Source organism: Pseudomonas sp. NFACC41-3, assembly GCF_900109505.1.
Lineage (GTDB): Bacteria > Pseudomonadota > Gammaproteobacteria > Pseudomonadales > Pseudomonadaceae > Aquipseudomonas > Aquipseudomonas chlororaphis.
The window spans coordinates 735,265-792,935 of sequence record NZ_FOAE01000004.1 but is presented as its reverse complement, the minus strand read 5'-3'; the positions used below and the strand labels follow the sequence as shown (position 1 = coordinate 792,935).

Annotated in this window: 44 protein-coding genes and 2 pseudogenes (2 of these 46 only partly in view); 30 read left to right on the top strand and 16 right to left on the bottom strand. The window is 63.9% G+C overall.

The genetic code is table 11. The features are described from left to right. The 3 genes in view from recC to recD are tightly spaced (each overlapping or abutting the next) and all read left to right on the top strand, a layout consistent with a single transcriptional unit that may run on beyond the window. Positions 1-2,561: the 3' portion of an exodeoxyribonuclease V subunit gamma gene (gene recC, locus BMY68_RS21710; protein WP_085529761.1), read on the top strand. 892 nt of this gene lie to the left of the window's left edge; 2,561 of the gene's 3,453 nt are visible here — the last part of the coding sequence; its start codon lies beyond the left edge, outside the window; its stop codon occupies positions 2,559-2,561. Beyond that, positions 2,558-6,250: an exodeoxyribonuclease V subunit beta gene (recB, locus tag BMY68_RS21705; protein WP_085529762.1), complete on the top strand. Its 3,693-nt coding sequence runs from the start codon at positions 2,558-2,560 to the stop codon at positions 6,248-6,250. The genes recC and recB overlap by 4 nt, the downstream gene beginning before the upstream one ends. Then, positions 6,247-8,316 carry an exodeoxyribonuclease V subunit alpha gene (gene recD, locus BMY68_RS21700; RefSeq protein ID WP_085529763.1) on the top strand — a complete coding sequence of 690 codons (2,070 nt, stop codon included), beginning with the start codon at positions 6,247-6,249 and terminating at the stop codon, positions 8,314-8,316. Before recB ends, recD begins: the two co-directional genes overlap by 4 nt. 29 nt (positions 8,317-8,345) lie before the next feature. Here recD and BMY68_RS21695 read toward each other — a convergent pair whose 3' ends face one another. The 4 genes and pseudogenes from BMY68_RS21695 to BMY68_RS21680 form a co-directional block, all read right to left on the bottom strand. Next, positions 8,346-9,887 (bottom strand): amino acid ABC transporter permease/ATP-binding protein, encoded by a 1,542-nt coding sequence (locus BMY68_RS21695; protein WP_085529764.1) that lies wholly within the window; start codon positions 9,885-9,887, stop codon positions 8,346-8,348. A 97-nt stretch (positions 9,888-9,984) separates the two neighbouring features. Beyond that, the gene (locus BMY68_RS21690; protein ID WP_007922149.1) at positions 9,985-10,782 is read right to left on the bottom strand and encodes an ABC transporter substrate-binding protein; all 798 of its coding nucleotides are present in this window, start codon (positions 10,780-10,782) and stop codon (positions 9,985-9,987) included. Between the two features lie 43 nt (positions 10,783-10,825). Continuing rightward, complete coding sequence (locus BMY68_RS21685; RefSeq protein WP_085529765.1) at positions 10,826-11,884, bottom strand: isopenicillin N synthase family dioxygenase; 1,059 nt, start codon at positions 11,882-11,884, stop codon at positions 10,826-10,828. A 12-nt stretch (positions 11,885-11,896) separates the two neighbouring features. Then, positions 11,897-12,752: pseudogene (locus BMY68_RS21680) on the bottom strand (TIM barrel protein). A 322-nt stretch (positions 12,753-13,074) separates the two neighbouring features. Between BMY68_RS21680 and BMY68_RS21675 the strand changes: the two are divergent. The 3 genes from BMY68_RS21675 to BMY68_RS21665 are packed head-to-tail and all read left to right on the top strand — an operon-like array spanning position 13,075 to position 15,426. Beyond that, positions 13,075-13,653 carry a regulatory sequestration protein YfiR gene (locus BMY68_RS21675; protein ID WP_085529766.1) on the top strand — a complete coding sequence of 193 codons (579 nt, stop codon included), beginning with the start codon at positions 13,075-13,077 and terminating at the stop codon, positions 13,651-13,653. Next, positions 13,650-14,918 (top strand): diguanylate cyclase DgcN/YfiN, encoded by a 1,269-nt coding sequence (locus tag BMY68_RS21670; protein WP_009042047.1) that lies wholly within the window; start codon positions 13,650-13,652, stop codon positions 14,916-14,918. The genes BMY68_RS21675 and BMY68_RS21670 overlap by 4 nt, the downstream gene beginning before the upstream one ends. A gap of 4 nt (positions 14,919-14,922) precedes the next feature. Then, positions 14,923-15,426: an outer membrane lipoprotein YfiB gene (locus tag BMY68_RS21665; protein ID WP_009042048.1), complete on the top strand. Its 504-nt coding sequence runs from the start codon at positions 14,923-14,925 to the stop codon at positions 15,424-15,426. 575 nt (positions 15,427-16,001) lie between these two features. Here the strand turns inward: BMY68_RS21665 and BMY68_RS21655 are convergent. Both BMY68_RS21655 and BMY68_RS21650 read right to left on the bottom strand, forming a co-directional pair. Beyond that, a complete protein-coding gene (locus tag BMY68_RS21655) occupies positions 16,002-17,156 on the bottom strand; it encodes a polymorphic toxin type 44 domain-containing protein (protein WP_085529767.1) in 1,155 nt (384 codons plus the stop codon). A 147-nt stretch (positions 17,157-17,303) separates the two neighbouring features. Further along, entirely contained in the window at positions 17,304-18,254 is a 951-nt protein-coding gene (locus tag BMY68_RS21650) for a LysR family transcriptional regulator (RefSeq protein ID WP_085529768.1), read from the bottom strand. Positions 18,255-18,407: 153 nt separating this feature from the next. On the opposite strand from BMY68_RS21650, the gene BMY68_RS21645 reads away from it, so the two are divergent. The 3 genes from BMY68_RS21645 to BMY68_RS30165 all read left to right on the top strand — a co-directional run bounded on the left by BMY68_RS21645 (position 18,408) and on the right by BMY68_RS30165 (position 21,765). After that, a complete protein-coding gene (locus BMY68_RS21645; RefSeq protein ID WP_085529769.1) occupies positions 18,408-19,934 on the top strand; it encodes a CoA-acylating methylmalonate-semialdehyde dehydrogenase in 1,527 nt (508 codons plus the stop codon). An 11-nt stretch (positions 19,935-19,945) separates the two neighbouring features. Further along, positions 19,946-20,833, top strand: a complete 888-nt coding sequence (gene mmsB, locus BMY68_RS21640; protein ID WP_085529770.1) for a 3-hydroxyisobutyrate dehydrogenase — start codon at positions 19,946-19,948, stop codon at positions 20,831-20,833. 365 nt (positions 20,834-21,198) lie between these two features. Beyond that, a complete protein-coding gene (locus tag BMY68_RS30165; RefSeq protein WP_223815825.1) occupies positions 21,199-21,765 on the top strand; it encodes a hypothetical protein in 567 nt (188 codons plus the stop codon). Positions 21,766-22,133: 368 nt separating this feature from the next. Here BMY68_RS30165 and BMY68_RS21630 read toward each other — a convergent pair whose 3' ends face one another. Continuing rightward, positions 22,134-22,484 carry a cupin domain-containing protein gene (locus tag BMY68_RS21630; RefSeq protein ID WP_007922165.1) on the bottom strand — a complete coding sequence of 117 codons (351 nt, stop codon included), beginning with the start codon at positions 22,482-22,484 and terminating at the stop codon, positions 22,134-22,136. A 266-nt stretch (positions 22,485-22,750) separates the two neighbouring features. Here BMY68_RS21630 and kynB point away from each other — a divergent pair, with 266 nt between their 5' ends. After that, positions 22,751-23,392 (top strand): arylformamidase, encoded by a 642-nt coding sequence (gene kynB, locus BMY68_RS21625; RefSeq protein WP_085530490.1) that lies wholly within the window; start codon positions 22,751-22,753, stop codon positions 23,390-23,392. Between the two features lie 107 nt (positions 23,393-23,499). Further along, entirely contained in the window at positions 23,500-24,354 is an 855-nt protein-coding gene (kynA, locus tag BMY68_RS21620; protein ID WP_053259555.1) for a tryptophan 2,3-dioxygenase, read from the top strand. A gap of 537 nt (positions 24,355-24,891) precedes the next feature. Here the strand turns inward: kynA and BMY68_RS21615 are convergent. The 4 genes from BMY68_RS21615 to antA all read right to left on the bottom strand — a co-directional run bounded on the left by BMY68_RS21615 (position 24,892) and on the right by antA (position 29,274). Then, a complete protein-coding gene (locus BMY68_RS21615) occupies positions 24,892-26,289 on the bottom strand; it encodes an amino acid permease (protein WP_085529771.1) in 1,398 nt (465 codons plus the stop codon). 73 nt (positions 26,290-26,362) lie between these two features. Continuing rightward, positions 26,363-27,382: an anthranilate 1,2-dioxygenase electron transfer component AntC gene (gene antC / locus BMY68_RS21610; protein WP_009042056.1), complete on the bottom strand. Its 1,020-nt coding sequence runs from the start codon at positions 27,380-27,382 to the stop codon at positions 26,363-26,365. Between the two features lie 12 nt (positions 27,383-27,394). Continuing rightward, positions 27,395-27,886: an anthranilate 1,2-dioxygenase small subunit gene (gene antB, locus BMY68_RS21605; protein ID WP_062823738.1), complete on the bottom strand. Its 492-nt coding sequence runs from the start codon at positions 27,884-27,886 to the stop codon at positions 27,395-27,397. A 2-nt stretch (positions 27,887-27,888) separates the two neighbouring features. Next, positions 27,889-29,274, bottom strand: coding sequence for an anthranilate 1,2-dioxygenase large subunit (gene antA, locus BMY68_RS21600; protein WP_062823737.1), 1,386 nt, complete (start codon positions 29,272-29,274; stop codon positions 27,889-27,891). Positions 29,275-29,811: 537 nt separating this feature from the next. Between antA and BMY68_RS21595 the strand changes: the two genes are divergently transcribed. After that, on the top strand, positions 29,812-30,825 hold the full coding sequence (locus BMY68_RS21595) for an AraC family transcriptional regulator (protein ID WP_085529772.1): 1,014 nt from the start codon (positions 29,812-29,814) through the stop codon (positions 30,823-30,825). A gap of 6 nt (positions 30,826-30,831) precedes the next feature. Here BMY68_RS21595 and BMY68_RS21590 read toward each other — a convergent pair whose 3' ends face one another. Beyond that, complete coding sequence (locus BMY68_RS21590; RefSeq protein ID WP_007927404.1) at positions 30,832-31,305, bottom strand: Lrp/AsnC family transcriptional regulator; 474 nt, start codon at positions 31,303-31,305, stop codon at positions 30,832-30,834. 187 nt (positions 31,306-31,492) lie between these two features. On the opposite strand from BMY68_RS21590, the gene kynU reads away from it, so the two are divergent. The 3 genes from kynU (at position 31,493) to BMY68_RS21575 (ending at position 35,653) form a co-directional block, all read left to right on the top strand. Next, entirely contained in the window at positions 31,493-32,743 is a 1,251-nt protein-coding gene (kynU, locus tag BMY68_RS21585; RefSeq protein WP_085529773.1) for a kynureninase, read from the top strand. Positions 32,744-32,848: 105 nt separating this feature from the next. Next, positions 32,849-34,162, top strand: coding sequence for an OprD family porin (locus BMY68_RS21580; protein ID WP_085529774.1), 1,314 nt, complete (start codon positions 32,849-32,851; stop codon positions 34,160-34,162). 87 nt (positions 34,163-34,249) lie between these two features. Next, positions 34,250-35,653 (top strand): amino acid permease, encoded by a 1,404-nt coding sequence (locus BMY68_RS21575; protein ID WP_085529775.1) that lies wholly within the window; start codon positions 34,250-34,252, stop codon positions 35,651-35,653. Positions 35,654-35,760: 107 nt separating this feature from the next. Here BMY68_RS21575 and BMY68_RS21570 read toward each other — a convergent pair whose 3' ends face one another. Beyond that, on the bottom strand, positions 35,761-36,645 hold the full coding sequence (locus BMY68_RS21570) for a LysR substrate-binding domain-containing protein (RefSeq protein WP_009042063.1): 885 nt from the start codon (positions 36,643-36,645) through the stop codon (positions 35,761-35,763). 201 nt (positions 36,646-36,846) lie between these two features. Between BMY68_RS21570 and BMY68_RS21565 the strand changes: the two genes are divergently transcribed. Further along, positions 36,847-37,611, top strand: a complete 765-nt coding sequence (locus BMY68_RS21565) for a sulfite exporter TauE/SafE family protein (RefSeq protein WP_085529776.1) — start codon at positions 36,847-36,849, stop codon at positions 37,609-37,611. Here the strand turns inward: BMY68_RS21565 and BMY68_RS21560 are convergent. After that, positions 37,601-37,915: a putative quinol monooxygenase gene (locus tag BMY68_RS21560; RefSeq protein WP_016704181.1), complete on the bottom strand. Its 315-nt coding sequence runs from the start codon at positions 37,913-37,915 to the stop codon at positions 37,601-37,603. The two genes, BMY68_RS21565 and BMY68_RS21560, sit on opposite strands and share 11 nt — an antisense overlap. Positions 37,916-38,119: 204 nt before the next feature. On the opposite strand from BMY68_RS21560, the gene BMY68_RS21555 reads away from it, so the two are divergent. The 8 genes from BMY68_RS21555 to BMY68_RS21520 all read left to right on the top strand — a co-directional run bounded on the left by BMY68_RS21555 (position 38,120) and on the right by BMY68_RS21520 (position 47,446). Further along, positions 38,120-38,710 (top strand): NADPH:quinone oxidoreductase MdaB, encoded by a 591-nt coding sequence (locus BMY68_RS21555; RefSeq protein WP_009042066.1) that lies wholly within the window; start codon positions 38,120-38,122, stop codon positions 38,708-38,710. Positions 38,711-38,883: 173 nt separating this feature from the next. Then, positions 38,884-39,795 (top strand): LysR family transcriptional regulator, encoded by a 912-nt coding sequence (locus BMY68_RS21550; RefSeq protein ID WP_009042067.1) that lies wholly within the window; start codon positions 38,884-38,886, stop codon positions 39,793-39,795. A 211-nt stretch (positions 39,796-40,006) separates the two neighbouring features. Then, positions 40,007-40,900 (top strand): NAD-dependent epimerase/dehydratase family protein, encoded by an 894-nt coding sequence (locus BMY68_RS21545; RefSeq protein WP_062823730.1) that lies wholly within the window; start codon positions 40,007-40,009, stop codon positions 40,898-40,900. 376 nt (positions 40,901-41,276) lie between these two features. After that, positions 41,277-42,944, top strand: a complete 1,668-nt coding sequence (gene ggt / locus BMY68_RS21540) for a gamma-glutamyltransferase (RefSeq protein WP_085529777.1) — start codon at positions 41,277-41,279, stop codon at positions 42,942-42,944. Positions 42,945-43,258: 314 nt separating this feature from the next. Further along, complete coding sequence (locus tag BMY68_RS21535; protein WP_085529778.1) at positions 43,259-44,608, top strand: GntT/GntP/DsdX family permease; 1,350 nt, start codon at positions 43,259-43,261, stop codon at positions 44,606-44,608. A gap of 15 nt (positions 44,609-44,623) precedes the next feature. Next, on the top strand, positions 44,624-45,484 hold the full coding sequence (locus tag BMY68_RS21530; protein WP_085529779.1) for a MurR/RpiR family transcriptional regulator: 861 nt from the start codon (positions 44,624-44,626) through the stop codon (positions 45,482-45,484). Position 45,485: 1 nt separating this feature from the next. Further along, positions 45,486-46,946: an N-acyl-D-amino-acid deacylase family protein gene (locus BMY68_RS21525; RefSeq protein ID WP_085529780.1), complete on the top strand. Its 1,461-nt coding sequence runs from the start codon at positions 45,486-45,488 to the stop codon at positions 46,944-46,946. 131 nt (positions 46,947-47,077) lie between these two features. Then, a complete protein-coding gene (locus tag BMY68_RS21520) occupies positions 47,078-47,446 on the top strand; it encodes a glyoxalase superfamily protein (protein ID WP_009042073.1) in 369 nt (122 codons plus the stop codon). A 125-nt stretch (positions 47,447-47,571) separates the two neighbouring features. Here the strand turns inward: BMY68_RS21520 and BMY68_RS21515 are convergent, their stop codons facing one another. Then, positions 47,572-48,591 carry an AraC family transcriptional regulator GliR gene (locus BMY68_RS21515; RefSeq protein ID WP_085529781.1) on the bottom strand — a complete coding sequence of 340 codons (1,020 nt, stop codon included), beginning with the start codon at positions 48,589-48,591 and terminating at the stop codon, positions 47,572-47,574. Positions 48,592-48,842: 251 nt separating this feature from the next. Here BMY68_RS21515 and BMY68_RS21510 point away from each other — a divergent pair, with 251 nt between their 5' ends. From BMY68_RS21510 to BMY68_RS21485, 6 genes and pseudogenes are all read left to right on the top strand, one after another. Further along, complete coding sequence (locus tag BMY68_RS21510; RefSeq protein WP_085529782.1) at positions 48,843-50,438, top strand: FAD-binding oxidoreductase; 1,596 nt, start codon at positions 48,843-48,845, stop codon at positions 50,436-50,438. A gap of 5 nt (positions 50,439-50,443) precedes the next feature. Next, positions 50,444-52,033: a glycerol-3-phosphate dehydrogenase/oxidase gene (locus tag BMY68_RS21505; protein ID WP_085529783.1), complete on the top strand. Its 1,590-nt coding sequence runs from the start codon at positions 50,444-50,446 to the stop codon at positions 52,031-52,033. A gap of 20 nt (positions 52,034-52,053) precedes the next feature. Further along, complete coding sequence (locus tag BMY68_RS21500) at positions 52,054-53,616, top strand: FGGY-family carbohydrate kinase (protein WP_085529784.1); 1,563 nt, start codon at positions 52,054-52,056, stop codon at positions 53,614-53,616. 40 nt (positions 53,617-53,656) lie between these two features. After that, positions 53,657-53,722, top strand: a pseudogene (locus tag BMY68_RS30160) (hypothetical protein); the annotation flags it as partial. A 184-nt stretch (positions 53,723-53,906) separates the two neighbouring features. After that, a complete protein-coding gene (locus BMY68_RS21495; RefSeq protein ID WP_085529785.1) occupies positions 53,907-54,464 on the top strand; it encodes a hypothetical protein in 558 nt (185 codons plus the stop codon). A 941-nt stretch (positions 54,465-55,405) separates the two neighbouring features. Continuing rightward, positions 55,406-55,789, top strand: a complete 384-nt coding sequence (locus BMY68_RS21485; RefSeq protein WP_085529787.1) for a hypothetical protein — start codon at positions 55,406-55,408, stop codon at positions 55,787-55,789. Between the two features lie 245 nt (positions 55,790-56,034). Here the strand turns inward: BMY68_RS21485 and BMY68_RS21480 are convergent, their stop codons facing one another. Beyond that, positions 56,035-57,671 carry the 3' portion of a methyl-accepting chemotaxis protein gene (locus BMY68_RS21480; RefSeq protein ID WP_085529788.1) on the bottom strand. It continues 283 nt past the right edge of the window, so 1,637 of the gene's 1,920 nt are visible here — the last part of the coding sequence; the start codon falls outside the window, past its right edge; it ends in the stop codon at positions 56,035-56,037.

Here is a 57,671-nt window from a genome sequence, read left to right as displayed (position 1 = left end):
CGGTGCTCGACCCGCAGACCCTGCATCAACATGCCCACCCGCTGCTCGCCGCCTGGGGTAAACAGGGCCGTGACTACATCAATCTGCTCGACAGCTATGACGATCCCAACAGCTATCGTTCGGCTTTTCGCGACGGCCGTATCGACCTGTTCAGCGAGAGTCAGCCGCAGACCCTGCTGAATCAGCTGCAGGACGATATCCTCGAATTGCGCCCACTGGAGGAGACCCGCCAGTTATGGCCGGCGGTCGATCTGCAACAGGACAAGTCGATCCGTTTTCACATTGCCCACAGTGCCCAGCGCGAAGTGGAGATCCTCCATGACCAGCTGCTTGCGCGCTTCAGTGAGGACCCTGAATTGCGTCCGCGGGATGTGATCGTGATGGTCCCGGATATCGACAGTTACGCGCCGCATATTCGCGCGGTCTTCGGTCAGTTGGAGCGTGACGATCGACGTTTTATTCCGTTCACCCTGACGGACCAGGGCCAACGTGGCCGCGACCCACTGCTGATTGCCGTGGAGCATCTGCTCAAGCTGCCGGACAGCCGGTTCCCTGTCAGCGAAATCCTCGACCTGCTGGATGTTCCGGCATTACGCGCACGTTTTGGCGTTGATGAGGCCGATCTGCCGACCTTGCATCGCTGGATCGAAGGCGCCGGCATCCGCTGGGGCATGAACGCCGAACAACGGGCCGACCTGGGATTGCCCGAGGAACTGGAGCAGAACAGCTGGCGTTTCGGCCTGCGCCGCATGTTGCTGGGTTACGCCGTGGGACGTTCCGATGCCTGCGAGGGGATCGAGCCTTACGATGAGATCGGTGGCCTGGATGCGGCACTGATCGGGCCGTTGGTGGCCTTGCTCGATGCCCTGGAGATGGCGTATCAGAACCTCACTTTGCCGGCTTCGCCGCCACAGTGGGGCGAGCGCCTGCAAGCACTCACGCAGCAGTTCTTCCTGGCCAGTACCGAGCATGACGACTACCTGCTGAGCCAACTCGAAGACTTGCGCGAAACCTGGCTGGAAACCTGCGAGTCGGTTGGCCTGCATGATGAGCTGCCGCTGACCGTGGTCCGCGAAGCCTGGTTGGCTGGCCTGGACCAGGGCCGCTTGTCCCAGCGTTTCCTGGCCGGTGCGGTGAACTTCTGCACACTGATGCCGATGCGCGCGCTTCCCTTCAAGCTGGTATGCCTGCTGGGGATGAACGACGGCGACTACCCGCGGGCGCAGCCGCCGCTGGATTTCGACCTGATGGGCAGTGACTACCGCCCCGGTGACCGCTCGCGGCGCGAAGACGACCGTTACCTGCTGCTGGAGGCGCTGCTTTCGGCGCGGGATCAGCTGTACGTCAGTTGGGTCGGTCGCAGCATTCGCGACAACAGCGAACGCCCGGCCTCGGTGCTGATCGGCCAGTTGCGCGATCACCTGGCCAGTGGCTGGAAGCTGGCGAATGACCAGGACGATCTGCTCGACGCCATGACCCAGGAGCATCCACTGCAACCTTTCAGTGCCCGCTATTTCCATGAAGGCCATGGGCTGTTCAGCTATGCCCGTGAGTGGCAGCTGTTGCACCAGACCCAAGTGGTTCCTCAAGTGCTTGAACCTCTGGCGCCTTATGTCCAGGAAGAGCCGTTGAGCCTGGGGCAGTTGCAGGACTTCCTGCGTAACCCGGTGCGGCATTTCTTCAGTCAGCGTCTCAAGGTGTTCTTCGAGGCGGCCGACGCGCCGTTGGCCGACGAAGAGCCTTTTGTGCTCGACGCGCTGCAACGCTACAGCCTGAGCGACACCTTGCTGGGGGCGGCGTTGAACTGCGCCGATGATCCGGACCAGGCCCTGCAGGCCCAGGCGCAACGGCTACAGGCCAGCGGTTTGCTGCCCATGGCCGGTTTTGGCGAGAGCCTGCAACGAGAGCTGATCGAGCCCTTGCCGGATCTGCTGATGCGTTATCGGCAATTGCTGGAGTTATGGCCAACGCCGGTCACCAGCGCCTTGCCGATTACCCTTGAACTCAAGGAAGTGAAACTCGAAGGCTGGCTGAGCGGCTTGCACCAACGCAGCGACGGCGGTTTGCTGTCGGTCACCACCATCCCCAACAGCATCGGCTCACCCAAGACCCGCAAATGGCACCGCCTGACCCGGCCCTGGGTCAATCATCTGGTGGCCTGTGCCAGCGGCTACACCTTGACCACCGCGCTGGTGGCCAGCGACGACACCTTGTTGCTGCCGCCTCTGGACCGCGATGCGGCGCTGCAAAGCCTGGGCGATCTGCTGCAGGCCTGGCAGGCGGGCATGTGCCAGCCGCTGCCGGTAGCCGTGAAAACCGCCTTTGCCTGGCTGGGCCAGAGCGACCCGGGCAAGGCCGAAGCGGCGGCGCGCAAAGCTTATGAAGGCGATGGCCAGACCAGCGATGGCGAGCGTCGGGAAAGCCCGGCCCTGGCGCGCCAGTACCCGGACTACAACGCGTTGATCGCCGACGAAACCTTCAGCGGTTGGGTTGATGCGTTGTATCGCCCGCTCTTACAGGCGCCCTGGCGCTCCACGGCCAATGGGGAGGCTGACGCATGACCCGGCAAGCACCTTTGGCCCTGGCGTTCCCGCTACGAGGCAGCCAACTGATCGAAGCCAGCGCCGGTACGGGCAAGACCTTTACCATCTCGGCGCTTTACCTGCGCCTGGTGCTGGGGCACGGCGGCGAGCTGGCCGGGTTCGGTCGCGAGTTGCTGCCACCGCAGATTCTGGTGGTGACCTTCACTGACGCGGCGACCAAGGAACTGCGTGAGCGGATCCGCACCCGCCTGGCTGAAGCCGCACGCTTTTTCCGCGATGAAACCGCCGCGCCCGACGCGCTGATTGCCGAGCTGCGCGATCAGTTCGCCGCCGAGCAATGGCCGGGTTGCGCCAGCCGCCTGGACATCGCCGCGCAATGGATGGACGAGGCCGCGGTCTCGACCATCCACAGTTGGTGCCAGCGCATGCTGCGCGAGCATGCGTTCGACAGCGGCAGCCTGTTTACCCAGACCCTGGAAACCGACCACAGCGATCTGCTGGGCGAAGTGCTGCGCGACTACTGGCGCCTGTTTTGCTACCCGATGCAGGGTGATGCGCTGAACTGGGTGCGGGCCAACTGGGGCGGGCCCGCGGCCTTGCTGCCCAGGGTGCGCGCGCTGTTTGGCAGCGAGCGGGAAGTGGATGCGGAGCAGACGCCGGCGCAGTTGATCGAAGCCTGCTTGCTGGAGCGTCGCGCGGCGTTGGTGCAGCTCAAGGCGCCTTGGCGGCAATGGGCTGAGCAACTGCGGGAGATCTGCTTGCAAGGCGTCGCCAGCAAGGCCGTTGATGGCCGCAAGATGCAGGCGCGCTACTTTGAGCCCTGGTTCGAAAAGATCACCGCCTGGGCCGAAGACGAGTCCATAGAACAACTGGATATCGGTACCGGCTTCAGCCGCCTGACCCCCGAAGGTATGGCCGAGGCCTGGAAAGGCGATGCGCCGGATCATCCCGCGCTGGACGCCATGGCCGGGCTCAAGGCCGCGCTCGATGCCTTGCCGAGCCCCGACGCCGCGGTGTTGCAACACGCTGCGCGTTGGGTCGGCGCGCGCTTCGAGGAGGAGAAGCGCCGCCGTGCCGAGATGGGTTTCGACGACATGCTGCTGCGCCTCGACGCCGCGTTGCAGGCCGAGGGTGGCGAGCGTCTGGCGACGCTGATTCGCGAGCAGTTCCCGGTGGCCCTGATCGACGAATTCCAGGACACCGACCCGGTGCAGTACCGGATCTTCGAAAGCATCTACCGCATCGAGGACAACAACCCCGAGACCGGGCTGTTCCTGATCGGCGACCCCAAGCAGGCGATCTACGCCTTCCGCGGGGCGGACATTTACACCTACCTGCGCGCTCGCCAGGCCACCAGCGGCCGCTTGCATACCCTGGGCACCAACTTCCGTTCCAGCCACGCCATGGTCAAGGCGGTGAACCACGTATTCGAGCGTGCCGAGTCCCGTGAACAGGGGCGCGGCGCGTTCCTGTTCCGGGAAAAGAACGGAGAGAACCCGGTGCCGTTCCTGTCGGTGGCCTCCCAGGGGCGCAAGGAGCAGCTACATAGAGAAGGGCAGGTGGTGCCGGCGCTGAATGTCTGGCACCTGTCCTCGGAGCAAGCCATTTCCGGGGCGCTGTACCGGCAGCAACTGGCGGCGGCCTGCGCCAGCGAAATCGTCGCCTTGCTCAACGGCGGGCAGCAGGCCAGCGCCGGCTTCGCCCGTGACGGCCAGCCCTTCAAGGGCCTGCTGCCGGCGGACATCGCCATCCTGGTGCGCGATGGCAAGGAGGCCCAGGCCGTGCGCGGCGAACTGGCCGCGCGCGGGGTGCGCAGCGTGTACCTGTCGGACAAGGACTCGGTGTTCGCCGCCCAGGAAGCCCACGATCTGTTGGCCTGGCTCAAGGCCTGTGCCGAGCCGGATATCGAGCGCCCGCTGCGCGCCGCGCTGGCCTCCATCACCCTGAACCTGCCGCTGGTTGAGCTGGAGCGCCTGAACCAGGATGAGCTGGCCTGGGAGAGCCGGGTCATGCAGTTCCGCGGTTATCGCCTGATCTGGCGTACCCAGGGTGTGCTGCCGATGCTGCGACGCCTGCTGCATGACTTCCAGTTGCCCCAGGCCCTGATCGCCCGCAGCGATGGCGAACGGGTCCTGACCAACCTGCTGCACCTGTCCGAACTGTTGCAGCAGGCGGCTGCCGAACTGGATGGCGAACAAGCGCTGATCCGCCACCTGGCCGAGCACCTGGCCTTGTCCGGGCAGGCTGGCGAAGAACAGATCCTGCGCCTGGAAAGCGACGAACAACTGGTCAAGGTGGTGACCATCCACAAATCCAAGGGCCTGGAGTACCCGCTGGTGTTCCTGCCGTTCATCTGTTCGGCCAAGCCGGTGGATGGCAGTCGCCTGCCGCTGCATTACCACGACGAATCGGGCAAGGCCCAGGTGACGCTACGGCCAACCCCGGAGCTGATTGCCCAGGCCGACGACGAACGTCTGGCCGAAGACCTGCGCCTGCTCTACGTGGCCCTGACCCGTGCCCAGCATGCCTGCTGGCTGGGTGTCGCCGACCTCAAGCGCGGCAATCACAACAGCTCGGTATTGCACCTTTCGGCCTTGGGTTATCTGTTGGGCGGCGGTGCGTTGTTGAACGAGTCCAGCGGCCTGGCGCGCTGGCTGCAAGATCTGCAGCAAGGCTGCGAGGCCATGAGTGTCAGCGAAATGCCCAGCGCCACCGACAGCCGTTTCCATCCGCCGCGCAACGACGCCACCCTGCTGGCACCCCTGGCTCCCAAGCGGCGCGCCGCGGAGAACTGGTGGATCGCGTCCTATAGCGCCCTGCGCATCAGCGACAGCCTGGGCGCCGGTAATACCGAGGCGCCGGAAAGCCCGCAGGCGCAGAAACTCTTCGACGATGAACGCCTCGACCCCGATGCCCCGCGTGAAGTCGTGGCCAGCGGCGCGGACATCCATCGTTTCCCCCGTGGGCCGAACCCGGGGACCTTCCTCCACGGCCTGCTGGAGTGGGCCGGTGACGAGGGGTTCGCCGCCGACCCCGTCGCCATCGAGGACGCCATCGCTCGGCGCTGTAATCGCCGCGGTTGGCAAGGCTGGATCAAGACCCTGAGCGACTGGTTGCGGCATCTGTTACAACTGCCTTTGCCAGCCGGGGCGGGGCGACTGCCGGTGGTGCTCGCACAGTTGAGCCAATACCGGGTCGAGATGGAATTCTGGTTCGCCAGCCACAAGGTCGATGTGCTCAAGCTCGACGAGCTGGTGCGCCAGTACACCCATCAAGGCGTGCCGCGGGTGACCGCCGAACCGGTACTGCTCAATGGCATGTTCAAGGGCTTCATCGACCTGACCTTCGAGCATCAAGGGCGCTATTACGTGGCCGACTACAAATCCAACTGGCTGGGCGTGGATGACGCCGCCTATACCGAGCAGGCCATGGAACAATCGATTCTCGACAACCGTTACGACCTGCAATACGTGCTGTACCTGCTGGCCCTGCATCGCCAGTTGCGCGCGCGCCTGGCGGACTACGATTACGACCGGCACATGGGCGGTGCCCTGTACCTGTTCTTGCGTGGCACGGGTTCGGTCAGCCGCGGCGTGTTTTTCACCCGGCCACCCCGTGAGCTGATCGAGCGCCTGGACCGCTTGTTCCAGGGCAAACCCGAGCAGCCCAAGGCCGAGCCGGCGTGGGAACAGGGAGTATTGCTGTGATCGAGGATCTGCTGACGCCGCTGGAACCCCAGCCCGACCTGGCGCCCCTGGTACGGGCCGGCGATTTGCTGCTGTTGCTCGATCGTTGGGTCGAGCGCGGCTGGTTGCGCGCCCTGGACAAGGCTTTCGTAGGCTTCCTCCATGAGCTGGAGCCACAAGGCGATCCACTGGTGCTGATGGCCGCGGCGTTGACCAGCCATCAACTGGGCCACGGGCATGTTTGCCTGGATCTGTTCGAAACCCTCAAGGAGCCGGACTTCGCCCTGTCCCTGCCGCCGGAAGGCGACCTGCAAAGCACGGCGGCGGTACTACCGTCGCAGGTGCTGGCGACGCTGGACGGCGCGCACTGGTGCAAGGCCCTGGCGGCCAGTCGCCTGGTGGCGCTGGCGGCCGACCAGAGCGAGCAGGCCCGCCAGCGGCCGCTGGTGTTGTCGGGCAAGCGCCTGTATCTGCGCCGCTACTGGGCCTATGAACGGCGCATCGACAATGCCTTGCGCCAGCGCCTGGCGGTGCAGGAGGAAACCCCCGCGGATTTGGCCGAGCGCCTCGGCGGCCTGTTCGGCGCGGCCAAGGCGGCGGGGCCGGTGGACTGGCAGAAGCTTGCCTGTGCGCTGGCCACCCGAGGCGCCTTCAGTATCATTACCGGCGGGCCGGGAACCGGTAAAACCACCACCGTGGTACGCCTGCTGGCCTTGCTCCAGGCCCCGGCTGTCGAAGCCGACAAGCCTTTGCGCATCCGCCTCGCCGCGCCCACTGGCAAGGCGGCGGCGCGCCTCACCGAATCCATCAGCCTGCAAGTGCGCTCCCTGTCGGTCGACGACAGTGTGCGCGAGAAGATCCCCAGCGACGTGACCACGGTGCACCGCCTGCTGGGCAATCGTCCGGGCACCCGGCACTTCCGCCATCATGCCGGCAACCGCTTGCCGCTGGATGTGCTGGTGGTCGACGAGGCCTCGATGATCGACCTGGAGATGATGGCCAATCTGCTCGATGCGCTGCCGGTGCACGCGCGCCTGGTGTTGCTCGGGGACAAGGATCAACTGGCCTCGGTGGAAGCCGGCGCGGTGCTCGGTGATCTGTGCCGCGATGCCGAGGCCGGCTGGTACAGCCCGCAGACCCGCAGCTGGCTCGAGGCCGTCAGCGGCGAACAGCTGGCGGACAGCGGTCTGCAGGAAGACAGCGCCGGCGCTCACCCGCTGGCCCAGCAGGTGGTGATGCTGCGCCACTCCCGGCGCTTCGGCGAAGGCAGCGGTATCGGCCAGCTGGCGCGCTGGGTCAACCAGCAGCAGGCCGAGGAAGCGCGCCGCCTGCTGGCCGCCCGCAGCCATGCCGACCTGTATGGCTTGAGCCTCAAGGGAGAGCAGGACCGCGCCCTGGAGCGCTTGCTGCTGGAAGGCCACGGCGACGGGCCGCAGGGTTACCGGCATTACCTGAGCCTGTTGCGCGGCCAGCGCCCGCCTGCCGATACAGCGCTGGAAGATCCGCGCTGGACCGCCTGGGCCCGCGATGTGCTGCTGGCCTTCGACCAGTTCCAGTTGCTCTGCGCGGTGCGCAAGGGGCCTTGGGGTGTCGAGGGGTTGAACCAGCGGATCACCGCCGCCCTGTTCAAGGCGCGGCTGATCGAAAGCGATCAGCAGTGGTACGAAGGTCGTCCGGTGCTGATGACCCGCAACGATTACGGCCTGGGCCTGATGAACGGCGATATCGGCATTGCCTTGAAGTTGCCCGAGCACGAAGGCACGCAAGACGGGCGCCAGGTGCTGCGGGTGGCCTTCCCGCGCAACGATGGCCAGGGTGGCGTGCGTTTCGTGTTGCCGAGCCGGCTCAACGATGTGGAAACCGTGTACGCCATGACCGTGCACAAATCCCAGGGCTCGGAGTTCGCCCACACCGCGCTGATCCTGCCCGAGGCGCTGAACCCGGTGTTGACCAAGGAGCTGATCTACACCGGCATCACCCGGGCCAAGGACTGGTTCAGCCTGATCGAGCCGCGGGCCGGGGTGTTCGAAGAGGCGGTGCGGCGCAAGGTCAAGCGCCTGAGCGGGTTGATGCTCGACCTGGGTTGAACGCCGGATCACTGGCGTTCGGCACTCGATCAGAGCGCCGCCGCCAGTGTCGTCGCGCTTGGCTGCTCCAGCCCCATGAAGCGTCTGACCCGTTCCCCCGCCGCTTCTTCGCGGATCGCTTGCGGGCTGGCGTCCAGCTGGATATTACCGCCCTCCATGAAGATCACCCGATCGGAAATCGACAGGGCGAAGTCCATCTCGTGGGTGACGATCAACATGGTCATGCCTTCTCGGGCCAGGTCGCGAATCACGTTCAACACATCGCCCACCAGCTCGGGATCGAGGGCCGAGGTCGGCTCGTCGAAAAGCATGATCTGCGGCTCCATCGCCAGGGCCCGGGCAATCGCCACGCGCTGCTGCTGGCCGCCGGACAGCTGGTGCGGGTACTTGTGGGCGTGGGCCAGCAGGCCGACCTTGTCCAGCAAGGCATAGGCCTGCTGCTCGCTCAAGGCCTTGCTGCTGCCGTGGTAACGCGGCGCCAGGCAAATGTTGTCGAGGATGCAGCGATGGGGGAACAGGTTGAAGTTCTGGAAGACCATGCCGATGTGCCGCACGCCCTCGCGCACCTGCGGGCTGTTGAGGTTGTCGCCGGCGCTGATGAAGCTGTTGCCGAACAGCACGATCTCGCCCTGGTCGATGCGCTCCAGGCCGTTGATGGTACGGATCAGCGAGGTCTTGCCCGAGCCGGACGGACCGATGATGGAAATCACCTGGCCACTGGCGACGTTCAGGTCGACACCCTTGAGCACCTGATGATCGCCGTAGCGCTTGTGGATGTTTTGCAGTTGCAGGGCCGGGGCGCTGCCGGCTACCGATCGTGGGCGAGGGCGGCTGTGCTGCGGTTGTGCCTGTTGCCGGAGCCGCTCGGTGCCGGCGGCATCCAGGGTTTGCGGGGTGCGCAGGTTCAGGTCCAGGTGGCGTTCCAGGCGCTGCAGCAACCAGGCGAACAGGGTGACGATCAGCACATAGTACACCGCCACCGCGGCCAGGGTCTCCATCACCAGGAAGTTCTGCGCATACAGGCGCTGGCCGACGGTGAGCAGTTCGGTCAGGGAGATCACCGAGATCAGCGAAGTCAGCTTGACCACGGTGATGTACTCGTTGATCAGGGTCGGCAGGGAAATTCGAAAGGCCTGGGGGATGACGATCAGCCGTTGCAAGCCGATCAGGCCGATCCCCAGCGCGCGGCCGGCTTCCTTCTGCCCCTTGGCCACCGAGATCAGCCCGCCGCGATGGATTTCCGCCATGTACGCCGCTTCGGTCACCACCAGGGCGAGCAGCCCCGAGTAGAAGGGGTTGGACAGCACCGAACCGGTGGCCGGAAACAGCTGGGGCAGGTTGTAGACGAAGACCACCAGCACCAGCAGCGGAATGCTGCGAAAGAACCAGATGTACAGCGCTGCCGGGGTTCTGATCCAGGTGGCCGTGGAGAGTTTGGCCGAGGCCAGGAGAAAGCCCAGCAGCATGCCGATGAACCAGGCCAGCGCGCTGAGCTGGACCACGGTGACGCAGGCGTGCCAGAAGCTGGGCAGGGAAAACAGGGAGATGAAGTAGGACCAGTCGAATTGCATAAACACCTCAGGCGGCTTCGGATCGCAGGCATCAGGACGGGCGCTGCGCGCTCGATCGGGGCCGGTCACGGGCGCATCCCTGCGCCGCAGTGGCTTGTCAGTCAGTCACCGGTTCCAGGTTGTATTTGCCGAGGATCGCGGCGTACTCGCCGTTCTTGCGACTCTCGGCGAAGGCTTCCTGCAGCGCCTTGTAGGTGGCGTCATTGCCTTTCTTGACGAAGATGCCGAGGGTTTGCTGATAGATCAGGTGCTGGCTGGTGACTACCACCCGACCCTGGGTGCGTTCGGCGATCATCTTCGCCGCGCCGGCGATTTCCACCTGGGCCTGGATGTTCTTCGACAGCAGGGCCTGGGTCACCTCAGGTGCCGAGGGGTATTCGCTGACACTGATCGCGCCCTTGTTGTTCGGCACGCAGTAGTCGCTGGAGAGCTTCTGCAACTGGCTGACCCAGGTGGTGCCCTGTTCCAGCCCGACCTTCAGGCCGCACAGGTCTTCAGGGGTTTGCGGATTCAGGCCGCTGTCCTTGGACGTCATGATCGCCGCGCCGGTTTTCGCATAGGCGATGGTCATGGCTTGGGTCTGCCGTTCCGGGGTGATGTACATGCCGGAAATGATCGCGTCGTAGCGACCGGCGTTGAGGCCGAGGATCAGGCTGGGGAACTTGGTGTCGACGAACTCGGCCTTGGCGTTCAGGTGCCTGGCCAGGGCGTGGGCCAGTTCCGGGTCGGAGCCGACCACGTTCTTCTCGCTGTCATAGGACTCGAACGGCGGGTAGGTGATTTCCATGCCGATCTTCAGCTGTCCGGGTGTCGCGGTCGAGGCCAGGCCAGCGGTGGCGCACAACAGGCCGGCGGTGAGCAGGGTCAGGCGAGCAACGTTGTTTTTGTTAAGCATCGTGGGTCTCTCCAGGGGATGGAAGCAAAGGGCAAAAGGGTGGTCAGGACGCTTGCGACTGGTGTTTCAGGTGGCCGAAGCTCGAAGGCTTGCGGGCCTTTTCCGGCAGGCGGATCTCGCCGTTCTCCACGCGCTTGCGCAGGTACTGGTAGGTCTGCAGGGCCTGGCCATACATGTGTTCGCCGATGGCGATCTGCTCGTAGTCGTCCGAGGCCTTGGCGAACTGCGGCAAAGGCTTGATCTGGGTATGAAAGTCGCAGGCGTAGAACAGCGGAAACGAGTAGCGCTCCTCGCTGACGCTGCGCACCCGGTGGGCGGTGGCGACAAAGGCGCCGGCGGTCATCACCTCCAGCATGTCGCCGATGTTCACCACAAAGGCGTCGGCCAGCGGCGGGGCATCGATCCACTGGCCCAGGTTGTTCATCACCTCCAGGCCCGGCTTGTCGGCCAGCAGGATGGTGAAGCACTCGTAGTCGGTGTGGGCGCCGATGCCGGGCGCATCCAGGGCCGCGTCGTCGAACGGGTAGTGGATCAGGCGCAGCTTGGAAGGCGGGCGGGTGACCAGGGCGTCGAAATAGTTTTCCTCCAGGCCCAGGGCCAGGGCGAACCCGCTGAACAGGCGCCTGCCGAGGGCGAAGACGGCCGCGTAATAGGCTTGCACCGCTTCCTTGAAACCGGGCAGTTCTGGCCATTCGTTCGGCCCCAGCAGCGGCGTGTTGGCCAGGACCAGGGGATCGTCGGCCGGTACTTCGAAGCCGATGTCGAAGGCTTCCTTGTGATCCGGCTTGCCCTTGGAATACACCTCCTCGCCCTCGGGGACGAAACCCTTGTGGCTTTTAGAGGTGCCGATGTAGTGCTGCATCTTGCTGTCCAGGGGCTGGGCGAAATAGTCCCTGGCGGCCTGGCGCAGGCCGGCGATCAACTGCGGGTCGATGCCATGGCTGGTGATGTAGAGAAAGCCCACTTCGCTGGCGGCCGCTCCCAACTGCTCGGCGACGGCCAGCCGGTGCTCCAGCTCGATGCTGAACAGGCCGGCGATGTCCACCACCGGAATGTGCTTGAAGTTGGCCTTGGCCGGGGTGTTATCGATCTTCTCGGGCATGACGCAAGAACCTCACGGGCGGGTTGAGTGGGTGAAGCGGTCGAAGTGTTCGCGCTCGGTCCTGGCCATCCACTGGTTCAGCGACCAGAGGTCGGCCACCGGCACGTTGGTGAAGGGCAGGTGATGCAGGTAGCCGTCGGCGCCGAACTCCGGGGTCAGGGTGCTGACCTGGTAGCCACGGGCCTTTTGCGAATGCCAGATGGCTTCCCAGTGCTGCTGGTGGAACGCCAGTTCACGGGCATATTCCGGGGCGGCGGGGTGCGGGACCTGTGGCCCCTGGTCATAGCCGACCCGGGCCTGGATATGGTGAACGCGCTCGACGAAGGCGCTCAGGTCATCGAAGGGGTCATCCAGCAGGCGTTCGCAGGTGACGACCCAGTGGCTGATATCGCTGGTGAAACGCAGGTCGGGCAATTGCCGGATCAGCTCCAGGGTGACCCAGGGATTGAACAGCGAACGGGCGCGGTGGGTCTCGAAGCTGCAGAACTGGCCATGCTTGCGCGCCAGCTCCATGGCCTGTCCGAAGAACTCGACTTGCTGGGCCAGGGGCCAGCGGTCGTTGCCGGCCAGCACATTGATTGACGAAGCGCGGCGCCAGTTCGGCGGCCCAGGCGAGCTTGCACTCCAGGTCCAGCAGGTGTTCCTGGAACGCGGCCGATTGTTTTGGCAGGACGTCGTAGGCGGTAAAAACCGTGCAGATGTAGGCGAGGCGATTGTCCCGCAGGAAAGTGCCGAATTCGCCGCGTTCGCGGGCTTGCAAAGGCAGGCGGGCTTCCATACCGTCGAAGCCGGCGGCCAGCAGCTCGTCGAGGGCCTGGGCTGGGCTGGCGGTATAGCCCCAGAGTGTGCGGAATATTTCCAGTTGCATCGGCTAACCTCAAAGATGTCTTGGGCTACTCATGGCACCGCAAAGGCACTGGGCCGACGCGGCGATACTGGGCAGTAGCAAAAGACATTCCTTGAGCCGGGTCTCTGCGGATCCGGTCTCACCGAGGGCGGTCTGGACGGCTCGCTCTCTGGCGCCGATCTTAAGCAGGCGATGCAGGCATGAAGAATAGGAAGGCTCAAATCGTTACTTCATTTTTTTCTAAACCAATAGCCTGCTACCCATACTTGGGAACCTCGCGGCGGTTTCACCGGCTGTGCTATCGTTGCGGCATCATTGTATGAAGATCAAAGAGAATCCCTGCATGAACGTGGCTGTCTCAGCGACAGAGCGCTTTTCGGGCTGGAGGCAGGTACTGCTGTCCGCCCTGGTCTGTCTGTTGAGCACTTTTGCCGTCGCGCAACCCGAGCCTGCTGCTGTCAGCCTGGCAGACCAGCGCGCCAAGGCGGTGACTCAAGTGGTGCTGGGGATTCTCAGTTATGCGCGCTGGCCGGTGGAGCCGGCGCAATTGCGTCTGTGCGTGGTGGGGCCGACCGAATACACCGACGACCTGGTCAAGGGCACGACCCAGGCCACGGGCCGCCCGGTTCTGGTGCAGCGCTTGCTGGCCGACAACCCGGCCATCGTCAGCGAGTGCGACGCGGTGTACATCGGCAAGCTGACCGACGACCAGCGCGCCCGCCTGTTCACTTCCCTGGTCGGTCATCCGGTATTGAGCATCAGCGAGGGCGGCGACCAGTGCACGGTCGGTAGCCTGTTCTGCCTGCGCGTCAGTGACAATCAGGTGTCATTCGAGGTCAACCTGGATTCGGTGGCGCGCAGTGGCGTGCGGATTCATCCAAGCGTGCTGCAACTCTCCCGTCGTCGACCGGCGGTGCCATGAGCCTCTTCAAATCTCCTGCTCGCCCTACATTGCATTCGGTCATTGGCCGCGGGAACCTGACTGTCGCGTTGCTGGCCATTTCCATGGCCAGCCTGTCCCTGACATTGCTCGGGGTGCTGGCGTTGCGGGTGTATGCCGATCACAACCTGCATCTGATCGCGCGTTCGATCAATTACACGGTCGAAGCGGCGGTGGTATTCAACGACAGCGCCGCGGCGACCGAAGCCCTGGCCCTGATTGCCTCCACCGAAGAGGTGGCCGATGCCCAGGTACTCGATGCCCGGGGACGTGTGCTGGCCCATTGGGAGCGGCCGGAAATCGGTTTGCTGACCGATCTGGAAATGCAGATCGCCCGGGCCTTTCTCGAGAAGCCCATCACCGTGCCGATCATGCATCAGGGCCAGGAAATCGGCAGCATCGCCCTGACCGGGCACGGCGGCAGCCTGCTGCGCTTCCTGCTCAGTGGGCTGGTGGGGATTGTCCTGTGTATCGCGGTGAGCGCCTGGGTGGCGCTCTCCCTGGCGCGCCGGCAGTTGCGCGGCATCACCGGGCCGCTGCGCAGCCTGGCCGATGTGGCCCATGCCGCGCGCCGCGAGCGGGCATTCGACGTTCGGGTGCCGCCGGCGGAAATTGCCGAGCTGGACAACCTGGGCAACGACTTCAATGCCCTGCTCGATGAGCTGGAAGCCTGGCAAACCCACTTGCAGAGTGAAAACGAAACCCTGGCCCACCAGGCCAGCCATGACAGCCTGACCGGGTTGCCGAACCGGGCGTTTTTCGAGGGCCGGCTGATTCGCGCGCTGCGCAGCGCCAGCAAGCTCAACGAACGGGTGGCGGTGTTGTTTCTCGACAGTGACCGTTTCAAGGGCATCAACGACAACTTCGGTCACGCCGCCGGCGACGCGGTGCTGATGGCGGTGGCGTCGCGGGTGCGCGCGCAGTTGCGCGAGGAAGACCTGGTGGCGCGCCTGGGGGGCGACGAGTTCGCCATTCTGCTGACCCCGCTGCACCGCATCGAGGATGCCGAGCGTATTGCCGAAAAAATCATCGCCAGCATGGAGATGCCAATTGCCTTGCCAGGCAGTACTTCGGTGCTGACTTCACTCAGTATCGGTATTGCCGTCTACCCTGATCATGGCACCACCCCGGGTGCTCTGCTCAACGCCGCCGATGCGGCGATGTATCAGGCCAAGCGTGTCTCTCGAGGCGGGCAACACACCGCGGGGTCGGAGCCCCCCGTCGTTCACGTTCAATCCAGGAGCTAATTCTTTGTTTTCACTGACTCGACCTTGCTTGCGACTTTTCACCACCGGCCTGTTGCTGGCGCTGCTTTCATTGACCGGTTGCCAGAGCGTGCCGCCCAAGGGGCTGACCCCGCAGCAAGTAGCGGTGCTCAAGCAGGAGGGCTTTGAGCTGACGGACGAGGGCTGGGCCTTCGGCCTGTCCGGCAAGGTGCTGTTCGGCAGCGATATCGAGACACTGAATGCCGCCAGTACCGAGATCGTCGAGCGCATCGGCAAGGCCCTGGTCAGCGTGCACATCGACAAGGTCCGGGTCGATGGCCACACCGATGGCTCCGGCAGGGAAAGCTACAACCAGCAACTGTCCCTGCGCCGGGCGAAAAGCGTAAGCAAGGTACTGGTGGCCACAGGCATGCGCGAAGAAAACATCCAGCTGCGCGGCCTGGGCAGCAGCGAACCGGTAGCCTCCAACAGCACGGTGGCCGGACGTACCGAAAACCGTCGTGTCTCGATCGTGGTCATCGCTGACTGATGGGCGAAGACCATCACCGGGTCTGTCTTGCCAGTAGGCCCTGATTCTTCCTTTACACTGCGGTTCCCACAGCGGGGTGATCCGCTAGGTCTTCGCGATAGCAGGACCAGGCTGTGCCGAGTGGATTTTGCAGTGCTGCTGGCAGGTGACCTCATAGTGGTGATGCTTGGAGTTCTCAAGGATCAGCAGGGTCCGTAGTGCACTTCTTCAAGCGATCCGTATCCGTGCCGCTCTCTGGGCTGGTATCAATATTGCCATTTAGGTCGAGGTAAATATCCGTTCTTCGCCATTTAGGGGTGATATTGACGCAATGATTACGGCCCGTATCACTCCACCAATAGAACTCCATGAAGAACCCGGCATCTGGAAAAATGTGGCCAAAGTCAGATGTCGCCTCGCCTGGAAATAGGCCCCCGCGTCCACTCCGATAAATTCGGTGTTCGGTATTCCAAGTCACAGAAAGCTTCTCTTTTCCCTCCTTGGAGTAGTGAACCGTGACCACTGGGGTCGCTACCCTCCAAAACACAAAGGGGGACAGCAGTAGCAGAAAGAGAATGCCCAAAATGTACCTGTATTTAATGGGCCTTACATTTGTGGACACGGATACCTTCCCCCCATTCCTTCGGTTGTACTGCAAGAACTTCGTCCATGATCATCTTTGCCGTTATGCCTCCGTTGGGGCGTTGTCGATAGAGCTTCACGCCGATACTAATGGATATTCGGTCAGGTGCATCATCCCAGGCCCTCATGCCCTCGATATCAGCAGAGCGATGCGGACCGGGCCGTTCCCATTCTGCTTTAGGTTTTTCAAAAATCTCTTCAACCTTCCGAGCAGCGTCCGACCCTATCTGCTCTATACCTGCGCCGTCCAAGAGGACGCTTTCAGAGAGTCCACCAGCCAGTCCAACATAGCCATAGTGGATGTTCGACCAGATGTCATAGAAGTAGTCGTAGCCCCCTTGTTTGTTCCAAACATCCTTGAACATCGCTTGCAGCTTCGGCTTGTGGTCCCAGGGCCGGCCCTGACCGACTCGCTCTGTCCAGATAGCTAAGGCTTTCGCTTTCTTTCCCAGCGCTAAGCTGTAGAAGTCGGGGCTTTGACCAAGACGAAGATAGAAAGGAAGTTCCTTATACTTCTTCATTTCAGCTGTTGGGCTAAAGCTGTTGAGGTCTTTCATTTGTCGCACAGACGGGCTGTTGATATTGGTATTCATCTCGCCCGCAATGTAGCTCGCCAGTTCTTCCATCTGGTCAGGGTCATTACAGACCTTTTCTTCTGGATTCTCTTCAGGAGCCTTAGAGGCCTCATTGGGATCGACTAAAGCATTTGCAGCGGCGGCCTTCTCGGTCAGCTTCGGATCAGCCAACAAGGTCGCCATCTTTTCATCGTCTACAGAGCCATCTGAGCGGAACACTCCGAGCGTTGCGAAGTTGATGATTGCGGCCCCCTCCATAGGCCCCATGACAAAGCCACCGAAGGTATCGCCTGATCCTGTGATGATCGTCCCGCCGTGACTGGTAGGACTCCCTAAGTGGGCCATGGGGCGACCATTCAGGATGATCGAAGGAAACCCTGTGGTAATGACTGCGCCACAGCCGCAAGTGTCACCGACTCGGGCTGCTCCCATGAAGTTGATGTTGATGTCACCAGAAGCGCAAGCAATAGGTGTCGTACCGTGACCGGGAAGCGGGCAGAGGTGTTTATCGCCCAGGCGAGCAGAAGAAAGCATTGATCGTCCTTGTGTGTTGGCGGGTCCGTGAGGCTCTTTGTCGAGCTTCGCGAACCTAACAAGTGACGATGGGCAAGGCTTTAGGACGATTCTGAACTTGGATGAAGCCCGCTCTCATTGCGATCAGCCTTCGCGATTCCGTGCAGGCTATGAGTCGGCAAACACCATCTCCCGGCTCTGCCCCATCAGCAGGCCCTGATTCTGTTCGGTCACGCTGCGGATGTAATCCCACAACAGGGTGATCCGCTTGAGCTTGCGCAGGTCCTCGCGGCAGTACATCCAGAACTGCCGGGTGATGTCTATTTCCTCCGGCAGCACTGGCAGCAGGCGCGGGTCCTGGGCGGCCAGGAAGCACGGCAGGATCGCCAGCGAGCGTCCTTGCTGGGCCGCCACGTATTGGGCGATGACGCTGGTGCTACGCAGGTTGGCGATGGCGCCGGGCAGCACGTTGGCCAGGTACAAGAGCTCCGAGCTGAACGCCAGGTCGTCCACGTAGCTGATGAATTGATGCTCGCTCAAGTCCGCCGGGCGGCGGATCGGTGGGTGCTGGTCGAGGTATTCCTGGGTCGCATAGAGCCGCAGGCGGTAGTCGCAGAGCTTGCAGCAGACATAGGGGCCATGCTCCGGGCGTTCCAGGGCGATGACGATATCGGCCTCGCGCTTGGACAGGCTGATGAAGTGCGGCAGCGGCAGGATATCCACCGAGATCGCCGGGTAGGCGTCGACGAAATGGCTCAACTGCGGGGTGATGAAAAAGCTGCCGAAACCCTCGGTGCAGCCCATGCGCACATGCCCGGACAGGGCCACGCCCGAGCCCGATACCTGTTCGCAAGCCATGTGCAGAGTGCTCTCGATCGACTCGGCATAACCCAGCAGGCGCTGGCCCTCGGCGGTCAGGACAAAGCCGTTGGTCCGGGACTTTTCGAACAGCAGGGTGCCCAGCGCGCCCTCCAGCGAACCGATGCGCCGCGACACCGTGGTGTAGTCCACTGCCAGGCGCTTGGCCGCGCTGCTGGCCTTGCGGGTGCGCGCCACTTCGAGGAAAAACTTCAGGTCGTCCCAGTTCAGCGAGCCGAGGGAGGTGATGTTTTTTTGCATGATGGACCGGCTTTTATGTGCGTTCTTATTAGAAGTTTGCACATCTATACTCCAAAAACAGTCCGACAACCAACTCGCGACGCACGCCTCATTTCAAGGCGGTCCCACGCCTTGGCTCCCTGCATAAGAACCTCAAGAAGTCAGGAGACCCGTATGAACGCATCCCTCAAGTCCGACGGCACCACCTTGCAGCAGGTCAAGCTGCTGATCGACGGCCAGTGGGTCGAATCCCAGACCCGCGAGTGGCACGACATCACCAACCCGGCCACCCAGCAGGTGCTGGCCAAGGTACCTTTCGCCACGGCGAATGAAGTCGACGCCGCCATCGAAGCCGCGCATCGCGCCTTCCAGACCTGGAAGCTGACCCCGATCGGCGCGCGGATGCGCATCATGCTCAAGCTGCAGGCGCTGATCCGCGAACACTCCAAGCGTATTGCCCAGGTGCTCAGCGCCGAACAGGGCAAGACCATCGCCGATGCCGAAGGCGACATCTTCCGCGGCCTGGAAGTGGTCGAGCATGCCTGCTCGATCGGCAGCCTGCAGATGGGCGAGTTTGCCGAGAACGTCGCCGGTGGCGTCGATACCTACACCCTGCGCCAGCCGATCGGTGTCTGCGCCGGGATTACCCCGTTCAACTTCCCGGCAATGATTCCGCTGTGGATGTTCCCGATGGCCATCGCCTGCGGCAACACCTTCGTCCTCAAGCCTTCGGAACAGGACCCGCTGTCGACCATGCTGCTGGTGGAGCTGGCGCTGGAAGCCGGCGTTCCGCCTGGCGTGCTCAACGTGGTGCATGGCGGCAAGGACGTGGTGGACAAGCTGTGCACCCACCCACACATCAAGGCGGTGTCGTTCGTCGGTTCCACCGCGGTCGGCACCCACGTCTATGACCTGGCGGGCAAACATGGCAAGCGCGTGCAGTCGATGATGGGCGCGAAGAACCACGCCGTGGTGCTGCCCGACGCCAACCGCGAACAGGCGCTCAATGCCCTGGTCGGTGCCGGGTTCGGTGCGGCCGGCCAGCGTTGCATGGCCACCTCGGTGGTGGTCCTGGTGGGCGCGGCGAAACAATGGCTGCCGGACCTCAAGGCGCTGGCGCAGAAACTCAAGGTGAATGCCGGCAGCGAGCCGGGCACCGATGTCGGGCCGCTGATTTCCAAGCGCGCCAAGGAGCGTGTGCTGAGCCTGATCGAAAGCGGCATCAAGGAAGGCGCCAAGCTGGAGCTGGACGGTCGCGACGTCAAGGTGCCGGGGTTCGAGCAGGGCAACTTCGTCGGTCCGACCCTGTTCTCCGGGGTGACCACCGACATGCAGATCTACACCCAGGAAATCTTCGGCCCGGTGCTGGTGGTGCTGGAAGTGGACACCCTCGACCAGGCCATCGCCCTGGTCAACAGCAACCCCTTCGGCAACGGCACCGGCCTGTTCACCCAGAGCGGCGCGGCGGCGCGCAAGTTCCAGACTGAAATCGATGTCGGCCAGGTCGGGATCAACATCCCGATCCCGGTGCCTGTGCCGTTCTTCAGCTTCACCGGTTCCCGTGGTTCCAAACTGGGCGATCTGGGGCCCTATGGCAAACAAGTGGTGCAGTTCTATACCCAGACCAAGACCGTCACCAGTCGCTGGTTCGACGATGACAGCGTCAACGATGGCGTGAACACCACCATCCATTTGCGTTGAGGAGTCCGCTCATGAAAGTCGCATTCATCGGTCTGGGCAACATGGGCGCACCCATGGCGCGCAACCTGCTCAAGGCTGGGCATCAGTTGAACCTGTTCGACCTGAACCAGGCCGTGCTCAAGGAGCTGGCCGAACTGGGTGGCAGCATCAGTACCTCGCCGCGCGCCGCCGCCGCAGACAGCGAGCTGGTGATCACCATGCTGCCGGCCGCGCCCCATGTGCGCAGCGTCTGGCTGGGTGACGACGGGGTGCTGGCGGGTATCGCCCGTGGCACGCCGGCGGTGGATTGCAGCACCATCGACCCGCAGACCGCCCGCGACGTGGCCGCGGCAGCCGCCAGGCAAGGCGTGGCTGTGGCCGATGCGCCGGTATCCGGCGGTACCGGCGGCGCGGCGGCGGGCACCCTGACCTTCATGGTCGGCGCCAGCGCCGAACTGTTCGCCACCCTGCAGCCGGTGCTGGCGCAGATGGGCCGCAATATCGTGCACTGCGGTGAAGTGGGCACCGGGCAGATCGCCAAGATCTGCAACAACCTGCTGCTGGGCATCTCGATGATCGGCGTCAGCGAAGCCATGGCCCTGGGCGATGCCCTGGGGATCGACACCAAGGTGCTGGCGGGCATCATCAACAGCTCCACCGGGCGTTGCTGGAGTTCCGACACTTACAACCCCTGGCCCGGCGTGATCGAAACCGCGCCGGCCGCCCGCGGCTACACCGGCGGCTTCGGCGCCGAGCTGATGCTCAAGGACCTGGGCCTGGCCACCGAGGCCGCCCGCCAGGCGCACCAGCCGGTGGTGCTGGGCGCCGTGGCGCAGCAGCTGTACCAGGCCATGAGCCAGCGCGGTGAAGGGGGCATGGACTTCTCGGCTATCGTCAACAGCTATCGCAAACCCCAATAGGGGATTTTTCCGGGAGCCCGCGTCGGGCGGGCTCCCGGTTTTTTGCCATCTCTCTTACCTCAATGGACCTCGCTCCCCTGTAGCCGCTGGCACGGGCCAGGATCGAGTGCGCCGTCCTCGGCAATCGCGCTTGTGCAGAAAAATCACATCGGTTTGTGACCGTTCTTTACGGTCGAATATCGTCCGTAATATTGGCAAAGCAGGCGATGAAGATTCGCAAGTAGCTTTATCGCGACAATGTATAAGGCATGCTCTGGCAGTATCGGGATTGATAGCTAAGGTGACTTGTGTCGACAGCGTCTCTGTCGAATGACGACATGTCATGGATATGGCATGTATATGAGGTTTTATCAGGGAGATAGACCATGGCAGATGTCCTGAGATACGGAGACAAAGTTCATATCAAGAATGGTTACAATAATTGGGATGGCGGTTATCTCGATACTTGTAACCATGCCACCGCCCCGAACAGCCTTTACGGCGTAGTCACCGCAACCACTCCTCATCGCGGCCCGGGTACTGGCACCTGGATCATCGAGTCCGCGACAGGCAAGGCAGTAGGAACCGAGGTTGAAAGTTGCGATGTGATTCTGCTGTGGAACCTCTACAACAACGAGGGTGGCTATCTGGACACCAATGGCCACGCGACAAAACCGTCGATCTACAACGTGGTCACGGCCCTCAAGGAATCGCGGCCGGCGGATACCCTGCACTGGCGAATTTTCGCCGATACCTCAGATCCCAAGGATTTCAAGGTGAGAGAGGGGGATGTCGTGCACTTCCTGAATGGCTACAACGATGTGCGCGGCGGGTTCCTGGACACCTGTGGGCATGCCAGTGGCGAGGGCGTCAAATATGCGGTATCGACGACCCCCTATCTGAATCGGGACGGCAATACCGGCTCATGGAAAATCTCGAAAGCCAACGATTAAGTGTCAGGTGCATCACCATCAAGCACTTTAATGTGCAAAAGGGGACGTTGAAATCGTCCCCTTTTTAGTCGTTGTATTAATAGACTTTCTAAAATTTTAAATGCGGGTTGTCTGCTTGGTTTTTTTGTTTAAGCAAGCTTGCTGGAAGTTTAAATGGGCTGACTGTATTCGCTGGGCTGAGATGGGTGAACTTCTGGTTGGCCAATATCATTAGGCCGGGAAGTGTATGGCGGGGCGTCTGCCTTATTGCTGTGACTTTATAAAAAGAGGCGCTCCTCAATGATATGAGCGCCTCTTGATGTTTCGCGGAAAGTTCTTCGCCGGGCCGATCAGACAGTTTGCAAAACTGCGGCCCGCATTTTCGGGCGTCAGGCGAAAACGAAATACTTGCGCACGGTCTCCACCACTTCCCAGGTGCCTTTCATACCCGGCTCGACCACGAAGATATCGCCGGCGCGCAGGTGGATCGGGTCCATGCCGTCCGGGGTGATCACGCAGTAGCCTTCCTGGAAATGGCAGTACTCCCATTTCACGTAGTCCACGCGCCATTTGCCGGGCGTGCAGATCCAGGTACCCATGATCTTGCTGCCGTCTTCGCTAGTGTAGGCGTTGAGGTTGACGGTGTGCGGGTCGCCTTCGAGCTTTTCCCATTTGCAGGCATCGAGAACCGGCAGCGGGTGGGTGTCGCGCAGAACGGTGATGGGGGCAGTCGCGGTCATGAGGACTCCGGGGTCTTGGCTGGGAACTGAAGTCGCACCCTATAGCGCCCGGCACCCGGCCAGTTGTCTGTACTCGACATCGGGGTGCCCAGAAACGCAGTACCCGCCCGTGAAGTGTTACCGCGGTTTGCATTGAAATTTCCGAGCGTGAATCAGTGATTTCCTGGCAGTTCATGCGAAAGATTCCGCGGTCGCCGGAGCATTTCGCAAGAATCTTCACGGGCATCGCTCGTATGATTCAGGTCGAAATGGCCGAGAGCAGCGCTATGAGCACAACCCCAAGCTGGTGGGACATCAGCCCGCCCCTGAGTACCGCGACCCCAACCTGGCCCGGCGATACGCCGTTCCAGGAAGAGCGGGTCTGGCAATACGGGCCCGAATGCCCGGTGAACGTCGGGCGCATCACCCTGTCGCCGCACACCGGTGCCCATGTCGACGCGCCGCTGCACTACAGCGCCGATGGTGCGCCGATCGGCGAGGTGCCGCTGGATGTCTACCTCGGCCCGTGCCGGGTCGTGCATTGTCTGGGTTGCGGGCCGCTGGTATTGCCCCTGCACCTGGAGGGGCACCTGGACAACCTGCCCGAGCGGGTGCTGCTGCGTACCTATCGACAGGTGCCGTTGAGCACCTGGGACCCGGACTTCAGCGCCGTGGCCAAGGAGACCGTCGAGCTGCTGGCCAGCCACGGTGTGCGCCTGATCGGCATCGACACCCCGTCCCTCGACCCGCAGCAATCGAAAACCATGGAGGCCCATAACACAGTGGCCCGCCATGGCCTGGCGATTCTCGAGGGCATCGTGCTCGACGAGGTGGCCGAAGGCGACTACGAACTGATCGCGCTGCCCCTGCGTTTCGCTCATCTGGATGCGAGCCCGGTGCGCGCCATCCTGCGGCCTTTGCCGCGATAATTCCTACAATAGTATTTACAACAACGAAGCTTCGACCCCGCGCGCCCTCGATCAAGGCCGGCGCCGGGTGATCGACCGGCCGCGACCTGACATGAGGAGCCCACGCGATGAGTCAATGTCCCTATTCGAACAACCCGCCGCCCGACAACTGGCATAACGCCGAGCTGAATTTTTCCGACTCCATGAGCTACGGCGACTACCTGGACCTGGGGCGCATCCTCAATGCCCAGCACCCCTTGTCGCCGGACCACAACGAAATGCTCTTCATCATCCAGCACCAGACTTCGGAGCTGTGGATGAAACTGATGCTGCACGAGCTCAAGGCGGCTCGCGAGCACGTGCATCAGGGGCAGCTGCCACCGGCGTTCAAGATGCTGGCGCGGGTGTCGCGGATCTTCGACCAGCTGGTGCACGCCTGGGCGGTGCTGGCGACCATGACCCCGTCCGAGTACAAGTCGATCCGCCCGTACCTGGGGCACTCGTCGGGTTTCCAGTCGTTCCAGTACCGCGAGATCGAGTTCATCCTCGGCAACAAGAGCGCGACCCTGCTGCGCCCCCATGCCCATCGTCCGGAACTGCTCAAGGAACTGGAGCTGGCGATCGCCACGCCGTCGCTGTACGACGAAGCCATCGGCCTGATGGCCAAGGCCGGGCTGGCCATCGACCCCGAGCGCCTGGCCCTGAACAGCCAGGCGCCGACCCAGCATGACCCGTCGGTGGAGGCGGCCTGGCGCGAGGTCTACACCGACCCGTCGCGCTACTGGGACCTGTACCAGTTGGCGGAGAAGTTCATCGACCTGGAAGACTCCTTCCGCCAGTGGCGCTTCCGCCATGTGACCACGGTGGAGCGCATCATCGGCTTCCAGCCCGGCACCGGCGGCACCGAAGGCGTCGGCTACCTGCGCAAGATGCTCGACACCGTACTGTTCCCCGAGCTGTGGCGCGTACGTTCGACGCTATAAGCGGCAAGCCAACAAAAAGGCCCGGCATTCATCGAATGCCGGGCCTTTTTGTTTATGCCGAGCTGTAGCCGCTGGCGCAGCCTGCGATCGGCTCCGCAGGCGCCGTAAAACCGGTCACTGCGGTGGGACAGGCTGAACACGGTCGCCTGTTTTACGGCCGCTGCGCGCCCGATCGCAGCCTCGCGGGGCTCGGCAGCGGCTACAAGGTTTCCTCGTTTTCTGTAGCCGCTGGCGCAGCCTGCGATCGGCTCCGCAGGCGCCGTAAAACCGGTCACTGCGGTGGGACAGGCCGAACACGGTCGCCTGCTTTGCGGCCGCTGCGCGCCCGATCGTAGCCTCGCGGGGCTCGGCAGCGGCTACAAGGTTTCCTCGTATTCTGTAGCCGCTGGCGCAGCCTGCGATCGGCTCCGCAGGCGCCGTAAAACCGGCCACTGCGGTGGGACAGGCTGAACACGGTCGCCTGTTTTGCGGCCGCTGCGCGCCCGATCGCAGCCTCGCGGGGCTCGGCAGCGGCTACGGGGGCAGGTGCCGCCGTTGTCAGGCCACCGCGCGAGCGCCGGACCTGGCCACCCGCATGCGGTAGAACGCCCAGATCAGCGCAACCCACACCGGGATGGCGTAGACCGACACCCGGATGCCGGGAATCATCAGCATCACGCTGACGATCATCAGCATGAAGGCCAGGCACAGGTAGTTGCTGAACGGAAACCAGAAGGTCTTGAACGACGGCACTATGCCTTGCTGGCCCATGGACTTGCGGAACTTCAGGTGGGTCAGGCTGATCAGCGCCCAGTTGATCATCAGGGACGCGACGACCAGGGCCATCAACAGTTCCAGCGCTTCCTGCGGCGCCAGGTAGTTGACCACCACGCAGAGCAGGGTGATCAGCGCCGAGACGCCCAGGGCCAGCAATGGCACGCCCTGCTTGTTCAGCTTCATCATCGCCCTGGGCGCGTCGCCCTGTTCGGCCAGGCCGTAAAGCATGCGGCTGTTGCAGTACACGCCGCTGTTGTACACCGAGAGCGCCGCGGTCAGGACCACGAAGTTGAGGATGTGCGCCGCGGTGTCGCTGCCGATCAGGGCAAAGATCTGCACGAACGGGCTGCCGCTGTAGGAGTCGCCGGAAGCGTTGAGGGTCTGCAGCAACTGGTCCCAGGGGTACAGCGACAGCAGCACGGTGAGGGCGCCGACGTAGAAGATCAGCACCCGGTACACCACCTGGTTGATTGCCTTGGGGATTACCTTGCGCGGCTCGCTGGCCTCGGCGGCGGTGATGCCCACCAATTCCAGGCCGCCGAAGGAGAACATGATGAAGGCCATGGCCATCAGCAGGCCGGTGCCGCCATTGGGGAAGAACCCGCCGTGGCTCCACAGGTTGCTCACCGCCGCCTGCGGGCCGCCGCTACCGCTGGCCAGCATGTAGCAGCCCAGGGCGATCATGCCGATGATGGCCACCACCTTGATAATGGCGAACCAGAACTCGGCTTCGCCGAAGAACTTCACGTTCATCATGTTGATCAGGTTGACCAGCACGAAGAACACCGCCGCGCTGACCCAGGACGGGATTTCCGGCCACCAGAACTGCACGTACTTGCCCACGGCCGTGAGTTCGGCCATGCCCACCAGCACGTACAGCACCCAATAGTTCCAGCCGGCGAGAAAGCCGAAGTAACCGCCCCAGTATTTGTGCGCGAAGTGGCTGAAGGACCCGGCCACCGGTTCCTCGACGATCATTTCGCCGAGCTGGCGCATGATCAGGAAGGCGATGAACCCGGCTATCGCATAACCGAGGATCATCGAAGGGCCGGCGGACTTGAGCACGCCGGCGGAGCCCAGGAACAGTCCGGTGCCGATCGCCCCGCCCAGGGCAATCAGCTGGATATGGCGATTCTTCAAGCCACGCTTGAGTTCGCCGGGTTTCAGGATCTCATCCACTAATCACGCTCTCTTCTCATTGTTATCGGATCTGTCCGTATTCGCGGCCAGATCGCGGCTGACGGCGGACGGATCAGATATTACTCTCGGTGAACTTCTCGTAATACAGCTGAACGCTCTCAAGTTGCTGATCTTGCAACCAGTTCCTGATCGACTCGACCATCGGTGGCGGTCCGCAGACGTACATGTCCACCGGAGCATCGCGCAGTTCGCTGCAGTCGAAATGCTCGGCGATATAACCGCGCTTGCCCGGCCAGTCCGCCGTCGGCTCGCTGATCACCGGAGTGTAGCGAAAGCCCGGCAGTTGGCCGGCATAGGCCTCGATACGCGCGGTTTCGCACAGATCGGCGACGTTGCGCACCCCGTAGTACAGGTGCACCGGCTGGGTGCAGCCGTCGGCGACCAGTTGCTCGAGCATGGCCAGCAGCGCCGACAGCCCGGTGCCGCCGGCCACCAGCACCAGCGGCCGGACGATATGGCGCAGGTAGAAGGCGCCCAAGGGCGCCTCCAGCTCGATGCGGTCGCCGACCTGGCAGCGTTCGCGGATGTAATTGCTCATCGCCCCGTCGGGCAGCAGGCGCAAGAGGAATTGCAGCTGCTGGCTGCCCGAACGGTTGGCGAACGAGTAGGAGCGTTTGCTCGACGTACCGGGGACCGACAGCCGGGCGTATTGCCCCGGCAGGAAGTCCAGCGCCGCCTGACCCTCGTCGAGCTGCAGTTGCAGGATCGCCGTGCTGTCGGAGACCTGGCGCACTGCGCTGACTGTGGCGCCGAGCTGTGCGGGCCCCGCGGCGCTGCACAGGCTGGAATCGAAGTCGAAGTAGAAGGTGGCATCGGACTGCACCCGGGTCTGGCAACTGAGCATCTTGCGCTGCTCCAGGTCGGCGCTGGAGAGGGCTTCCTCGTCCACGTAGTCCTGGCTGTAGGTGCCCGATTCGCAACGGCCCTGGCAGGTGCCGCAGACACCCTCGCGGCAGTCGAGGGGAATCTTGATGCCGTTGCGCAGGGCGGCGTCGAGCAGTATTTCGTTGGCGTTTACAGGGAAGAACAGCGTCTTGCCGTCGGCAAAGCTGAACGCGACCTTGTGGTTCATGCCCGGTCTCCGTCAGAGGTGGTAGAAATCGAGCACCGAGTTGATGGTGTCGTTGAGCAGCAGCACATGCTTGCGGGTGATCAGCCAGCTGTCGCCGTGGGCCTTGAGGCTGTAGGTGGCATGGCCGAAGAACTGCTCGGCGGTGGCCAGGCGATAGAACAGCGTGTGCCAGTTCAGCCGTACTTGCAGGCTGCCGTCGGCCAGCTCGGCGATTCGCACGTTGCTGATGTTGTGCAGGGTGCGCGGCATCGGAATGGTCGAGGCGGCCTTGCCGGTACGCAGGCGGAACACCCGGTCTTCCAGGCCCGAGCGGTTGGCGTAGTAGATCAGCGACATGCCGCGTTTGGGGTCGGTGGTGTAGACATGCTCGGAGTCCCACTGCGGCAGGTGGAACTCGCTCTGCGGGTCGAAGAGTTCGAGGTAGGCGTCCCAGTCCTGGGCGTCGCACAGCTCGGACTTGCGGTAGAAAAACTGCTCGATACGGTATTGCAGTTGCGCACTCATGTTCACACCTCACGCAGTTTCAGGGATTGCCGGGCCAGTCCGTCGAGGAGGAATCTCTGCCAGTTGCGGTGCTGGTTGACGTACAGCCCTTCGTGGGTGAATTCGGTGCCGGTCATGGCTGGCTGGATGCCGATGGCTTCGCTGTTGCGGGTCGGCCCGGTTGCCCAGCGGTGGCTGCCGCGGGAGATGTCGCTCCAGCGTTCCAGGCGGCCCTGGAAACCGCGCTGGGCTTCGCGGAATTCCACCAGGTCGTCGGGGGTGCCCATGCCCGAGACGTTGAAGAAGTCCTCGAACTGGCGGATGCGGTTTTCCCGGTCGGCGTCGGACTCGCCCTTGACCCCGATGCACTGGCTGATGATCTCGGTCTTGTTCCAGGCCAGCGGGCGGATGATCCGCAGCTGCGAGCTGATCTGGTCGAGGAAGAACAGGCTCGGGTAGACGTTGAGGTTGCGCAGGCGGTGCATCATCCATTCGGCTTTTTCCTGGCCGTACTCTTCCACCAGCCGCGGCATGATGGTGGCGTAGCCGGAGCGCACCGCGGGGTTGGGCATGTCGCTGAACAGCACGCTGTGGCCGTTGTTGAAGGCGAACCAGCCGTCGTCGGTGTTGGCGTCGCCGGCGCCGAGCTTGCTGTAGTCGAGGGTGGCGCTGGCGCCGCCGTTCTCGCTGTTGACCTGCTGGCGGTGCTGCACCGTGGCCACGTAGTTGTAGTGCACGGTGCTCACGTGATAACCGTCGAGGCCGTTCTCGTTCTGCAGTTTCCAGTTGCCGTCGTAGGTGTAGGCGGACTTGCCGGGCAGGACTTCCAGTTCACCGGTGGGCGACTGGGCGACCATCATGTCGAAGAACACCTTGGCGTCGCCGAGGAAGTCCTCCAGGGAGTTGTCGGCGTGGACATCGAGGCTGATGAAGACGAAGCCCTTGTAGCTGTCGATGCGGGCCTTCTTCAGGCCGCGGGTGGCCTTGTCGAAGCCTTCGGGGTATTCCCCCGGCGCCTTGACCTTCACCAGGCGCCCGTCGCTCTTGTAGCACCAGGCGTGGAACGGACAGGTGAAGGTGGACTGGTTGCCCTTGCCGAGCCGGGTCAGGGTGGTGCCGCGGTGCTGGCAGGCGTTGATCAGCGCGTTGAGCCGGCCTTCGCCGTCGCGGGTGATGATCATCGGCTGGCGCCCGGCGCGCATGGTGACGAAGTCGTGGTTGTTGGCCAGCTCGCTTTCGTGGCAGGCGTAGATCCAGTTCTTCTCGAAGATCAGTTCCATCTCCAGGTCGAACAGCTCGGGCTCGGTGAACATGTCCCGGGCGATGCGGAATACACCGTCGTCCGGACGAAAATCCAGGCAGCCGTCGATGAAGCTTTTCCATTGTTCTGTGTTTCTTGCACCACTCATGAGTGAGTACCTTTCTTGTTCAGGCCAATCGGTGCATGCATTAGAGAGAGTGCGGGGCAGGGGTGGCTATCCGCTTAGTCGGTCAAGGCCATCCACAAAATTGCATGGCCACGTTCATCTGTAGCCGCTGCCGCAGGCTGCGATCGGCTCGGTCCGCGTTCGGGCGCAGCAGGCGCAAACCGGGTATCGCGGTGTTTCAGGAGGATCGCGGGCTCAGGTCTTGCGACGACTGCGTCGTCGATCGCAGCCTGCGGCAGCGGCTACGGGGGCGGCGTTCGGGTGTGGTGGAAATACCCAGGGCCTGGGTGGCAGGCGATCAACGGCTGCACCGCGATGTCGCGATGAGCTACTGTTTGGCGCAGTCTTGCGTGGGTTTTGCGCACCGGGTGGACGGGTTCTATCCACTTAGTCGGCGATTGCTATCCAGTCGGTTGGCAGTGCCGGGCGGTGGCGCAAAACTTGCTCTTGCAGGTCACTACTTCAAATCAGACGCGCCGTCAGAGCGCGCAAAAAAAATATTGCCGTGGGTGCGCCGTGATGAATAGCAAGGCTGATTCGCAGTTTCGCGATATTCGTATCGATCGTTACGACCTTGAGGGGGCGAGAAGCTGGATGTCTGGCATTTGCGGGCCGCATCGGCTCGAGACCAGCACCCCCGAGCGCATCCGCTTTCACCACAGCGCCAACGTATTCAAGTCGCGGGCCACGACCCTGGGCACCATCGAATATGGCACCGACGTCACCATCGATATCGAAGACGCCGAGCGCTTCAGCAGCTACAGCCTGAGCCTGCCGCTGAGCGGCGATCAGGAGCTGAGCAAGGACGGCCGGCTGCTGCGTTCCAACCGCGACCAGGGGGTGATCATCGCGCCCAATGAAAGCCAGATGCTGGCGATCTCCGGCGACTGCCGCAAAGTCCAGGTGGTGATTACCCGGGCGGCCATGAGCGAGGCCCTCGAAGCCTTGCTGCAACGCCCGCCGCAAGCGCCGCTGCGCTTCGAGGCGGTGATGGATGCGGTGGAGGGGGCGTCGGCGTCCTGGTGGCGCATGGCGCGGTATTTCATCGCCGAGCTGGAGCGCAGCAGCGAGCTGTACGAACAGCTGGCCTTCACCCGGGACCTGGAAAGCTCCTTGATCAAGGGCCTGATCCTGGCCCAGCCGAACAACTACTCGGAGGAGCTGCGCGAGGTGCTGGAGGTCAAGTTGCCCCACTACCTGGTCCGCGCCCGCCAGTACATTCACGCCAACGCCCGCGAACCGCTGGGCCTGGAAGACCTGGAAGCCGCCGCCGGGGTTTCGCGCTTCAAGCTGTTCGAGGCCTTCAAGAAGTATTTCGCCCTGTCGCCGATGGTCTACCTGAAGAAGTACCGGCTCAACGCGGTGCGCCAGGAGATCCTCGAACACGGCTCGGCGCGGACCATTTCCGAGATCGCCCTGGGCTGGGGCTTCAGCCATCTGGGGCGGTTCTCCGCCGAATACCGCAAGCTGTTCGGCGAGTCGCCCAGCGTCACCCTGCAGCGCCACGACGCGCGGCGCCTGGGTGGTTTCTAGGCAAGCCTACTTGCGCAGCACCAGGTCCAGCAGGCCGTCCTGTTCCTTGATTTTCTGCAGGACGATTTCCGAGCGGATGTCGGTGACCCCGGACGTGCGGTTCAGGTGATTGACGATGAAATCCGAGAAGTGCTTGAGGTTGCGCGCCTGGACCCGCAGCACATAGTTGCTGGCGCCGGTGACCACATAGGCGGTCACCACTTCCGGCCACTGCTGGACCTTCTTGATAAAGGTCTCGTGCCAGTCCGCCACGTCCTGGCGCAGCGACACATGAACGATGGCCTCCAGCTCGATCCCCAAACGCTCCGCATTCAATACCGCGCGATAGCCGCTGATGATGCCTTCGCCCTCCAGCAGGCGCAGGCGACGCAGGCAGGCCGAGGGCGAGAGGGCGACTTTCTCCGCCAGCTCCTGGTTGCTGATACGGCCGTCCTGTTGCAGGAAGTGCAGGATTCGCAGGTCTGTAGAGTCGAGAATCATGGTTGGCATTTATCCGCGTTTTTTTAAGTTGTAGTCGAATAATCTTCGAGACTATGCCGCTCTCATAGCGCATTTTGCACGAAAATTCTCCAGGGCTTCGTTCATTATTTCTTCACCGCGCAGCCGCCGATGCCGCCCCTGGCATGGCGTGTGCCGCCGCATGCCTTAGTGAAAAACAGGACTTCCCATGACAACAAGAAACCACTGCCTGGCCCTCGACGCACAGGACCCGCTGGCACCGTTGCGCAACCAGTTCGCGCTGCCCGACGGGGTGATCTATCTCGACGGCAACTCCCTCGGCGCCCGCCCGGTCGCGGCCCTGCAACGGGCGCAACAGGTGATTGCCGAGGAATGGGGCAATGGCCTGATCCGCAGCTGGAACGCTGCCGGCTGGCGCGACCTGTCGCAGCGCCTGGGCGACCGCCTGGCCAAACTGATCGGCGCCGATGCCAACGAAGTGGTGATCACCGACACCACCTCGATCAACCTGTTCAAGGTGCTCAGCGCCGCCTTGCGGGTGCAGGCGCTCAAGGCACCGCAGCGGCGGGTGATCGTCAGCGAGAGCAGCAACTTTCCCAGCGACCTGTACATCGCCGAAGGCCTGACCGAGATGCTGCAGCAGGGTTATTCCCTGCGCCTGGTGGACAGCCCCGAGGAGTTGCCCCAGGCCATTGGCGAAGACACCGCGGTGGTCATGCTGACCCACGTCAACTACAAGACCGGCTACATGCACGACATGCAGGCGGTGACCGCGCTGACCCACGAATGCGGCGCGCTGAGCCTGTGGGACCTGGCCCACTCCGCCGGCGCGGTGCCGGTGGACCTGAAGCAGGCCGGCGCCGACTACGCCATCGGCTGCACCTACAAATACCTCAACGGCGGCCCGGGCTCGCAAGCCTTCGCCTGGGTCTCGCCGGCCGTCTGCGACCTGGTCAGGCAGCCGTTGGCCGGCTGGTTCGGCCATGCGCGGCAGTTCGACATGGACGTGCAATACCAGCCGAGCAGCGGCATCGCCCGCTACCTGTGCGGCACCCAGCCGATTACGTCGCTGGCCATGGTCGAGTGCGGCCTGGAGATCTTCGAGCAGACCGACATGGCCAGCCTGCGGCGCAAGTCTTTGGCCTTGACCGACCTGTTCATCGAACTGGTGGAACGGCGCTGCGCGGCCCATGGCCTGAAGCTGGTCACCCCGCGCGAACACGACAAGCGCGGCAGCCATGTCAGCTTCGAACACCCCGAAGGTTATGCGGTGATCCAGGCCCTGATCGCCCGGGGCGTGATCGGCGACTACCGCGAACCGCGGATCATGCGCTTCGGCTTCACGCCGCTGTACACCCGCTTCAGCGAAGTCTGGGACGCGGTGCAGATCCTCGGTGAAATCCTCGACCAGAAAACCTGGTCCCAAGCGCAGTTCCAGGTGCGCCACAGCGTCACCTGATACCCCTGGCCTCGTTGTCCTGCCGTGGCGATTTTTTCGGCGGCGGGGCTTCGGTCGCCTCCAATAAAGCGTTCTGAGAAAACATAATAATAAGGAACATGCAGAATGAAGCCGCCCCTCTGGTCAGCCTTGCCGCTTGCCATCAGTACTTGTCTCGGCCAACTGGCGTATGCCGCCTCCGACCATGGATTCGTCGAAGACAGCAGCCTGACCCTGACTAACCGCAACTTCTATTTCTATCGCAACAACCTCAACAACCCCGGCGCCCAGAATTATCGGAACGAGTGGGCTCATGGGGTCCTGCTGGATTACCGATCCGGCTATACCCAGGGAACCGTGGGCTTCGGCATCGACGCCTTCGCGCAGGTGGGGATTAAACTCGACAGCGGCAAGGGGCGTAGCGGTACGGGTTTGTTGCCACTCGACTCCGACGGTCGCGCCGAGGATGAATACTCCGAAGCGGGCGGTGCGCTCAAGATGCGGATCTCGAAAACCGAACTCAAATACGGCAACCTGACACCGCTCAACCCGGTGTTCGGCACGGGCAACGCGCGACTGTTCACCCAACAGGCTAACGGCTTTCAACTGACCAGCAGCGAGTTGAACGGCCTGCTGCTCGACGCCGGGCACTTCACTTCAGGCAACGACAGTGCATCGACCAATGACGACGGCGCCCTCAAAGCCTTGTATGCCGGCGTGGAAACCCGCAGCGTCGATTACCTGGGTGGCGTCTATAGCCTGAACGACCAGTTAAGCGTCAGCCTGTACGGCTCGCAGTTCACCGATATCTGGCGGCAGTACTATGCCAATGCCAGCTACACCTACCCAGTCAGCGCAAGCCAGTCGCTGAACCTTGACTTCAATATCTACCGCACCAACGACACCGGCCAGAGCCTGGCCGGGAAGATCGACAATACCACCTGGTCGCTGGCCGGTTCCTACAAGGTCGGCGCACATCGCTTGACCTTGGCCTATCAACGCGTCGATGGCGATGAGCCGTTCGATTATCTGGGGTTCGATCAGCAGCCGGGCACCTCGATCTTTCTCGCCAACTCAATACAGATCGTTGATTTCAACGCACCCAACGAACGTTCCTGGCAACTGCGATATGACTTGGACATGGCGCCTTTCGGTGTGCCGGGGCTGAGTTTCATGTCGCGGTATGTCAGCGGCGATCATATCGACGACAGCCACTATGACGGTGGCGTCAATGGCGCCTATGGCCGTTACGGTAGCGACGGAAAACGCTGGGAACGGGACATTGAAGCGCGCTACATCGTGCAGTCCGGCAAGGCCAAGGACCTGTCGCTGCGAGTGCGCCAGGGCTCGCTGCGTTCAACCAGCCAAGTGGCTCGAGCGGATACCACCGACAACAATGAAGTTCGACTCATTATCGAATATCCGCTGAGTATTTTCTGATCCATTCGCTGCCGCATATGACGGCCCCAGGCATCACCCCCAACGATGTGCTCTCTTCAAGAAAGACAATATTCAGAGGACAGAAACATGAACGATAACACCGGCTTTGAAGCCATATCCAAGCGTGAGCATGGCCTCAGGCGCCAGCTCACGGCCGGGCAGATGAGCATGATCGCCATCGGCGGGGCGATCGGCACCGGCCTGTTCATGGGCAGCGCCTACGCCATCGGTTACGCCGGGCCCAGCGTGCTGCTCAGCTACGCCATCGGCGCGCTGATCACCCTGCTGCTGATGGGCTGCCTGGCGGAAATGACCGTGGCCCATTCCACCTCCGGCTCCTTCGGCGCCTACGCCGAGTTCTACATCAGCCCGCTGGCCGGGTTCCTGGTGCGCTATGCCTATTGGGCGGCCATCGTGCTGGCGGTCGGCGCCGAGGTCACGGCCATCGCCATGTACATGAAGTACTGGTTCGCCCACGTGCCGGAATGGGTGTGGATCGTCTCGTTCTCCAGCGTGCTGATCCTGCTCAACGCCATCAGCGTGAAAACCTTCGGCAACTTCGAGTACTGGTTCTCCACCATCAAGATCGCCGCCATTGTCGGCTTCATCATCCTCGCGGTGTACGTGGTGTTCGGCTCCGGCAATGCCGACTACGGCCTGCACAATTACACCGCCCACGGCGGCTTTTTCCCCCACGGTGTGCAGGGCATGTGGATCGCGGTGATCGTTTCGATCTTCAGCTACCTGAGCGTGGAGATGATCGCGGTGGCCGCCGGCGAAGCCGAGGACCCGCAGCGGGCGGTGAAAAAGGCCTTTCGCGCGACCATGGTGCGGCTGGTGGTGTTCTACCTGCTGACCCTGGCGCTGATGCTGGCCATCGTGCCCTGGGTCCAGGCCGGCAAGGCGCAGAGCCCGTTCGTCACGGTGATGCAGACCATCGGCATTCCCGGCGCCACCGGGGTGATGAACTTCGTGATCCTGATCGCCGCGCTGTCGGCGATGAACAGCCAGCTGTACATCACCACGCGCATGATGTTCAGCCTGTCCCGCGGCGGTTATGCGCCCAAGTCCATGGGCGCCCTGAGCAAGAGCGGCATCCCGTTGAACGCCTTGCTGCTGTCCAGCTCGGGCATCGGCCTGGCGACCCTGATCAACGTGCTGTACCCGGAAAGCTCGTTCACTCTGATGATGGCGATCTCGATGTTCGGCGCGATCTTCACCTGGTTCATGATCTTCCTCACGCACTACTGCTTCCGCCGTTACCACCAGCGCCATGGCGAGCAACAGCTGTCGTTCCGCATGCGCCTGTTCCCCTGGAGCACGTTGCTGGGCCTGGTGCTGATGGGGGCGGTGATGATCACCACCTACTTCACCGAGGCCTTCAAGATGACCCTGGTGTTCGGCGTGCCGTTCCTGCTGATCCTGACCCTGGCGTACTGGCTGTTCTTCAGGAAATCCCGGGCGCCGGCAGGGGCGTTGTCCAAGGTCTGAGCCAAAAACACTGTAGGAGCGAGCTTGCTCGCGATAGCGTCCGCCGAGTCGCCACCGTGCATGGCCGCTGTGCGGATCGCGAGCAATCGAGCGTCGACCGGCGGCTCCTACAAGGGGCTCAGGGTTTCCAGGAGAGCCTTGGCGTAGGGTGGTAGGGCGTTGAAGTCGCGGGCGCAGAGCAGCAGCTTGCGTTGCGCCCAGGCCTCCACCAGCGGCAGCACGTTGAGCGATGCATCCGGCCCCCGGCGTTCGACGGCGGCCCGGGGCACCACCGCCAGCCCGGCGCCCCGGGCGACCATGCGCATGACTCCGTCGAAGCCGTCGGCGCGGATGCGGATCGGCATCCGCAGCCCCAGGTGCAAGGCCTGTTCTTCCAGGTACACGGCCAGGGCGCTGTGGGCGGCGAGGCCGACATAGTCGTGGTGCAGGCTGTCGCTGAAACTCACCGCCCGGCCGTCCGCCAGCGGGTGGTGGGCAGGCAGGACCAGCACCAGCGGGTCGTCGCGAAACGCCAGGGTCTGCAGGTCCTGGGTATCCACCGCGTCGGAGACTATCCCCAGGTCCGCCGCGCCCTGGCGCAGGGCGTGGGTGATGCGCAGGCTGGGCAGTTCCTGCAGGTCGATGTCGAGGTTGGGGTGGGCGCAGAGAAAGTCCGCCAGCGGCTCCGGCAGGTATTCGGTGATCGCCGTGGTGTTGCACAACAGGCGCACCTGGCCTTTGACGCCCCGGGCGTATTCGGCCAGGTCCTGGCGCAGGTGCTCGGCCTGTTGCAGCAGGCCGCGCGCGTGCTGGGCCAGGGCCTTGCCGGCGGGCGTCGGGCTCACGCCACGGCGGCCGCGCTGCAGGAACTCGGTGCCCAGGGATGCCTCCATGGCGCGGATTCGTGCGCTGGCCGCGGCCAGGGACAAATGGCTGCGGCTGGCGCCGGCGGTGATATTGCCGGCGTCGAGGATGTTCAGGTACAGGCGCAGGTCGGTCAGGTCGAAGTGCATGAGGGTGTCCTTGATAGCGCCGCTGTGCGGCTATCGCGAGCAAGCTCGCTCCTACAGGGGCAACACCCTTCGATGTAGGAGCGAGCTTGCTCGCGATAGGGTCATCACAGCCGCTGAAAATCCAAAGCCTCTCGCCAGACAAGAGGCTGCCTCAGTATATGGCAGATTTTCAGCCCACCATCGAGAGCGCAGGATAGCGCCATGAACACTTCCCTCGCGTTTTACCAGAACCTCGGTTTGCTCCTGTCTTTGCTGGTGATCGGCACCTTTGTCCTGGCCGGCTTGATCAAGGGCGTGATCGGCCTCGGCCTGCCGACCATCGCCATGGGCCTGCTCGGCCTGGCTATGGCGCCGACGCAGGCTGCGGCTTTGTTGATCATTCCGGCGACCCTGACCAATGTCTGGCAGCTGGCGTTCGGCGGGCATCTGTGGACATTGCTCAAGCGCTTGTGGCCGCTGCTGCTGGCGATCTTTATCGGCACTGGCCTGGGCAGCCGGTGGCTGGGCATCGACAGTGGGCGTTGGGTGGTGCGGGCGCTGGGGGCGGCGTTATTGCTCTATGCCCTGAGCGGGTTGCTGCTGCCGACCCTGCGGCTGCGACCACGCATGGAAAGCTGGCTGGGCCCGGCCTGTGGCCTGGTGACGGGCGTCATCACCTCGGCCACCGGGGTGTTCGTGATTCCGGCGGTGCCTTATCTGCAGGCCTTGGGGCTGCACAAGGACGAACTGGTGCAGGCCCTGGGGCTGTCGTTCACCGTCTCGACCCTGGCCCTGGCGGCCGGCCTGTACTGGCGCGGCGCCCTGGGCGGCGGCGAACTCAGCGCTTCGCTGCTGGCGCTGATCCCGGCCCTGCTCGGCATGTGGCTGGGCCAGGCACTGCGCCGGCGCATCAGCGCCGTGCTGTTCAAGAGAGTGTTTTTCAGCGGCCTGGGGTTGCTTGGTGCTCACCTGTTAATCAACGGCTAGCGGACGACGGGCTGAGCATGTCGATGCGGCGGATATCGAAGTCGCGTTCCAGGTAATCCATGCGCTTGTCGAAGAACGCCTTCATGTGCGGCAGGTTGGAGTGCACGTCCAGGTGCGCCTGGGATTCCCAGATCTCATAGAAGATGAACAGGCTCGGGTCCTGCTGGTCGCGCAGCATGTGGTATTCGATGCAGCCGGGTTCGGCGCGGCTGGGTTCGACATAGGCGCGAAACAGCGCCTCGAAGGCCTCGGACATTTCCGGGCGGGTCTTGGCGTGGAGGATAAAACCGTGCTGTTCGGACATGCTGCGTTCCTGGGTAAAGGGAGTTTTAAAAATTCTACGACACGAATCCGCCGCCTATTCGTGCGTATTGGTCAAATGCTTTTTGCCTGGATCGCGCTTATTCATATCGTCTTTCAACGATATTCTCCGCCCCATCGTTTTTTAATCTTCTCGACCCGGCCCTGCGGCGCAGCGCCAAAGGGTTGTTCCTGATGAGGCTGGATCATGAAAAAAGTACTGTTGCTCAACGGTGGCAAGAAGTTCGCCCACTCCGACGGCCGCTACAACGCGACCCTGCATGAAGCCGCGGTGATGGTGCTGGACCGTGGCGGCGTGGACGTCAAAGTCACCCACATCGACGAGGGCTACGACATCCAGGAAGAAGTGGCCAAGTTTCTCTGGGCCGACGTGATCGTCTACCAGATGCCTGGCTGGTGGATGGGCGCGCCGTGGATCGTGAAAAAGTACATCGACGAAGTCTTCACCGAGGGCCACGGCAGCCTCTACGCCAGCGACGGCCGCACCCGTTCCGATGCCTCGCAGAAGTACGGCAGCGGTGGCCTGATCCACGACAAGCAGTACATGCTGTCGCTGACCTGGAACGCTCCGCAGCAAGCCTTCGACGACCCCACCGACTTCTTCGAAGCCAAGGGCGTGGACGCGGTGTACTTCCCGTTCCACAAGGCCAACCAGTTCCTCGGCATGCGCGGCCTGCCGACCTTCCTCTGCGTCGACGTGATGAAGCGTCCGAACATCGAGGCCGATGTGCAGCGCTACGAAGAACACCTCAAGGCGGTGTTCAACCTCCCCGCGTAAATCCGGCTACTATCGGTGGCGTCCTGCGCGCCTGATGCAGGATCTGTAGCCGCTGCCGAAGGCCGCGATAAGGTCCGCAGGACCTTCGAGGGCCCCAAGAGCGGCGCCCGCTTCGCGGTCGATCGCAGCCTGCGGCAGCGGCTACAGGTGCCCAACCGAGATAGAGGACTTACGTGAAAGCCAGATCCGACGAACTCCAGATCTTCGTCTGCGTCATCGAGTGCGGTTCGATTTCCGCGGCGGCCGAGCAGGTCGGGCAGACGCCGTCGGCGGTCAGCCGCACCCTGTCGCGCCTGGAAGCCAAGCTCGACACCACGCTGATCAACCGCACCACGCGGCGCATGGACCTGACCGAAGAGGGCAAGTACTTCTTCGAGCAGGCCAAGCTGATCCTCGACCAGATGGACGAGCTCGAAGAGCGCCTGTCGTCCCGCCAGCAGACGCCGTCCGGGCGCCTGCGCATCAACGCCGCCTCGCCGTTCATGCTGCATGCCATCGTGCCCTACATCGCCGAATTCCGTAGCCTGTACCCGGACATCCAGCTGGAGCTCAACAGCAACGACCTGATCATCGACCTGCTGGAACAGAGCACCGATATCGCGATCCGCATCGGCACCCTGGCGGACTCGACCCTGCACGCGCGTTCGCTCGGTTGCAGCCCGCTGCACATCCTCGCCAGCCCCGACTACCTGAAGCGGCACGGCACACCCGCCAGCGTGGCCGAGCTGAGCGACCATACCCTGCTGGGCTTCACCCAGACCGAAACCCTCAACCACTGGCCGCTGCGCCATGTGCACGGCGACCGCTGGCCGATCCAGCCGGGCATCAGCGCCTCCAGCGGCGAGACGGTGCGCCATCTGGCGCTGGCAGGGCAGGGCATCGCCTGCCTGTCGCACTTCATGACCATCGACGACATCCGCGCCGGGCGCCTCACGCCGCTCCTCGCCCAGTTCAACAGCGGCTATCGCCAGCCGATCAACGCCGTGTACTACCGCAACTCGCAGCTGGCCCTGCGCATCCAGTGCTTCCTCGACTTTATCCAGGGCAAGCTGGCCGAGTACGCCAACCCGCTGTTCGAAGGCTGAGGCCTTTCTGCTGTAGGAACCGGCTCGCCTTGCACCGCCCGGGCAGGCGCCATCGCTGGCAAGCCGGCTCCTGCAGCGGCCAATCTCCGTGGGAAGACCGATCCCTGATTCGTGATCCCTGCGCAAGAGTGATTTGGGCCAACCTGCCTGTTTCGGCAGGAGTCGCCCGTCGATACTGGCGCCATCACTTACCCACCCAGGGAGTTTCTCCATGAATGTATTCGTTACCGGCGCCGCGGGTTTTATCGGCGGCTCCATCGCCACCGGCCTGGTCCGGGCCGGCCATCAAGTCACCGGCCTGGTGCGCAGCGCCGAACAGGCCGCCGAACTCAGTGCCCTGGGCATCCAGCCGGTACTCGGCAGCCTGGACGACAGCGCCGTGCTGACCGAGCAGGCCCGTGCCGCCGACGCGGTGATCAACGCGGCCAGCAGCGACCATCGTGGAGCGGTGGAAGTCCTGCTCGCGGCCCTCAAGGGCTCCAATAAAGTCTTCTTGCACACCAGCGGTTCGAGCATCGTCGGCGACGCTTCGGGCGGCAAGGTCAGCGACGTCGTCTATCAGGAAAACAACCTGCCAGAGCCCACCGTCGACAAGGCCGCGCGCGTGGCCATCGACAACCTGGTGCTGGCCGCGGCCAAGGACGGGGTGAACTCGGCGGTGCTCTGCAACACCCTGATCTACGGCCACAGCCTCGGCGTGAAACGCGACAGCGTGCAGCTGCCGCGGCTGCTCAAGCAGGCGCGCAACAGTGGCGTGGTGCGGCATGTCGGGCCGGGGCAGAACATCTGGTCCAACGTGCATATCGAAGACGTGGTGGCGCTGTACCTGCTGGCGCTGACCCGCAACATTCCAGGCACCTTCTACTTCGTCGAAAGCGCTGAAGCCTCCTTCATCGACATGACCACCGCCATGGCCCAGGCCCTGCACCTCGGTGCGCCGCAGGACTGGCCGCTGGCCCAGGCCGAAGCCGAATGGGGCTATGAAATGGCCAACTACGGCCTGGGTTCCAACAGCCGCGTGCGGGGCAAGAACGCCCGCGAACTGCTGGGCTGGGTACCGCGGCGCACCTCGGTGCTGGAGTGGATTCGCCACGAGATGGTCTGAGCCGCTATCCCTGTAGCCGCTGTCGAGCCTGCGAGGCTGCGCTCGGCGGCGTAGCCGTCGTAAACCGGCTGGCGCGTTTTTCCAGGCAGTTCGCGGATTCAGGTTTTGCGGCAACTGCGTTGCCGATCGCAGCCTCGCAGGCTCGGCAGCGGCTACACGGGCAGCGTGATCCTGTAGCCGCTGCTGCAGGCTCGGGCCGCGTTCGGACGATCGACCGGTACGGTCGTGACGACCTCAAGCGCGGCACCGTAGCCACCGTCACTCGTCCCCTCGCCAGACGGCCGCTTCAAGCGGCCGTTTTTATTTGCCGATTGCTCCGCCCCCGATCTTGCCCCTATCGTTCGACCTGCCAAAAAACAATAAAAGGACGGACCTTATGCGCATTGTTCTGTTTAAGACCATGGCTCTGACAGCGGCCATCGCCGCCAGCTCGCCGACCTTCGCCGCGTTGCTGGAAGGTGGCGCGGTCGCCGCGCCGAACCAGTATGGCGCCGACGTCGCGGCGCAGATTCTCAAGAAGGGCGGCAACGCGGTGGATGCCGCGGTCGCCACCGCCTTCACCCTGGCGGTGACCTACCCCGAGGCCGGCAACATTGGCGGCGGCGGTTTCATGACCCTGTTCATCGACGGCAAAGCCTACTTCCTCGACTACCGCGAAACCGCGCCCAAGGCCGCGACCCGCGACATGTACCTGGATGACAAAGGCGAGGTGATCGAGAACCTCAGCCTGGTCGGTGCGCGCGCCGCCGGGGTGCCGGGCACGGTGATGGGCCTGTGGGAGGCGCACAAGAAGTTCGGCAAGTTGCCCTGGAGCGAACTGATCACCCCGGCGGTGGGCTATGCGAAAAACGGTTTCAAGGTCGCCGACAAGCAGTACCAGTACCGCGAAGACGCGCTGAAGCTGTTCAAGGACAGCACCAATTTCGGCGACTATTTCGGCAGCATGAAAGTCGGCGAAACCTTCCGCCAGCCGGAGCTGGCCGCGACCCTGGAACGCATCGCCGACCAGGGCGTCAAGGAGTTTTACGAGGGCAAGACCGCCGACCTGCTGGTGGCGCAGATGCAGGCCGACAAAGGCCTGATCACCAAACAGGACCTGCAGGACTACAAGGTCGCCTGGCGTGAGCCGCTGCAGGTCAACTGGCGCGGCAACACTCTGTACACCGCGCCGCCGCCCAGCTCCGGCGGCGTCGCCCTGGCGCAACTGATGACCATCAAGGAAGAACGCACGGCGGACTTCAAGGGCGTCGAGCTGAACTCGGCCAAGTACATCCACTTGCTGGCGGAAATCGAAAAACGCGTGTTCGCCGACCGCGCCGATTACCTTGGCGACCCGGCGTTCTCCGAGGTGCCGGTCAAGCAGCTGACCGACCCGGCCTACCTGAAAAAACGCGCCGCCGAGATCAACCCGACGGCCATCTCGCCCACCGAAAAAGTCCGCCCGGGCCTGGAGCGGCACCAGACCACCCACTTCTCCATCGTCGATGCCGACGGCAACGCGGTGAGCAATACCTACACCCTCAACTGGGACTACGGCAGCGGCGTGGTGGTCAAGGGCGCGGGCTTCCTGCTCAACGACGAAATGGACGACTTCAGCGCCAAGCCCGGGGTGGCCAATGCCTTTGGCGTGGTCGGCGGCGACGCCAACGCCATCGCGCCGGGCAAGCGCATGCTGTCGTCCATGAGCCCGAGCCTGGTGACCCGCGACGGCAAGGTCACCCTGGTGCTGGGCACGCCGGGCGGGTCGCGGATCTTCACCTCGATCTTCCAGGTGCTGAACAACCTCTACGACTTCGACCTGCCGCTGGAAAAAGCCGTGGCCGCGCAGCGCGTGCATCACCAGTTGTTGCCCAAGGACACTATTTACTACGACGCCTACGCGCCGCTCACCGGCAAGGTCGCCGACGAGCTGAAAGCCATGGGCTACACCCTGGAAGACCAGGGCTGGGAGATGGGCGATATCCAGGCGATCCGGGTCACCGGCAGCCAACTGGAAACGGCCTCCGACCCGCGCGGGCGCGGCGTGGGTAAAGTGGTCAAATAACCTGCCCCTGTAGGAGCGAGCTTGCTCGCGATGGCGTCCTGCCTGACCCACCGCGTGGTCCTGATCGCGAGCAAGCTTCGCTCCTACAGAAAGCCATTCCTCCCCGTGGCCACTGGCTGCGGGGTTCTGCTCCTTGCGCTACAGCGGATGAAAATCCCCCTCGCCAATTTTCATTATTCGCGACATGACCTGTCTGTTCGCGACAAAGCATGTCTCTGTGCGAAAGTTACTTTCATGCGGTTTGAAAATCCGGTCACGAAATGATTTATGAGTTTCACAAGCATTCGACGTGACCCTTTTTCGAGGAGTACCGCATGACACCTGCATCGGGCTACTGGCTGCTGGGCTATGCCGCCATCGCCATCATCGCGCTGATCGTCCTGATCGCGCGTTACCGGATCAATCCGTTCATTGTCATCACCCTGGTTTCGGTGGGCCTGGCGCTGATGGCCGGGATGCCGCCGTCCGGCGTGGTCGGGGCCTACGAGGCGGGTGTCGGCAAGACCCTCGGGCATATCGCCCTGGTGGTGGCGTTGGGCACCATGCTCGGCAAGATGATGGCCGAGTCCGGTGGCGCGGAGCAGGTGGCGCGGACCCTGATCGATCGTTTCGGTGAGCGCAACGCGCACTGGGCGATGGTCTGCATTGCCTTCCTGGTGGGCCTGCCGCTGTTCTTCGAGGTCGGTTTCGTGTTGCTGGTACCGATCGCCTTCACCGTGGCGAAGCGTGTCGGCGTGTCGATCCTGATGGTCGGCCTGCCGATGGTCGCCGGCCTGTCGGTGGTGCATGCCCTGGTGCCGCCGCACCCGGCGGCGATGCTGGCGGTGCAGGCCTACCAGGCGTCGGTGGGGCAGACCCTGCTGTACGCGATCCTGATCGGCATTCCCACGGCGATCATCGCCGGCCCCCTGTACGCCAAATTCATCGTGCCGCGCATCCAGCTGCCGGCGGAAAACCCGCTGGCGCGCCAGTTCATCGAGCGTGAGCCGCGCACCCGCCTGCCCAGTTTTGCGATCACCATGGCCACCATCCTGTTGCCGGTGGTGCTGATGCTGATCGGCGGCTGGGCCAACCTGATTTCCACCCCGGGCAGCGGCCTCAACCAGTTCCTGCTGTTTATCGGCAACTCGGTGATCGCCCTGTTACTGGCCACCCTGCTGAGCTTCTGGACCCTCGGCCTGGCCCAGGGCTTCAACCGCGAATCGATCCTCAGGTTTACCAACGAATGCCTGGCGCCGACCGCCAGCATCACCCTGCTGGTGGGCGCCGGCGGCGGCCTCAACCGGATCCTGGTGGACGCCGGGGTCACCGACCAGATCGTCGGCCTGGCCCATGAATTCCAGCTGTCGCCGCTGCTGATGGGCTGGCTGTTCGCCGCGTTGATGCGCATCGCCACCGGCTCGGCCACCGTGGCCATGACCACCGCCTCGGGCGTGGTGGCGCCGGTGGCCATCGGCCTGGGCTATCCGCACCCGGAACTGCTGGTGCTGGCCACCGGCGCCGGCTCGGTGATCTTCTCCCACGTCAACGACGGCGGCTTTTGGCTGATCAAGGAATACTTCAATATGACCGTCACCCAGACCTTCAAGACCTGGACGGTGCTGGAGACCCTGATCTCGGTGGTCGCCTTCGCCCTGACCGTCGGTCTTGCCCAACTGCTTTGAGCCCAGGTGCCGTCCATGGACATCCTCTACCAGATCCGCTCCCGCCAGGATTCCTTCAGCGCCGGCGAAGGCCGCATCGCCCGCCTGATGCTCGATGACGTCGGTTTCGCCGCCTCGGCCAGCCTGGAACAGCTGGCGCAGCAGGCAGAAGTCAGCGCCGCCACCCTGTCGCGGTTTGCCCGCAGCGTGGGCTGTCGCGACTTGCGCGACCTGCGCCTGCAACTGGCCCAGGCCAGCGGCGTCGGCAGGCGCTTTCTCGACCCGGCGGATGCACCGGAGCAGTCGGGTTTCTACCGGCAGATCGTCGGCGATATCGAGTCGACCCTGCACCAGCACCTGGCGGGGTTCGACGAGTCGCGCTTCAGGGACGCGGTGCGCTTGCTGGGCAAGGCGCAGATGATTCACGCCTTCGGCATGGGCGGCTGTTCTACTTTGTGCAGCGACGAATTGCAGGTGCGCCTGGTGCGCCTCGGCTATCCCATCGCCGCCTGCCACGACCCGGTGATGATGCGGGTGACCGCCGCGGCCCTGGGCCCGCAACACGCACTGATCGCCTGCTCCCTGACCGGCATCACCCCCGAATTGCTGGAGACCGTCGAACTGGCCCGCAGCTACGGCGCCAGGGTGCTCGCCATCACCCTGGCCGACTCGCCGCTGGCGGAACTGGCCGACGTGCTGCTGCCGCTGCAGAACGCCGAAACCTCCTTCATCTACAAACCCACGGCCGCGCGCTACGGCATGCTGCTGGCCATCGATGTGCTGGCCACCGAGCTGGCGCTGGCCCTGCCCGAAGACAACCAGGAACGCCTGCGCCGGATCAAACTGGCCCTGGACGATTACCGCGGCGGCGACGACTGCCTGCCGCTGGGAGACTGAGATGCGCTACGACACCCTGATCCGCAACGCCCTGGTGATCGACGGCAGCGACCGCCCGGCTTACCCCGCCGATATCGCCCTGCTCGAGGGCCGCATCGCCCGCATCGGTGACCTGCAAGGCACCCGCGCCAGCGAAGAAGTCGACGCCGCCGGGCGGGTGCTGGCCCCCGGTTTTATCGATGTGCACACCCACGACGACACCGTGGTGATCCGCCAGCCGCAGATGCTGCCCAAGCTCAGCCAGGGCGTGACCACGGTGATCGTCGGCAACTGCGGCATCAGCGCCTCGCCGGTGAGTCTGCGCGGCGAGCCACCGGACCCGATGAACCTGCTGGGCAACCAGGCGGCCTTCGTCTACCCACGTTTTCGCGACTACCGCGCGGCGGTGGACGCCGCGCAGCCGGCGGTCAATGTGGCGGCGCTGATCGGCCACACGGCGCTGCGCAGCAACCACCTGGACGACCTGTATCGCACCGCCACGGCCGAGGAAATCGCCGCCATGCGCGAGCAGTTGCGGGCCAGCCTGGAAGACGGTGCCCTCGGTTTATCCACAGGCCTGGCCTACGCCAGCGCCTTCTCGGCCGAGACCGACGAGGTGCTGCAACTGGCCGCGGAACTGAGCGTCTTCGGCGCGGTGTACACCACCCACCTGCGCAGCGAATTCGAGCCGGTGCTGGAGGCCATGGACGAAGCCTTCCTGATCGGCCGCCAGGCCAAGGCGCCGGTGATCATTTCCCATCTCAAATGTGCGGGGGCGGGCAACTGGGGGCGCAGTCCGCAATTGCTGGCGTCCCTGGAGCTGGCGGCGAAAGACCATCCAGTGGGCTGCGACTGTTACCCCTACGCGGCCAGTTCCTCGACCCTCGATCTCAAGCAGGTCACCGATGCCTTTCGCATCACCATCACCTGGTCCACCCCGCACCCGGAACTGGGCGGCCGCGACCTGATGGACATCGCCGCCGAGTGGGGCACGACTCTGCTGGAGGCCGCGCGGCGCCTGCAACCGGCCGGCGCGGTGTACTACGGCATGGACGAAGCCGATGTGCGGCGCATTCTTGCCCACCCGCTGTCGATGATCGGTTCCGACGGCCTGCCGGAAGACCCGTTCCCCCATCCACGGCTGTGGGGCGCCTTCCCACGGGTGCTCGGGCACTTCAGCCGCGACCTCGGCCTGTTCCCGCTGCACACCGCGGTGCACAAGATGACCGGGCTGTCGGCGGCGCGCTTCGGCCTCAAGCAGCGTGGCGAAATCCGCGAAGGGCACTGGGCCGACCTGGTGCTGTTCGACCCGGCGCGGGTCCGCGATGTGGCCGACTTCAAAAGCCCGCAACAGGCGGCCGAGGGGATCGACGGGGTGTGGGTCAACGGCGTGCGCAGCTATGCCGAAGGCCAGGCCAATGGCCGCAGGGAGGGGCGCTTCCTGGCGCGGCAAGGGGATTTACGCGAAGGGTTCAACGGCTGAAGGCGTGCGGCGTCGAATAGGTGAATACCGTCACAATGATGGCCTGATGATATTAAAGAAAGCCTTGGCCTAGCCGAAGTGCTGACATCCACCTGCTATACCGTGGACATCTTTCATCAGGGAGTCGCGCAATGAGCTTTGGCAGAACCACCCCCATCCTGCGGATCTTCGACGAGGCCAAGGCGCGGGAGTTTTATATCGACTTCCTCGGCTTCACGCTCGACTGGCAGCACCGCTTCGAAGACAACTTCCCGCTGTATATGCAGGTGTCGCGTGGGGAATGTGTGCTGCACCTGTCGGAGCACCATGGCGACAGCACGCCGGGCTCCGCGTTGCGCATCGAGACCGACGAGCTGGAAGCCTTCCAGCAGCAGTTGCTGGCCAAGGATTACCGCTTCGCCCACCCGCAGATCCAGGCCATGCCCTGGGGCAGCCAGGACCTGACGGTGCTCGATCCGTTCGGCAATCGGCTGGTATTTACCAACGCCATCAGCGTCTGAGCCCGATCGGTGCATCTGATGCACCACGTCCCTGTGTAGGAGCGAGCTTGCTCGCGATGGCGTCCTGCCTGATGCACCACGCCGCCTGGATCGCCAGCAAGCTGGCTCCTACAGGGATGGCGTGGCTAGCGGGTCCGTTGGGTCTGCCGGAATTCTCCCGGGGTCATGCCCGTGCGGCTTTTGAAGGTCCGGTGAAAGGAGCGCTGTTCGGTAAAGCCCAGGTACTGGGAAATATCGTGAATCGCCAGATCGCTGTGCAGCAGGTAATGTTCGGCGAGCTCCTGGCGCAGGTCATCGAGAATCTGCTGGTAGCCGGTGCCGGCCTGTTGCAGCTGGCGCTGCAGGGTGCGCACGGAGGTGGCCAGTTGTTTCGCCACCTGCTCCTTGCGCGGCAGGCCTTCCTTGAGCAGCTGGCGCAGGACGTTTTTCACCTGCTGCGGCAGCGGCGCATCGCTGAGCGAGGCCATCAGGCCCAGGGCATGTTCCTCCAGGGTACGCAGCAACTGGGCGTCGGCCTGGCGCAGGGGCAACTGCATGTATTGCGCAGGCGCGATCAGCGCCGAATAGGCTTGGTCGAACAGCACCGGGCTGCCGAAAAATGCCTCGTACTGGGCCAGCTCGGCCCCCGCCGGCAGCGAATGCTCGAACCACACGGCGATGGGGCTCAACCGGGTATCGGCGATCCACTGTGCGTACAGCAGCCACGACGCCAGCACGTTCTCCACCATGTGCCGGCGCGAGGTGGGGCGCTGGTGGCGGCAGCTCCAGGTCAAGTGTATTTGCCCGTCGACCTGCTCGGCGCGGCTGACGCCCATGTCGCCCACCAGCTTCTCGAACGGCATGATCCGGTTCATCGCGTCGCCCAGGGTCGCGCAGTTCATGGTGATGTAGCCCAGCACGTTCCACGAGTTGGGCAGTACGAACCGCGCCGAGTTGAGCCCGAACAACGGGTCTGCCGAATGCTCGCAGAAATAGTCCAGCAAACGCTCATGGGCCTCGCCGGGCAGGCGCAGGCTGTTGTCGCTCAATTGCCCGGCCTGCAAGCCCGCGGCCGCCAGCGCAGGTTCGATGGCGATACCCAGCTGCTCGGCATAGCGCAGGTACTTGAGCAGCGGTGGGACCGAGGTGTAGCCGAGGCTGTGCATGGTGGGTTTCCTGGCGCCGGAACGTGGGTGGACGCGCGCGGGAACCGAGTGGGAGGCTGTTCCAGCAGGCGTCGGCGCCCTGAAAGGTAATTTGAAAGCGGGACTAAAGTAAATGCTTCGGGCCCCTTGTCCCCGGCTGACCCAATTGGCTACTCGAACTGGCCTGATACGACCGTGACACCCATGCGCCGCGAACTAGTATGGAGGCCTTGCAAACCAACACTTACAAGCACGACACAAGGGGCACAGGCATGCGACGCTGGAACGGCTGGGGCGAACAAAGCACGGTGGTCGAATTGCCCGCCCAGGGCGCAGGGTTTCTTGCGCAGCGTATCGGCACCGGGCGCCGGCTGGCGGATGCTTCGCTGGAAGCCGCGTTGGCCCGGGTGCCGCCGTCGCGGCTGAGGCCCCATGCGCTGTACAGCATCGAGGCCCCTGACCGGCTGCTGCATGCCCGCGGCCAGAGCCTGCCGGACTGGCTGGCCCTGCGCGAAGGCACGCTGGAGCGCTACCCGGACGGCGTGGCCTTTCCCGATAGCGCCGAGCAGGTTCGCCAGCTGCTGGCCCTGGCCGAACAGCAGGACCTGTGCCTGATCCCCTACGGCGGCGGCACCTCGGTGGCCGGCCACATCAACCCGCCCGTTTCGACGCGGCCGGTACTGACCGTGTCCATGGCGCGGATGAATCGCCTGCTGGAGCTGGACGAAAGTAGCCTGATCGCCACCTTCGGCCCCGGCGCCAGCGGCCCGCAGGTGGAAAGCCAGCTGCGCGCCCGCGGCTATACCCTGGGGCACTTCCCGCAGTCCTGGGAGCTGTCGACCCTGGGCGGCTGGGTCGCCAGCCGCTCCAGCGGCCAGCAGTCCCTGCGCTACGGGCGCATCGAGCAGTTGTTCGCCGGCGGCACCCTGGAAACCTTCGCCGGCCCCTTGCAGATTCCCGCCTTCCCGGCGTCGGCCGCGGGGCCGGACCTGCGCGAGGTGGTGCTGGGCTGCGAGGGCCGCTTCGGGATCATTTCCACGGTCAAGGTGCGGGTCAGCGCGCTTGCCGACGACGAGCGCTTCTATGGCGTGTTCCTGCCGGACTGGCCCAAGGCGCTGCAGGCCATCCGCCAACTGGCCCAGGCCCGGGTGCCGCTGTCCATGCTGCGGCTGTCGAACGCGGTGGAAACCGAGACCCAGCTGGCCCTGGCCGGCCATCCGCGGCAGATCGCCTGGCTGGAGAAATACCTGAAGCTGCGCGGGGCGGGGCAGGGCAAGTGCCTGCTGACCTTCGGCGTGACCGGCAACCGCCAGCAGAACGCCCTGTCCCTGCGCCAGGCCAGGCAGCACCTGAAGGCCTTCGGCGGGGTGTTCACCGGCACCTTGCTGGGCAACAAGTGGGCGCATAACCGCTTTCGTTTTCCCTACCTGCGCGAGAGCCTCTGGCATGCCGGCTATGTGGTCGACACCCTGGAGACCGCCACCGACTGGAGCAATGTCGACAACCTGTTGCAGCGCATCGAGGCCAGCCTGCGCGATTGCCTGGCGGCCGAAGGCGAACAGGTCCATGTCTTCACCCACCTGTCGCATGTCTACGGCGAAGGCTCGAGCATCTACACCAGCTACGTGTTCCGTCCGGCCGCGGATTACCCGGCCACCCTGGCCCGCTGGAAGGCGCTCAAGCATGCGGCCAGCCAGACCATCGTCGAGCACGGCGGCACCATCAGCCACCAGCACGGCGTGGGCAAGGACCACGCGCCCTATCTGGTGCACGAAAAAGGCGAACTGGCGATCGCTGCCCTGCGCAGCCTCAGCCGGCACTTCGACCCTGCCGGGCGTCTCAACCCCGGCACCCTGCTGGAGGAGTAAGGCCCATGAGCACGGACTGGAATGCCCAATGGCGCCAGGCACAGTTGCCGACCCTGGCGGGCCAGAGCTGGGACCTGATCGTGATCGGCGGCGGCATCAGCGGGGCCGGGATCCTGCGTGAGGCGGCGCGGCGCGGCTGGCGCTGCCTGCTGCTGGAACAGCGCGACTTTGCCTGGGGCACTTCCAGCCGCTCCTCGAAAATGGTCCATGGCGGCCTGCGCTACATCGCCAAGGGCCAATGGCGCCTGACCCGCGATTCGGTGCGCGAACGCCAGCGCCTGCTCGACGAAGCGCCCGGGCTGGTGGAACCCATGAGCTTTCTGATGCCGCACTATCGCGGCGTGTTTCCCGGGCCGCGGGTGTTCGGTGGCCTGCTGGCGGTGTACGACGCCCTGGCCGGGCGGCGCAACCATCGTTTCCACGACGTCGAGCAGATGCGTTACCTGGCGCCTGGTATCAAGGCCGAAGGCTTACTGGGCGGCTCGTGTTTTCTCGATGCCCTGACCGACGATGCCCGGCTGGTGATGCGGGTGCTGGCCGAGGCGCGGGCCGATGGCGCCCAGGCGTTCAATGGCCTGCGCGTGCAGCAGGTGCTGCGCGAGCACGGGCGAGTGTGCGGGGTGTCGGTCGAAGACGTGGAAAGCGGCCAGCCGCTGACCCTGCGTTGCGCGGTGCTGGCGGTGGCGAGCGGGGCCTGGGCCGGGCGTTTTGCGCCGCCTGGCGAGAACCGCCACTTGCGGCCCCTGCGCGGCAGCCACCTGTTGCTGCCCGGCTGGCGCCTGCCGGTGGCCCAGGCATTCAGCTTCCTGCATGACAGCGACCGGCGCCCGGTGTTCGTGTTTCCCTGGGAGGGCGCCACCGTGGTCGGCACCACCGACCTCGATCACCGCGAAGACCTCGACCAGAGCGCGCGCATCAGTGCCGAGGAGCTGGCCTATCTGCTGGCGGCCTGCGAGCAGCAATTTCCCGAGGCGCGCATCGGCGCCGCCGATGTGCTGTCGACCTGGTCCGGGGTGCGCCCGGTGGTGGGCAGCGCCGACGCGGCGGGCAAGCCTTCCAATGAAACCCGCGAGCATGCGCTGTGGTGCGAGCCGGGCTGCGTGACCCTCGCCGGGGGCAAGCTGACCACCTTTCGTACCCAGGCCATCGAGGTGTTGCAGGCCTGTGCGGCGATGCTCGGGCGCCCTCTGGACGCTGCCGACGCGGCGGTGTTCGCGGCCGTGCCGGCGGTGGAGGTCGCGGGCCTGAGTAGCGGCCAGCTGCGCCGCCTGGCCGGGCGCCATGGGCGCGACCTGCCGCGACTGGCGCAATGGCTGGCGCAGCTGGGATGCGCTTGCGTCGGCAGCAGCGACACCTTGTGGGCCGAGCTGGCGTTTGCCGCCCAAAGCGAAATGGTCCTGCACCTGGACGACCTGCTGCTGCGCCGCACCCGCCTGGGCCTGTTGCTGGCCAACGGCGCGGCGGCCGAGCTGCCGGCGATCCGTGCCCTGTGCCAGCCCCTGCTCGGTTGGGACGACGCGCGCTGGGAACAGGAACAACAGCGTTATCACGACCTGTGGCTGCGTTATCACAGCCTGCCCGAGGTCGCCTATTGAAGCCTAGCCAAGAGCCATCCATGAACAACGACAAGCCCTATCTGCTGGCGATCGACAATGGCACCCAGAGCGTGCGGGCCCTGTTGTTCGACCTGCAAGGCAACCTGCTGGGCAAGGGCAAGGTCGAGTTGCAGGCCTACTATTCCAGCCAGCCCGGCTGGGCCGAACAGGACCCCGATTACTACTGGCGCAAACTCGGCGAGGCCTGCCAGCAGTTGTGGCAGCAGACCGGCATCGATCGCCGGCAGATCCGCGGCGTGTCGCTGACGACCCAGCGCGGCACCCTGATCAACGTCGATGCCGACGGCAAGCCCTTGCGTCCGGCGATCCTCTGGCTCGACCAGCGCCAGAGCGAAGTCGAGGGCGACATCAAGGGGCCCTGGAGCTGGCTGTTCAAGCTGATCGGGGCCCAGGCCACGGTGGACTACTTTCGCGCCCAGGCCGAGGTCAACTGGATCGCCCGGCACCAGCCCGAGATCTGGGCGGCCACCGACAAGCTGTTGCTGCTGTCGGGCTTTCTCACCCATCGGCTGACCGGGCGTTTTGTCGACTCGGTCGGCTGTTGCGTGGCCTTTTTGCCCTTCGACTACAAGCGCCTGCGCTGGGCCGCGCCCCGTGACTGGAAATGGCAGGCCCTGGCGGTGCGCCCCGAGCAACTGCCGAGCCTGCGCAAGCCGGGCGAGGTCCTCGGGCATATCAGCGCCGCGGCCAGCCAGCTGACCGGGATTCCCGAAGGCCTGCCGCTGATTGCCGCGGGGGCCGACAAGGCCTGTGAAGTGCTGGGTTCCGGGGTGCAGGACAGCGGCACTGCCTGCCTGTCCTACGGCACCACGGCGACCATCACCACCACCCGGTCCCGCTACCGGGAAATCATCCCGCTGATCCCGCCTTACCCCTCGGCGATGCCCGACCATTACAACTGCGAAGTGATGATCTATCGCGGCTACTGGATGGTCAGCTGGTTCAAGCAGGAGTTCGGCCTGCGGGAAATGCAGCAGGCCCGCGAGCAGGGGCTGGAACCGGAGGTGTTGTTCGATGCGTTGGTCAACGCGGTGCCGCCCGGCTCCATGGGGCTGATGCTGCAACCTTACTGGTCGCCCGGTATCCGCGAGCCGGGCGTCGAGGCCAAGGGCGCGATGATCGGCTTTGGCGACGTGCACACCCGGGCGCATATCTACCGGGCGATTCTCGAGGGCCTGGCCTACGCCCTGCGCCAGGGCAAGGAGCGCATCGAGCAGCGCACCCGCACCCCGATTACCTGCTTGCGGGTGGCCGGCGGCGGTTCCCAGAGCGATGCGGCCATGCAATTGACGGCGGACATTTTCGGCCTGCCCGCCGAGCGGCCGCATGTGTACGAAGCCTCCGGGCTCGGCGCGGCGATTGCCTGTGCGGTCGGGCTGGGCCTGTACCCGGATTTCCCCACGGCCATCGCCGGCATGACCCGCGTCGCCGAGGTCTTCCAGCCGCAACCCCAGGCGCAGCAGCTCTATCAACGGCTGTACCGCGAGGTGTATGTGCGCATGTACCGCCAGCTCAGCCCGCTGTACCGCAGCATTCGCGAGATCACCGGTTACCCGGCCTGAACCCGGCCGCACGCCAGCGGTTGTCGCGCCCGGGTTTTGCCGGCGTGCGCCGAACCTGGCGTACGACGCGCCGATCGCGGCGTCCGATGGTTTGCGTACGGCCGACGACATGCCGTCGGCGTTGCGCTTGCGCGGGACCTGGTAAGGGGCTGCTGCGTCTTGCCTCGGGCTGGCTGGCGCGACGGCGCAGGGTTCAAGACGCTGCACCGGGTGCCGATACGCAAGAGGCAGGCACGCTTGGGGGAGCGCGAAAGCTCCCCCTGACCCTTTCAGGAACGGAGTCCAAAAAAATGAACACAGCCATTGCATGGCCGGAGGTTTTTCTCGGGGCGTTTGATGCGATCAGCGAGCGCATGGCGCAGGTGCTGGAGCTGAGCGATTGCCGGGAGCACTGGATTCAGGCCGAGCTCAGCCTGTATGCCTGGCAGCAGGGTTATCCGGATATCTGGACCAGCGGTAAGGCCGGAGGACGTACGAAAGTCGACCTGTACACGGAAGATCTCGACATGGCGGCCGAGGTGAAATGCCTGGGGGATGTGTCTTTTGCCAGGTGCCTGATGGGGAGGGGGATGGGTGAGACTCGATCCGTGTTGCGAGAGGATGGCGATGGCCGGCTCTGGTTTCCTCAAGTCGATCCGGGTGAGTCTCTGGTCTGGTCGGTGTTTGCCGATCTGCATCGGTTGCGACGGATGGAGGGGGTTCGGAATAAGTTTCTGATTCTGGTGATTGCCAAGGATTATGTGGCTGAGACGGAGATGGGGGAGACGCTGCGGCGGCTTCGTTTGTCGCAAGAGGAGTGGTCGTTGGAGTTGAAGAATGCCACGGTGCGGATTTGGCGGATTGAGTAGTTCGGGCTTCTGTAGGAGCGGCTGGCCGACGCTTGATTGGCCGCGATGGTATCTGTTCTGGTGCTGCATTTTTTGGACGGGGTACATATCCGTTTCTGCGGTCACGGCTGCTGGCGGTTCCGCCCTTACGGCGGGTCACTTTTTTTCAAACGCCAAAAAAAGTAACCAAAAAACGCTTGCCCCTGCGTACGGCCTTCGCTGCGCTCAGGTTCCCTCGCTCCGGCGTCCATCAGGGGGCATCGACTCCGGTCGGCTTCGCTTCGACCTCCATACGATGTCCTCGACTGCGTCGAGGGGCGCTGCGCGCCATCCCCCTGATGAACACCTCCACTCGGCCTCCCGATGGGGCGGGTAGATCAAGATCAAAAGCCAAAGCCAAAGCTGCGCCATGCGCGACCTACCGGTCGGCGCTAGCTCTGTAGCCGCTGCCGAGCTCGCGAGGCTGCGATCGGCCGCGCAGCGGACGCAGGGTCTTGAAACCGCTGGAGGACCTTCGGTCCTATCGCAGCCTCGCAGGCTCGGCAGCGGCTACAGACCGGTTATATCGGCGCTTTTTGTAGGAGCGAGCTTGCTCGCGATCAGGTCCTGCGGATGACGTGTTTTGTCGTGTAGGACGCTGTCTGAAAGTGAGGCTCTTCGCTTTCTTTTGTAAGGCTTTTCCGAGAAACTCCGGGCCGCTTGCGTCTGGGAAGGGCGCTGTCTAGCCTCGGGTTCGTCACCGGTTTTTCGGTGATCGGGTTTAGCAGCTCGCTTCCAAGTCACGCAGGTATCGCTGTCAGCTCAACCAACGATGTTCGGTTGCTGTTTGCTGTCATGGCGGCTGTGCGTGGGGCACCTTCGGGTGCGCCGGAATCTTGGACCGGTCTGCTAACCCGCGTACAGCTGCCACCCTCATTCGTTTAGCAGCGGTAGGTGGTGGCTCCATTCCAAGAGGATCCGCCATGAAAAAGCTCGTCCCCGATCCACCCGTTTCCCTTCCGTGCTCACGTAGAAATCCTGAGCATGATCGTGCCAACGAAAGCATGCTTCAGGCGCTGTGCCGGCCTCGTGGTGATGGTTCGCCGATGGATGCGCTCAAGCCAACCGTGGGCACTGTCGTTGGCCGTGACTCGTTGTTTTGTGTTCGCGAGGGCATCAGCGCCGAGGAGGCGTTGCTTCACGTTTCGATCCTGCTCAAGGCCGCCGAAGAGGTGTCCGATGAGATCACCGAGCGGGCCAGCGGTGTGGAGCGTGGCCTGATCTGGTCGTTGATCCATAACGTGGAGATGGCGCGGGGTGTGGTGGATGCGCTGCTCGACGGCAGCCGCCCGCCAACGCAGGCCTGAATCCGGACCCCGAACCTTGGAATCTGGAACCTGGAACCTGGAACCTGGGAATCTGGAACCCTGTAGCCGCTGCCGAGCCCGCGAGGCTGCGATCGGCCTGGGCGGCATTCCGACGAAGCGGACGCAGGGGCTTGAGACCGCTGGAGGACCTTCGGTCCTATCGCAGCCTGCGGCAGCGGCTACAGGGATTTGGGAGGGTGGGCGGCCTGTCGCGAGCGAGGTTGCTCGCGACAGGGCCTTGAGGGTCAGACGCGGAAGTGGCTGACCATCATTTGCAGCTGGTTGCCCAGGCGCGCCAGTTCGACGCTGGAGGCGGCGGTTTCATCGCTGGCGGCGGCGGTCTGTTCCGACACGTCGCGCACGTTGATGATGCTGCGGCTGATTTCCTCGGCCACGGCGCTCTGTTCCTCGGCAGCGGCGGCGATCTGCTGGTTCATCGACTGGATGTTCGACACCGTGCGGGTGATGTTCTCCAGGGAGACACCGGCCTTGCGGGTCAGGTCGACGCTGCTGTCGGTCAGGCTGCGGCTGTTGTTCATCACGTTGGCCACTTGCTGGGTGCCGTTCTGCAGGCCGGCCACCAAGCCTTCGATTTCCTCGGTGGATTTCTGCGTGCGTTGCGCCAGGGCGCGGACTTCGTCGGCGACCACGGCGAAACCGCGACCGGCTTCACCGGCGCGGGCGGCTTCGATGGCGGCGTTCAGCGCCAGCAGGTTGGTCTGTTCGGCCACCGCCTTGATCACGTCCATGACGCTGCCGATCTTCTGGCTTTCCTGTTGCAGCACGCTCATGGCGTCGGTGGAACGCACCACTTCGCTGGCCAGGCGTTCGATCTGGGCGATGGCTTCGGCCACCACCTTGTCGCCTTCGCGGGCTTCGCCGTCGGCGGCGGCTGCGGCTTGCGAGGCTTCTTCGGCGTTGCGCGCGACTTCCTGCACGGTGGCGGTCATCTCGTGCATGGCGGTGGCCACCTGGTCGGTCTCGACCTTCTGGCTGTTGACCCCGGCGCTGGTTTCCTCGGTCACCGCCGACAGCTCTTCGGCGGCGCTGGCGATCTGGGTCACGCCGTCGCGGATGCCCGTGATCAGTTCGCGCAGGGTCACGCCCATGCGGCCGATGCCTTGTTGCAGCACGCCGAGTTCGTCGCGGCGGGTGACGCGCACGTCCTGGGTCAGGTCGCCGGACGCGATGCGCTCGACCACGGTCATGGTTTCACGCAGTGGACGGGTGATCTGGCGGGTGATGATCACCGCGGCCAGGATGCCCACCAGCAGCGCCAGCAGGGTGCTGATCAGTTGCAGGCTGCGGGCCTGGACGCTTTCTTCGTCGCGGCGGTCGAGCTGGAACTGGTACAGCTCTTCGCTCTGGCTGACGATCAGGGCACCCTGTTCGGTCATTTCCTTGCGCGCCTGGCCGGCTTCGCTGACCGCGGCCTTGAAGGTCAGCAGGGAGGTGCGGTAGTCATCCAGCGCTGTTTTCAACTGGCGCAGGGCATCGCCCTGGGTGCTGCTGAAATGGCTGTCCAGGCCACCCAGCGCGGCAATCGCCGCGTTCATCTGGGCGGCGGCATTGCGCTCGGCTTCCGCGGTGCTGTTGTAGATGTATTCACGGACTTCGAAACGCGCCAGCAGGAACTCCTCACGGGCCTTGGTGATGGCCTGGAACTGTTCGAAGCGCTGGTCGCTCAGGGGCATTTGCTGAACGCGCGTGGTGATGCTGTTGATCAGGTTGCGCGCCGTTTCCGAGTTGCCGTTCATCACCGCGCGGGCGGCGTTGGCGTTGCGGTAGGCATTGCGCATCTTGTTCAGGGACGCCTGGTAGGCGCTGATGGTGGCGCCCTGTTCCTTGAGCAGCTTGATGTTGGCCGGGTTCTTGAAGCTGT

Bases quoted from the DNA above. Each gene is read 5' to 3' on its own strand.
- recB (WP_085529762.1), top strand. From the start codon at position 2,558: ATGACCCGGCAAGCACCTTTGGCCCTGGCGTTCCCGCTACGAGGCAGC.
- BMY68_RS21650 (WP_085529768.1), bottom strand. From the start codon at position 18,254: ATGCAAAAAAACATCACCTCCCTCGGCTCGCTGAACTGGGACGACCTG.
- BMY68_RS30165 (WP_223815825.1), top strand. From the start codon at position 21,199: ATGGCAGATGTCCTGAGATACGGAGACAAAGTTCATATCAAGAATGGT.
- mmsB (WP_085529770.1), top strand. From the start codon at position 19,946: ATGAAAGTCGCATTCATCGGTCTGGGCAACATGGGCGCACCCATGGCG.
- BMY68_RS21580 (WP_085529774.1), top strand. From the start codon at position 32,849: ATGAAGCCGCCCCTCTGGTCAGCCTTGCCGCTTGCCATCAGTACTTGT.
- BMY68_RS21530 (WP_085529779.1), top strand. From the start codon at position 44,624: ATGGACATCCTCTACCAGATCCGCTCCCGCCAGGATTCCTTCAGCGCC.
- BMY68_RS21555 (WP_009042066.1), top strand. From the start codon at position 38,120: ATGAAAAAAGTACTGTTGCTCAACGGTGGCAAGAAGTTCGCCCACTCC.
- BMY68_RS21685 (WP_085529765.1), bottom strand. From the start codon at position 11,884: ATGCCCGAGAAGATCGATAACACCCCGGCCAAGGCCAACTTCAAGCAC.
- antA (WP_062823737.1), bottom strand. From the start codon at position 29,274: ATGAGTGGTGCAAGAAACACAGAACAATGGAAAAGCTTCATCGACGGC.
- BMY68_RS21675 (WP_085529766.1), top strand. From the start codon at position 13,075: ATGAACGTGGCTGTCTCAGCGACAGAGCGCTTTTCGGGCTGGAGGCAG.
- BMY68_RS21495 (WP_085529785.1), top strand. From the start codon at position 53,907: ATGAACACAGCCATTGCATGGCCGGAGGTTTTTCTCGGGGCGTTTGAT.
- antC (WP_009042056.1), bottom strand. From the start codon at position 27,382: ATGAACCACAAGGTCGCGTTCAGCTTTGCCGACGGCAAGACGCTGTTC.
- BMY68_RS21515 (WP_085529781.1), bottom strand. From the start codon at position 48,591: ATGCACAGCCTCGGCTACACCTCGGTCCCACCGCTGCTCAAGTACCTG.
- BMY68_RS21690 (WP_007922149.1), bottom strand. From the start codon at position 10,782: ATGCTTAACAAAAACAACGTTGCTCGCCTGACCCTGCTCACCGCCGGC.
- ggt (WP_085529777.1), top strand. From the start codon at position 41,277: ATGCGCATTGTTCTGTTTAAGACCATGGCTCTGACAGCGGCCATCGCC.
- BMY68_RS21595 (WP_085529772.1), top strand. From the start codon at position 29,812: ATGAATAGCAAGGCTGATTCGCAGTTTCGCGATATTCGTATCGATCGT.
- BMY68_RS21655 (WP_085529767.1), bottom strand. From the start codon at position 17,156: ATGCTTTCTTCTGCTCGCCTGGGCGATAAACACCTCTGCCCGCTTCCC.
- BMY68_RS21485 (WP_085529787.1), top strand. From the start codon at position 55,406: ATGAAAAAGCTCGTCCCCGATCCACCCGTTTCCCTTCCGTGCTCACGT.
- BMY68_RS21535 (WP_085529778.1), top strand. From the start codon at position 43,259: ATGACACCTGCATCGGGCTACTGGCTGCTGGGCTATGCCGCCATCGCC.
- BMY68_RS21575 (WP_085529775.1), top strand. From the start codon at position 34,250: ATGAACGATAACACCGGCTTTGAAGCCATATCCAAGCGTGAGCATGGC.
- kynA (WP_053259555.1), top strand. From the start codon at position 23,500: ATGAGTCAATGTCCCTATTCGAACAACCCGCCGCCCGACAACTGGCAT.
- BMY68_RS21505 (WP_085529783.1), top strand. From the start codon at position 50,444: ATGAGCACGGACTGGAATGCCCAATGGCGCCAGGCACAGTTGCCGACC.
- BMY68_RS21570 (WP_009042063.1), bottom strand. From the start codon at position 36,645: ATGCACTTCGACCTGACCGACCTGCGCCTGTACCTGAACATCCTCGAC.
- kynU (WP_085529773.1), top strand. From the start codon at position 31,493: ATGACAACAAGAAACCACTGCCTGGCCCTCGACGCACAGGACCCGCTG.
- BMY68_RS21645 (WP_085529769.1), top strand. From the start codon at position 18,408: ATGAACGCATCCCTCAAGTCCGACGGCACCACCTTGCAGCAGGTCAAG.
- BMY68_RS21590 (WP_007927404.1), bottom strand. From the start codon at position 31,305: ATGATTCTCGACTCTACAGACCTGCGAATCCTGCACTTCCTGCAACAG.
- kynB (WP_085530490.1), top strand. From the start codon at position 22,751: ATGAGCACAACCCCAAGCTGGTGGGACATCAGCCCGCCCCTGAGTACC.
- BMY68_RS21560 (WP_016704181.1), bottom strand. From the start codon at position 37,915: ATGTCCGAACAGCACGGTTTTATCCTCCACGCCAAGACCCGCCCGGAA.
- antB (WP_062823738.1), bottom strand. From the start codon at position 27,886: ATGAGTGCGCAACTGCAATACCGTATCGAGCAGTTTTTCTACCGCAAG.
- BMY68_RS21670 (WP_009042047.1), top strand. From the start codon at position 13,650: ATGAGCCTCTTCAAATCTCCTGCTCGCCCTACATTGCATTCGGTCATT.
- BMY68_RS21565 (WP_085529776.1), top strand. From the start codon at position 36,847: ATGAACACTTCCCTCGCGTTTTACCAGAACCTCGGTTTGCTCCTGTCT.
- BMY68_RS21510 (WP_085529782.1), top strand. From the start codon at position 48,843: ATGCGACGCTGGAACGGCTGGGGCGAACAAAGCACGGTGGTCGAATTG.
- BMY68_RS21695 (WP_085529764.1), bottom strand. From the start codon at position 9,887: ATGCAATTCGACTGGTCCTACTTCATCTCCCTGTTTTCCCTGCCCAGC.
- BMY68_RS21630 (WP_007922165.1), bottom strand. From the start codon at position 22,484: ATGACCGCGACTGCCCCCATCACCGTTCTGCGCGACACCCACCCGCTG.
- BMY68_RS21525 (WP_085529780.1), top strand. From the start codon at position 45,486: ATGCGCTACGACACCCTGATCCGCAACGCCCTGGTGATCGACGGCAGC.
- BMY68_RS21500 (WP_085529784.1), top strand. From the start codon at position 52,054: ATGAACAACGACAAGCCCTATCTGCTGGCGATCGACAATGGCACCCAG.
- BMY68_RS21545 (WP_062823730.1), top strand. From the start codon at position 40,007: ATGAATGTATTCGTTACCGGCGCCGCGGGTTTTATCGGCGGCTCCATC.
- BMY68_RS21520 (WP_009042073.1), top strand. From the start codon at position 47,078: ATGAGCTTTGGCAGAACCACCCCCATCCTGCGGATCTTCGACGAGGCC.